Origin of the sequence: Brevibacterium ammoniilyticum (assembly GCF_038429965.1) — a bacterium.
Lineage (GTDB): Bacteria > Actinomycetota > Actinomycetes > Actinomycetales > Brevibacteriaceae > Brevibacterium > Brevibacterium ammoniilyticum.
The window spans coordinates 340,063-388,683 of sequence record NZ_BAABNP010000003.1; the positions used below are offsets into that span (position 1 = coordinate 340,063).

Here is a 48,621-nt window from a genome sequence, read left to right on the forward strand (position 1 = left end):
GCGCTTGGACGACAGCCGCAGCAGAGCGAAGACGACACCGACGACCAGAGCGAGCACCGAGGCGACCGCGGCGACCTTGAGGGTCGCGAGCATGCCCTCGAGGAGGACGAGCTGGATCTGGGTGAACGTGAACGGATACCACTTCTCGGGTTCGAGCTGACCCGCCTCGGCGAACTTCCAGATGATGAACGCGATGAGGCCGGCGAGGACGATCGTCGAGACGATCGAGAGGATGACGTTGTTGCGGCGGGCCTTGGGGCCGGGCGCGTCGAAGAGGACCTCTGTCGGTGCGCTCATCGCAGGATCACCAGCTTCCGCTCGAGGTAGTCGAAGATTCGTCCGAGGATGAGGGCGAGGACGAGGTACGCGCAGGCGGTGCCGAAGAGGATCGGAATGACGAGGTCGCCGCGCAGCTCGATCGCGTTGCGCATCGCGGAGATGAGTTCGCGGTTGTTGAACGCCGAGGCGATCGACGTGTTCTTGAGCATCGCGATGACGACGCTGCCCAGCGGCGGGATGACGGTGCGGAACGCCTGCGGAAGGATGACCTCGGTCAGCGTCTGGTTGAACGTCAGCCCGATCGCCCGGGCGGCCTCGGCCTGCCCGACGGGGACGGTCTGGATGCCGGCTTTGAGCGTCTCGGCGACGAAGCACGCGGTGTACGCGGTGAGCGCGAGCGTCGCGTAGGCGAAGGAGTTGAACGAACTCGAATCGCCGAAGCGGACGTCGAGGAAGGGCAGCCCGAACGCGCAGAAGAACATCACCAGGGTCAGCGGGGTGTTGCGGACGATGTTGATGTACGTCGAGGCGGCGATCCGCAGCACCGGGGTCGGTGAGACCCGCATCGCGGCGAGGATCGTGCCGAGCACGAGGGAGCCGACCAAGGCGACGGTGAAGAGCTTGACCGTGCCCCAGACGCCGGAGCCGAAGAGCTCGAGAAGCTGGATGAGATCCATCCCGGGTTCCTTAATCGATGCGAGGGCACCGCGTGGTGCCCTCGCATCGCATCAGTGTGCGGACTCAGTCAGTAACGGTCGACCTCGGGCATCTTCACGCCTTCGGACGAACCGAGGGTGTATTCGAAGCCCTTCTTCCAGTCGCCGTCCGACATGCTCTTCTCCACCGCATCGTTGACGGCGTTGCGCAGGGCGGTGTCGCCCTTGGGCAGGCCGATGCCGTACGGCTCCTCGGAGAACGGCTTGCCGACCACCTTGAGTTCGCCCTCGTTCTGCGCAGCGTAGCCGCGGAGGATCGCGTCATCGGTCGTCACCGCGTCGACGGCACCCGACTGGAGGTCGGTGACGCACTTCGAGTAGGTGTCGTAGGTGACGAGTTCGGCGTCCTTGTACTCGTCCTGGATGCGCTGGGCCGGGGTCGATCCGTCGACGGAGCAGACCTTCTTGCCCGCGAGGTCCTCGGGACCGGCGATGTCGGAGTCGGCCTTGACGAGCAGGTCCTGACCGGCGACGTAATACGGTCCGGCGAAGTCGACGACCTTCTTGCGCTCATCGTTGATCGTGTAAGTCGCGATGACCATGTCGACGGTGCCCTGCTGGAGGAAGGGCTCACGGTTGGCCGAGACGGTCTCGACGAAGTCGAGCTGGTCGGGGGTGAAGCCGAGCTGCCCGCCGACCATCTTCGCGATCTCGATGTCGAAGCCCTCGGGGACATCGGACCCGGCCTTGACATTGCCGAGACCCGGCTGATCGAACTTGACGCCGACCTTGAGCTTGCCGGCGTCCTTCGCCGCCTGCCACGTCTTCGAGTCCTTGACGTCGGCACTGTCGTTGACCGGGTACTCCGGGGCCGCCGCCTGGGACCCGCCGCCTTCGGCGGGAGCATCGGGGGTGCCGCCCTGGCCGCAGCCGGAGAGGGCGAGCAGCCCGACCGCGACGGCGGCGATTGAGACTCTGAGCTTCTTCATGGTTTCTCCTTGTGAGTGTCGTGCAGAACCAGGTGGTCGGATCAGTTGGTGAGGATCTTCGAGAGGAAGTCCTTGGCGCGGGAGCTCTGCGGGTTGGTGAAGAACTCGTCGGGATCGGCGACCTCGACGATCTCCCCGTCGGCCATGAAGACGACGCGGTTACCGGCCTTGCGGGCGAAGCCCATCTCGTGGGTGACGACGACCATCGTCATCCCCTCCTTCGCGAGTTCGACCATGACGTCGAGGACCTCGTTGATCATCTCCGGGTCGAGCGCCGAGGTGGGTTCGTCGAAGAGCATGACCTTCGGCTTCATCGCCAGGGCCCGGGCGATCGCGACACGCTGCTGCTGACCGCCGGAGAGCTGGGCGGGGTACTTGTCGGCCTGGTGGGCGACGCCGACGCGTTCGAGCAGAGCCATCGCCTGCTTGTCCGCGTCGGACTTCTTCAGCTTGCGCACCTTGATCGGTCCCAGCGTCACGTTCTCGAGGATCGTCTTGTGGGCGAAGAGGTTGAACGACTGGAAGACCATGCCGACGTCGGAGCGCAGCTGCGCGAGCGCGGCGCCTTCGGCCGGCAGCTCCTTGCCGTCGATCGTGATCGAGCCCGAGGTGATCGTCTCGAGCCGATTGATCGTCCGGCACAGCGTCGATTTGCCCGAACCGGAGGGACCGATGACGACGACGACCTCACCCTCGTGGATGTCGAGGTTGATGTGCTTCAGCGCATGGAAGTCGCCGTAGTGCTTCTCGACGTCCGTCATCGAGACCAACGGCTGTGATTCAGCTCTCATGTGCACCGATCTTAATGAATGACCAGCTCACATGAGAAACCCTGGGTGTTCACAGGAGAACTGAGATGAACTTGTGACCTAGCTCGCGCTGACGATCCGCTCGCCCTCCTCGCGGAGTTCGACCTTGCGGATCTTGCCGGAGACGGTCATCGGGAACGAGTCGCGGACCTCGACGTAGCGGGGGATCTTGAAGTGGGCGAGACGTCCCGCGGCGAACTCCTTCACCTCGGCGGCGGTGAGTGTGTCGAATCCGTCCTTGAGGATGACCCAGGCCATGAGCTCCTCACCGTACTTCTCGTCCGGGACGCCGATGACCTGGACGTCGCTGATCGCCGGATGCTGGTAGAGGAACTCCTCGATCTCACGCGGGTAGACGTTCTCCCCGCCGCGGATGACCATGTCCTTGATGCGACCGGAGATGTCGACGTAGCCGTCCTCGTCCATGATCGCCAGATCACCGGTGTGCATCCACCGGGCCGCATCGATCGCCTCGGCGGTCTTGTCCGGCTCCTCCCAGTACCCGAGCATGACGGAGTACCCCCGGGTGCACAGTTCGCCCTTCTGCCCCCGCGGCATGGTGAGCCCTGTGACAGGGTCGACGATCTTCACCTCGACGTGCGGCATGACCCGCCCCACGGTCTGGGTGCGGGCCTCGAGCGAGTCGTCGACACGGGTCATCGTCGACACCGGTGAGGTCTCGGTCATGCCGTAGCAGATGGCGACCTCGGACATGTTCATGTCGTCGATCACCCGGCGCATGACCTCGACCGGGCACGGGGATCCGGCCATGACCCCGGTGCGCAGGGTGGACAGGTCAAAGGCGGAGAAGTCCGGGAGCCCGAGTTCGGCGATGAACATCGTCGGCACGCCGTAGAGCGAGGTCGCCTGCTCCGCGGCCACGGCCTCGAGGCTCGCGGCCGGATCGAAGCCCGGCGAGGGCAGGATGACCGAGGCACCGTGGCTGAGCGCTGCGAGATTGCCGATGACCATGCCGAAGCAGTGGTAGTAGGGCACGGGCAGGACGACGGCGTCGGCGGGGCTGTAGCCGAGGAGTTCGCCGATGAAGAACCCGTTGTTGAGGATGTTGTGGTGGGAGAGCGTCACCCCTTTGGGGAAGCCGGTCGTCCCCGAGGTGTACTGGATGTTGATCGGTTCGTCCGCGGAGAGTTCGGCGGCGGCCTGCTCGAGGCGGACGGCGTACTTCGCTCCGTCGTCGTCGAGCAGCGCCCGGCCCTGGACGAGGAGGCCGGAGAAGGTTTCGCGCTCCCCCAGCGTGACGTCGCCGACGAGTGCCTCGGGCACCGTGTCGAGGAAGATGAGTTGGAGACCGGGCACCGCGGCGGCGACCTCCGTGGCCAGGGCGTGGAAGTCCGAGTGGGGTGGGGCGAGGATCTGGGAGATGAGCAGGGTCATACCGGACTGCTTGACGACATATTCGAGTTCGTGGGCGCGGTAGGCGGGGTTGACGTTGACGAGGATCGCGCCGATCTTCGCCGTCGCGTACTGGACGAGCGCCCATTCCCCGACGTTCTGGGCCCAGATGCCCACCCGGTCGCCTTTGCGCACGCCGCGGTCGAGGAGGGCAGCGGCCAGCGCATCGGTGTCGTCGTCGAACTCTCCGTACGTCCACCGCCGGTCCGAACCCCGGTCGACGAGCGCGATGTGCTCGCGGTGTTCGGCGGCGTTGCGGCGGATGTTCGCTGCGATCGTCTCCCCGCGCAGCGGTGCCTGCGAGGGTCCGGAGGAATAGGAGAGTTCGGCCACGTCGGTGTGCTCCTTCGCATCGGGGGCGATCAGCCCTGCTGTGATCTACTGCACAGTATGCCGTGGGCGTCCGTCTCGCAAAAGCTGCGGAGGAAATCCCCGGCCCCATCCGCCTCGGCGGACGGGATCTCCGCGACGGGCGCGGTGAGGACAGCAGATCCTGCGTCGATGAGGACGAGCGTGTCGGCCAGCGCGGTGACGTCCGCGGGGTCGTGCGTGATGAGGATCGCGCTGCGTTCGGCCAGCACCTCGGCGAGCACCCGGCGGGTGACGACCCTGACGTCGACGTCGAGGGCGGCGAGGGGTTCGTCGAGGAGGAGCAGCGTGGGGTCGACGACGAGCGCCCTGGCCAGGGCGATGCGCGCGGCCTGGCCTCCGGAGACGGCGTCGGGGCGACGGTTCGCGCACTCCCCCACGCCGAGGCGGTCGAGCATCGCCGCGGCCTGTGCGCGGGCGCTCTCGCGCCGGAGTCCGCGGGCGCGCAGACCGAAGGCGACGTTGTCGAGGACGCTGAGGTGAGGGAAGAGCAGGGGGTGCTGGCTGAGGTGGACGATGCCGCGGGCATGGACGGGCGGCCAGAGGCCGGCCGCGACGTCGAAGACGGTCCGATCCCCGATGCGCAGGGCTCCGGACTCGGCCGGCAGCGCCCCGGTGAGGATCTCGAACATGCTCGACTTCCCGGCGCCGTTGCGGCCGATGACCGCTGTCGTCGTGCCGACCGGGATATCGAGGTCGAGGGCGATGCCGCGTGCGGATTCGGTCGCCTGCAGGCTGATCGTGCCGGTGGCGTCGCGACTGATCGTGCCGCTGCTCGTACCCCTGCCGTGGACACGGTCGAGGGTGCGTGCGGACCCGAGACCGTCGGCAGCGTCTCCGGCGGCAGGGTCGACGGACTCGGCGGTGGCCTCAGCGCTGCCCCGAACTGCGCGCAGCCTCGGCGCATGGGGTGAGCGGTAGGCGAGGACGATGATGACGAGGGCGACGACGATGAGGAGGAGAGACAGCGCGATCGCCGACTGCGGGTCCGATTCGCGGACGAGGTAGATCTGCAGCGGCATCGTCCGGGTCACCCCGGACAGGGAGCCGGCGAAGGTCAGCGTCGCCCCGAACTCACCGAGGGAGCGGGCGAAGCAGAGCACGGTCCCGGTCATGATGCCGGGGATGAGCATGGGCACGGTGACGGTGAAGAACACTCTCGTCGGGGCGGCCCCGAGCTCGGCGGCCGCAAGCTCCCAGCGCTGTCCGCGGGCGGCGACCGCGGTCTCGACCGACATGACCATGAAGGGCAGGGAGACGAAGATCTGGGCGACGACGACGGCGGCGGTCGTGTACGCGAGCCCGAGCCCCGCCTCGGTGAGGAGGCGGCCGAGGTAGGCCGAGCGCCCCCACGTGTAGAGCAGGGCGAGACCGCTGACGACCGGGGGCAGGACGAGCGGCAGGAGGATGAGGGTGCGCATGAGGCGCTGACCGCGGAAGCGGGTGGTCGCGAGCAGGTATCCCAGCGGGAAGCCGATGATGAGGCTGATGAGCGCCGCGATCGTCGCGGTGAGCAGGGACAGTCCCATCGCCAGCAGGGATTCGGGGGCGGTGATGACCTCGCCGAGGCGGCCCGGATCGATCCGTAAGAGGATCCCGATGATGGGCACGAGGAGGAACGCGGCACCGAGCGCCGCAGGGATCCACAACCAGGCCGGAGCCCCGGTAGGGCGGCGCAGGGGTGCGGGCATCAGCGGGTCCGGGCAGCGGCGCAGGGATCCGCAGCGCAGGGCACGGCGGCGCAGAGGTCGGCAGAGATCATCCACCCATTATGACCCGCAGATGCGGAGTTGGATGACTCTTGCATCAGCATCTGAGATGTCGTGTGCTATCCCTCGTCGACGGTGTCGATCCACACCATCGTCGCTTTGACGCCCGCGGTCGCGAGGCTGCCGGGTTCGAGTTCGAGTTGCCGGCACGCCTCGGCGGACATGAGAGAGACGACGCGGAACGGTCCGCACTGGAGGCTGACCTGGGCCATGACGCCGTCGACGACGACCTCGGTGACGAGTCCGGTGAAGCGGTTGCGCGCGGAGCTGCGCACATGCGTGGGATCGTCGAGGGCGCCTGCGCTGTCCTGGGCGAGGGCCGCGAGTTCCGCTCCGTCGACGACGGAGCGGTTCGAGGCGTCCTTGCGCTGGGTGAGCCGGCCGTCGGCGATCCACCGGCGGATCGTGTCATCGCTGACGCCCAGGTACCGGGCGGCGTCGCTGATGCGCAGCTGCGTCATTCGAGCGCCCCCACCCATTCGTCGTCGCCGTCGGAGAAGTACTGGTGCTTCCAGATCGCGACCTTGTCCTTGACCTCGTCGACGAGTGCGGCACACGCGGCGAACGCCTCGCGCCGGTGTGCGGAGGCGACGACGGCGGCCAGGGCGACGTCGCCGATGCTCAGCTGCCCCACCCGGTGGACGACGGAGAGCCGCACTTCGGGGTGGGCGGCGGCGACGGCGGCGGCCACCTCGGCGATCTGGGACTCGGCGAGCGGATGGGACTCGTAGACGAGTCGTTCGACGCCCCGGCCGGAGTCGTGGTCGCGGATGATGCCGGAGAACGTCACTGCTGCCCCGTGCTCAGGGGCGACGACGGCGGGTTCGAGGTCGTCGGTGCTGATCGGGGTCTCGACGATGCCGGTGCGGATGACGCTCATGGCCTGCGGGTCCAATCACCGCTGCGGCCTCCGGACTTCGCGAGGACCTTGATGTCGCCGATGACGGCCTGGTTGTCGACGGCCTTGATCATGTCGAAGATCGTCAGCGCCGCTACGGTGGCCGCGGTGAGCGCCTCCATCTCGACCCCGGTCTTCGACACGGTCTTCACGGCCGCCTCGATCCGCACGGCGGCGTCCTCGAGGGCGAAGTCGACGTCGACGCCGGTCAGCGGCAGGGGGTGGCAGAGCGGGATGAGATCGCTCGTGCGTTTCGCGCCCATGACGGCGGCGATCCGCGCGACCGGCAGCGCGTCGCCCTTGGGCAGTCCCGCCTCGGCGATGAGGGCGATGACCTCGGGGCGCGTGGTTATGCGCGCGCTCGCCACGGCTCGTCGCTTCGTGACGTCCTTGTCGCCGACGTCGACCATGTGCGCGGCCCCGGACTCATCGATGTGCGTCAGTTGATTCTCCACGTCTTCAGCCTATCTCCCGCCCCGGGTCCGGGCCGATTCGAGTCGGCGGGGTCGCTGGGCTGGTCGGCGGGGTCGCCGGGCTGGTCGGTCGTGTCCGCGGCCGGGCCGGCCTGGCCGCTCGGCGGGATGAAGACGAGGTGGGTGCTCTCGGCATAGCTGTGGAGGAGGTGCGACCGGGACCCGCCGACGAGATCGATGCCGTTCTGCCCGATGCGGGCCCGTCGGACCTGGAGCTTGCCCGACGGCGGAGCCTCGTCGAGGTCGGTCGCGAGCCGGTGGTGGGCGGCGTCCCGGGCGTCGTCCTCGGGGTCGAGGCCGAGGAGGGCAGGACGGAGGAACATCTCGTAGCTGATGAGCGCGCTCACCGGATTGCCGGGCAGGGCAACCCAGGGCCGCCCGGCGAGGCGACCGCAGCCCTGCGGACCGCCCGGCTGCATCGCGATCGCCTCGAAGACCATGTCCGAATCCGGGTCCGCTGCGGCGGCGAGCTTGACGACCTCGCGGGCGCCTTTCGAGATGCCGCCGGTCGAGACGACGAGGTCGACGTCGATCGCCGCGACGGTCTCGAGGAGGATCCGCGGGTCGTCGGGCACGGTCAGGGTCGTCACCTCGGCACCGAGGCGCAGCAGCCCGGCCGTGAGCGTGACCCCGTTCGCGTCGTGGATGCCGGCGTCGGCCTGCGAGGCGACCTCGTCGCCAGTGGAGAGGACGAGGACGCGGGGCAGGGTGAGCACGGTCAGCGCGGTGACTCCGCAGGCGGCAGCCACGCCGAGGCGGGCGGGGGTGAGCATGACACCGGCCCGGAGCACAGTGGTTCCCGCACCGACGTCGCTGCCGCGGGGGCGGACATAGGCTCCGGGTGCGAGGTCGTCGACGGTGATCGTCACCGCCTCAGCGCCGAAGCGTGCGGGCGTCGTCGCTTCGATGGGGACGACGGTGTCGGTGCCTGCCGGCAGCGGGGCGCCGGTCATGATCTCGATAAGGGAACCGGTCGGCACCGGTGCCCCCTGCGCGCCGGCGGCGACCTGCCCGACGACCGGCAGCGGACCCACCGACCCGTCGGTGCGCCGGGCTGCGCGCACGGTGTCGTGAGCGACCGCGTAGCCGTCCATGCTCGAGTTGTCGAAGCCGGGAACGTCGACGGCGGTGACGACGTCGGCGGCCAGTCGCCGTTCGACGTCGAGGAGCTCGGAGAGCGGCGTCGACCTGGTCCCAAGCAGCGGAGAGATCGTCTCACTGACGCGACGACGATGCATGATGGCGCTGGTCATGGGACGATGATAGCGAAAGGGACCACAAGGAGGACGACGGAATGCGGAAGACCAGTCTGCCGACCCCGGTGCTGCGGACTCCGACGCTCGATCCGGGGACGGCCTTCACCGGGCACAGCGAGGATTCGCTGCTCGACACCTTCGGTCGCCGTGCTCGCGACCTGCGCATCTCGCTGACGGATTTCTGCAATCTCCGCTGCAGCTACTGCATGCCAGCCGAGGGCGTCGAGTTCATGCCCCGGGATGCCGCGATGAGCGCCGAGGAGATCGTCCGCTTCGCCCGCATCGGCGTCGAGCGCTTCGGCGTCGACCAGATCCGCTTCACCGGCGGCGAACCGCTCACCCGCCATGACATCACCGAAATCATCGCCGGGGTTGCGGCACTGCGCCCGCGCCCGAACATCGCCCTGACGACGAACGCGATCGGCCTCGACAACCGTGCCGCCAAGCTCGCGGCCGCCGGTCTCGACCGGATCAACGTCTCCCTCGACACGGTCAATCCCGACACCTTCGCCGAGATCACCCGGCGTCCCTTCCTGCAGCGTGTGCTCGCGGGCATCGAGGGGGCGAAGGCCGCGGGTCTCGACCCGGTGAAGATCAACGCCGTCCTTCTGCCCGGAGTCAACGACCAGCAGGCGCCCGACCTGCTGCAGTGGTGCCTGGACAACGACCTGTCCCTGCGCTTCATCGAACAGATGCCCCTCGACGCCGGCCACTCGTGGGACCGGGGGACGATGGTCACTGCCGCCGACGTCTTCGCCCTCCTCGAACCCCGGTTCGTCCTCACCCCCGATGAGGCTCCCCGTGGTGGTGCTCCGGCCGAGAAGTTCCGTGTCGCCTCCCGTGAGGACCCCGAGACGATCCTCGGCGACGTCGGCATCATCGCCTCGGTGACCCGCCCGTTCTGCGCCGACTGCACCCGCACCCGGCTCACCGCGGAGGGGCGGGTGCGCACGTGCCTGTTCTCCCGCACCGAGGTCGACCTGCTCGCCGCGATGCGGGCCGGGGCGAGTGACGAGGAGATCGCGAACCTGTGGAAGGGCGCGCACTGGGCGAAGCTCGCCGGCCATGGCATGGACTCGGCCGACTTCACCCAGCCGCAGCGCCCGATGAGCGCCATCGGAGGATGAGTACACCAGTGACCCCAGTGACCGTCCGCTTCTTCGCGGCTGCCCGCGAGGCCTTCGGAACCCGGCAGGCCACCGTTAAAGCGGCGAACCTCGACGACCTCATCGCCGTGCTCTCAACCGATGCCTCCGCCGAGGCGGTGACCGTGCTCTCCCGGTCGTCCTTCCTCGTCAACGCCGTTGCCCGCACCGACCGCGGCGAGGCCTTCGCTGAGGGTGACACCGTCGATGTGCTGCCGCCCTTCGCCGGGGGTTAGACCGCCCGGGAGAGGTATGCGAGGTAGCCGCCGGAGACGGAGACCGCCTCGATCCCCGCACTGCGCAGCGCCGTGACCGCGCGAGCCGAACGCACTCCTGACCGGCAGTAGAGCGCGACACGTCCCAGCACCGGTATGCCCGATGCGCCGTCGTCCCGGTCGGTGAGCCGTCCCGGGTCGCCGAGCAGCTCCTCCATGGGGATGTGAAGGGCACCGGCGACGACACCGGCGGCCACCTCGGCGTCCTCCCGGATGTCGACAAGAAGGTCACCGTCGTCGATATCGTCCCATGCGATGACGGGAACGGATGCGGCGACGGCTGCGGCAGGGTTCGTGGCACCCATCGTGGGGGTGATCGTGGCCGAGGCGTCTGCGGCCGGGGCGCCCTCCCGGTGGGCGACCAGACTCGTCACCGCGGCGCGCTTGGGGTCACGGCCCACGGGGATCGTCTCCCAGCTGCCGTCGAGGCTGCTGTGGATCGACACGGCGTTGAGCAGTGGGGTGCCGATGCCGGTGAGGACCTTGATCGTCTCCATCGCCATGGCCGAGCCGATGCTCCCGCACAGCGCACCGATGACCCCTGCCGTCGCGCAGTCGGGCACGGACCCGGGTTCGGGCACCACCGGGTAGAGGTCGCGCAGCGTCGCCCCGCGGCGGGCGTCGAAGACGGCGATCTGGCCGTCGAAGCCGAGGATCGTCCCCCACACGAGCGGGATGCCGAGGATCTCGCAGGCGTCGTTGGCGAGGTAGCGGGTTGCGAAGTTGTCGCTGCCGTCGACGACGATGTCGGCACCGGCCAGCAGCTCCTCGGCGTTGTCGGCGGTGAGGAGGACCGGGTGGGTGACGATCTCGATCGCGGAGTTGAGTCCGCGCAGCCTCTCGGCCGCCGAATCGACCTTCCGTGAACCGACTGCGTCCTCGGAGTGGATGAACTGGCGGTGGAGGTTGCTCAGTTCGACGACGTCGGGGTCGATGATGTCGAGACGTCCGACTCCGGCCGCGGCGAGGTACGTGAGCACGGGGGCGCCGAGTCCCCCGGCGCCGATGACGACGGCCCGGGAGGACAGCAGCCGATCCTGTGCGTCGGGGCCGAATCCGCGGAGGCGGATCTGGCGGGTGTAGCGGGAGACGTCCATGCCCATCAGTCTAGATCTCGCCGCTCAGGCGGGAATCTCGGGTCCGGTCGGGAGGATGTCGACGGTGTCTCCGTCGGCGATGACGACCGGTGCGCCCGGGACCCTGAGGATCGCATCGGCGGCGGCGAAGTCGCGCAGACGCGCACGGGCGGCGGGGACGACGCAGCCGTCGGCGGCGACCGTCACCGGCACGAGCGACATGCCGCGGCGGTGGCCTGCCAGTTCGGGTCCGGTGTAGACGGCGCGTTGCCAGCGCTCGCCCAGCGGAATGCCGGAGAGGAGGGAGCGGACGAAGAGATGGAAGGAGAGGTACGCACCCGAGGGTGTGCCGGGCAGGTGGAGCAGCGGGATGCCCGCACGCTGCCCGTACCCCTGCGGCCCGCCGGGACGCTGGTCGACGCGGAGGAACTGCGAGCTCTCCCCTTCGAGAGCGGCCCGCACGACCTCATAGGCACCGGCGCTGATTCCGCCGGTGGTGATGACGAGATCGACGTCCAGAACGATCCGGTCGAGGACGGTGAGGAACTCGGCGGGATCGTCACCGCTCGTCGCCGGCACGGCGATGTCGCCGTGGGCGGTGATCGCCGCAGCGAGCATGGGCAGGTTCGAGTTCGGGATCGTCGGCCCCGTGGCCCGTGGACCGCGAAGTTCGTCACCGGTGACGATGAGTCCGATCCTCGGCCGGCGCAGCACCTCGACATCGGTGATGCCGAACATCGCGAGCGTGCCCACGCCTGCGGCGTTGAGACGCTGTCCGCCGATCGCGACGACGTCGCCGAGCGCGGTGTCCTCCCCCACGTCCCTGATGTTCCAGCCCGAACGCAGTCCTTCAGGCAGTCCGGTGACGACGACGTCAACCGGGACGGCCCCCGTGCGAGAGGCATCGGTGAGTTCGACGGGGACGACCGCCTCGGCGGTGCCGGGGACCTGCGCTCCCGTCATCACCCGCACCGCACAGCCTGCGGGGATCTCGACGGGAGGATGACCCGCGGGGATGTCCCCGGCCACGAGCACCCGGTCCCCCGCCTGCGCTCGGTCGAGACCGATCGCATCGAAGGCATAGCCGTCCATCGCCGAGGTGGCGAACCCGGGGATCGGGGCATCGGCGGGAACGTCGCGGGCGAGGATGCGGCCGACCGCCTCGGCGAGGGGAACGGTCTCGACGCCCACGGGCAGGTCTCGGGCGATGAGCCGGGAGTAGTCCTCGGGTTCCACACACTTCCTTTCGTCTCCGTCGATCCTAATGGGCCGGGAGCCTGCGCCGCGGGGTGCCCGTGTCCTGAGTCGATCTGTCCTACAGTGGAGGACGTGGAGGCTGAGACCGAGGAGCAGAGGTGGAGCGTCGTCTCCTGGCCGGGTCTCTCCGCCGCCCTCATCGCCGTCTCCGCGGTGGTCCTCTTCGGGATCGGAACGGACCTGCCCGAGGTCAAGGCGTGGGGGTATGTGCCCATGCTCGCAGGCATCGGACTCGCATGGACGACGACGGTGCGCTTCGCCAGGGATCTCAGCGTCATCGCCGGGGCGCTCGCCCTCATCTCCGCGATCTCGGTGGAGGCCGACATCTCGTGGGGCAACATCCTGCGCATGGGGATCGTGCTCAGCACCGTCGTCATCGTCCCCTTCCTCATCACCCGGTACTGGTTCAAGGAGAAGACGATCGTCTATCCGCGCCGGTACGGGGTGCCGTGGACGAAGCTCGAGTGGGCGTGGCTGGTCTTCGTCATCGTCGTCGCCTGGGCGGTCCTCCCCCAGTACTTCATCCGCACCGGGGTCTACCTCAACTGGCCGGCGGTGACCCAGTGGCACGAGATCCTGCGGCTCTTCATCGGCGTCAACGCCGTCGGACTGTGGGACGAGCTGTTCTTCATCTGCACGGTCTTCGCGCTGCTGCGCCGCCACTTCGACTTCTGGACGGCGAACGTGCTCATGAGCATCATCTTCGTCTCGTTCCTCTGGGAGCTCGGCTACCGGTCGATCGGTCCGGTCCTGACGATCCCGTTCGCACTCGTCCAGGCGGTGATCTTCACCCGGACGAAATCCCTGCCCTACACCGTCACCGTCCATCTTCTCTTCGATGCGATCGTCTTCCTCACGATCGTCGCAGCCCACCACCCGGACGCGCTGCCGATCTTCCCCGGAGTGTGAGGGCTGCCCGGATTTCCCCGCGTGGGCCGTTGTGCGCCCACTTACAGGTGAAGATCCGGTTGTGAACACCCGGGAGGGTCCGCGCATTCGCCCCGAGGATTCCGCACACTCATCGCGCACCAGTCGACGGTACGCCACTCCGCAGCCGGCCCATCCGCGACAGACGGAAGCCGCCCTGCCCGGAGAACCGGGAGGGCGGCTTCACAGCGCTGTGCGCCGCGTTGCGGCACGGAGTCCGCGCCGCAACCGGAAGTATCAGCGCACTTCCGCATCAGCGCTCAGCGGATCAGCGCACGCCTTTGAGCATCTTGAGCATCGGCTTCGTCAGCGTCAGGGCCAGCAGGCCGAGGACGACCGAGGTGCCGCCGATCGACGTCCAGTACGGAGTCTGGTTCGCCGGGTCGAAGTAGCCGCCGAGCACACCCGAGAGCGCGGTGCCCACACCGGAGGCGAGGAAGAACACCGCGATCATCTGCGACTGGAACACCTTCGGGGCGACCTTCGTCGAGAACGACAGGCCCACCGGAGAGATGAGCAGCTCACCGAAGACGAAGACGGCGAGGATGAGGCAGACCCAGAGCAGCGGCGTCGAGTTCGCCGGAGCGGTCGCGTACGGCAGGAACATGAGGAAGCCGAGGCCGATGAAGATGAGGGCGAGCCCCGCCTTGACCGGCGTGGAGGGCTGCCTGTCTCCGAGCTTCATCCACAGAGTCGCGAACAGCGGCGCGAAGATGATGACGAAGGCCGCCGGAATGAGCTGGATCCAGTTGATCGGCATCTCCCAGCCGAAGATCGAGCGGTTGAGGTTCCCGTCGGAGTAGACGGTGAGCACACCGAAGATCTGCTGGTACATCGCCCAGAAGACGACGCTCGTGAGGAAGAACGGGATGAATGCCAGCACGCGGGAGCGCTCGGTGGAGTTCGTCTGCGGCGAGGTGCACATGACGATGAAGTAGCACGCTGCCGCTGCGGCGGAGATGCCGGCGATCCACCAGTCGAGGTTCTCCGGGTTGACGAGGCCGGTCATCCACAGCACGGTGGCGAGGACGACGACGGCGACGACCGCGACGATGAAGAGGTAGAGCTTCGACTTCGGCAGTGGGTTGACCGGCGTGCGTGCCTCGGCGGGAACGTTCTTACGCCCGGACGCGTAGATGATGAGTCCCAGCCCCATGCCGATGGCGGCGGCACCGAAACCGTAGTGGAAGCCGAGGTTCTGCTGGAGCAGACCGGTGATGAGTGGTCCGAGGAGCGCGCCGATGTTGACGCCCATGTAGAAGATCGTGAAGCCCGCGTCCCGGCGGGGATCCTTCTCCTCGTAGAGATCGCCGACGAGCGCGGAGGCGTTGGCCTTGAGGCCGCCCGAGCCGAGCGCGACGAGGATGAGGCCCACGGCGACACCGCCGAAGCCCGGGATGAGTGCCAGCGCGATGTGGCCGAGCATGATGATGATCGCCGAGTAGAAGAGGACCTTCTCCGCGCCGACGATCCGGTCGGCCACCCAGGCGCCGAGGATGGTGGCGAGGAAGACGGCGCCGCCGTAGGCGCCGACGATGCCGACCGCTGTGGCCTGAGGCAGGCCGAGTCCGCCGTCGGTGACCTGGAAGTACAGGTAGAGGGCGAGGATTCCGTTCATCCCGTAGTAGGAGAAGCGCTCCCACAGTTCGAGGCTGAAGAGCTGCATGAGCGGAAGCGGGTGTCCGAAGAACCGCGTGTCGCTCGAGACGGCCGAAGTCGTCTTGGTGCTAGAAGACATATCGTGCTTTCCGTTGTGTCGTGCCATCACGCGGATTGAGGCGTGATTCACTCTGAACAAGTCGTGATCCTACTCCCACGACATGGCTCAGAGCACACTTTCACCCGACTGGGACGACCCGTCCCACAACGCGGAATTCGGGTGTGAACCAGGTCTCTGATCAAGTGTGAACCACGTCTCGTTTCCGCCTCCGCAGGCGCACGATGAGGTTGAGCAGACCGGCGACGAGGACGACGAGGGCGGCAGCCACGGGCACGGCGATCGCGGTGGAGGTGCCGGCCTCCTCGGCGAGGAATCCGCCGAGCGCCGAGGCGAGCGACTGGCCGACGATGATCGCCGACCCCGCCATCGACATCACGGTCGCCGACCGACCGCGCTGACTGCGTTCGGCGGCGAGGCTGAAGAGGGTGACAAGCGTGGGGCCGATGGCCGTGCCCATGAGCAGGAGGCCGATGACGACGGCGGCCATGGAGTCGGAGAGCGCGAGGACGATCGTGCCGATGAGCAGCAGCGGGGCGAAGCTCAGCCACCGGGCCCACAGGGAGAAGCGCGGGGAGAAGAGCGCGACGGAGATCGCGAGGATCGCCGATCCGATGCCGAGGACACCATAGATGAGGCCGGCCTGCTCGGGATGGCCGAGGTCGTTCATCAGCGAGGTGAGCGAGGTCAGTGTCGACCCGAAGACGAGGCCGATGCCGAAGACGCCGGCGATGACGACGAAGATGCCGAACGTGAACAGCTCACGGACCGGACCTCTGGCAGCGGACTGGCCCGCCCCCTCGGCAGCGAGACGCCCGCTGGGGTGCAGCGCGAAGCCGGAGACGAAGATCAGCGTCATGACCACGGCGCCGATGATCGGGGCGACGGGGGACAGCCACGTCGCCAGCAGGCCGACGATGAAGGGGCCGAAGACGAAGACCACCTCGTCGGCGGCGGACTCGTAGGCCATGGTGCCGTTGAGGACCTTCGACTGCCTCGATCCGGGCAGGGCGCGGAGGATGATGTCGACGAGTCGGGAGCGCGACATCGGCGAGACCTGCGGGGCGGTCGCACCGATGGCGAACGAGGCGATGAGGACGACGGCGTCGGGCAGCGGGGAGAAGACGACCCAGGTGAGGAAGATCAGGGCCGCGCTGTTGAGGGTGCCGACGATGAGGAGGACCGGACGTTGGCCCCACCGGTCGGCGGCGGCACCGATGAAGGAGCCGAAGATCGCCGTGCCGAGTCCGACCATGGCCGAGTTGAGGCCGCCGAGGCTGAGCGACTCCCGACCGGCGACGACGAGGGTGAGGACGCCGACGACGACCATCGCATAGGGCAGCCGGGCGAGGAAGGCGATGGGAAAGTAGCTCAGGCCCACGGCCGCGAGGAGCGTCTGCTTCTCAACGGGCTCCTCGGCGGGCTGCGGATCGGCACCGCCGTGGAGGTCGGAGCTGCGCGGGACGGAGTCCTGGGGCTCGGTGTTCTGCGATTCCGTGTGCTGGGGTTCGTGCGGCATGGCGATCATCATTTCTGCCTCGCCCGTCGGCGAGGATCGGTGCCGCCGTGGTGGACTGCTGCACAGCACTCGGTAGATGCACTTCGACAAAGTGGACGTCTGCTCCCAGCCTACCCGGAGGCGGCATCCTGCGGGCCTTGATCTCGGTCACGATCGCCCCCGCGGACACCTGTTTCCCACGCCCGACTCAGAAAGGACGCAGATGGGTCTGGGAGGATACCAGCATGAGCTTCCTTCTCCGAGTCGGCATCAATGCGTTCGCGATCTGGGTTGCCGCATGGATCCTTCCCGGCGTCGCCATCGAAGGCAACAGCGTCGTCGCGGAGCAGACCGGACCGATTCCCGCGACGATCATCTCCTACCTCGTCATCGGCCTGATCTTCGGCCTCGCGAACGCCTTCATCAAGCCGATCCTCGCCTTCCTCTCCGCACCGATCACGTGCCTGACGCTGGGTCTGTTCTCCATCGTCATCAACGCCGCGATGCTCGCCCTGACCGCGTGGCTGAGCGGATTCACCCCGTTCGTGTTCACGATCGACTCGTTCTTCTTCCAGGCGATCTTCGCCGCCGTCATCGTCTCGATCGTCTCCGCCCTGCTCGGCTGGCTCGTCCCCGACCGCAGCTACGAGCGGGACTGACACGTCGCGACGACTCGCCGGAACCGGGGATGACCGGCCGTCTGCGAATGCCCTCTCAGGTTCTCTACAGCATGTAGACTGAGGGTCGATCGACCGTCACCCCCACCGCTCGGAGGAGAACATGTCCAACACTGTCGCGCAGAGAAGTCAGAGCAAGGCGAACTTCGCCGATGTCGTCGTCTTCATCATCGCCTTCGCGCTCTTCATCTTCTCCATCTATCTCTTCGGCGCGGCGTTCTCCACCCCCGAGGGCACGCAGTTCTGGGTCTTCTGGGCCGGCCTGCTCACCGCGACGTTCGCGTTCATCCTGCCGATGCTCTACCACTGGATTGTCGACCGCCGGTCCTGAACCGGCACTCGGTCCCACACCGGCACCCGGTGCTGGACCGACACTGACCAACGCGTCCTGACCGCGCCGTGGCCTGTCCGCGGCGCGGTCTGTCGCGTTCGGCGGAGAAGTCCTCGATCGCCGAGGCGGCCGCATCGGGCCGTTCGTAGTGGACCAGGTGCCCCACCCCGGAGAGTTCGACGAAACGGACGTCGGCCAGGCCTGCGACGACCGAGCGGGTGACCTCGATGGGAGCGATCGCATCCCGGTCACCGGCGATGACGAGCAGCGGCATCGTCAGGGAGTCGGCCACCTCGGTGACGGTGTGGGCGACGGAGACATCGAAGGCCTCCGCAAGGGAGCGCCGATCGCTGAACGTCGAGAAGTACTTGGCGTGCTGGTCGTGGATGTACCGACGCAGCCCGCGATCACGTGTCGTCGCCATGACCTCGCTCATCAGCCTGACGATGAGCGGATGGCCGAGCAGAGAACGACCGGCCCTCTCCGGCAGTCGCGCGCCGAGGGCGTAATAGACCCTCGTCAAACCGGTGAGGACTTTCGCTGAGTCTTCGAGGGCCGGCGAGGTGATCGGATTGATGAGCCCGAGTTCGGGCATCCCCGCCGGATCCCTCGCCGCGAGGTGGGACACGAGGATCGAGCCGAAGGAATGTCCGACGAGGATCGGGCGGGCACCCCAGATGCGGTCCACCTCGGCGATGAGGACCTCGAGATGATCGAGGTAGCCCTCGAGACTGAGACCACCGGCCAGCGGCGGGTTCTCCCCGAAGCCCGGCAGGTCGGGGACGAGAACCTCGCGGTCGCGCATCGAGTGGGCGATCCGGTCGAGTCCGTGGTGATCGCCGCGGAAACCGTGGATGAGGAGAACCGGCCGGCCCTCCCGTCGTCCGGGATGGACCCAGACGGGCGTGGGATGGCCGGCGACGTCGAGGTCGACCCGGCGGGCGGCCTCCACCCTCAGTTCTGCTCGGTCGACTCTGCCGCCGACACCTTGGCCGACTCCGTGGTCGGCTGGGTCGCACTGTTGTACGGGCGGCGCGGGATGACGACGACGGGAACCGGCAGGACGCGCAGCAGCCGGCGGGCTCGGGCGCCGATGAAGACGCGACCGTGGCCGAGGCGGCTCGAGCCGATGAAGGCGAGTTCGCCGGAGATCCATTCGACGTTTTCGGCCGCCTCTTCGATGTCGGCACCGGCCTCCGCAACGACGGTGGCGCGGCCGGAGGCGAAGAGGTCGGCGGCACGGTTGGCGAGCACGGCACCGCCGTACTGCTCGGCGAACTCGGTCACCTCGGCGACTTCGTCCTCGGCCATGCCGTCGTTCTCGATGAGGGCGACCAGCCGCAGATCGACGTCGAAGGCCGTGGCTGCTTCGATCGCGGAGCCGATGAGGGCGGCTGCACCGGGACGGGCGCCGAAGAGCGTGGTGATCCGGGAGACCGGACCGATGTCGGAGCGGCCCGCCGGAGCGAGGACGACCGGCACCTCGGAGGAGTGGAGCAGTGAGGTGGCGACGGTGCCGATCCGGAACTGGCGCATGAGCGTCGTGGCCCTGGCGCCGATGACGATGGCCACGGCGTCCTCGTCCGAGGAGACCTCCATGAGGCCCTTCGACTCGTTCGAAGCGGTGTGGATGACTCCGCGGGCGGAGATGTCGTCGGGAATGAGCGCCAGCGCCTCCTCGAGCCAGTCGTCGAGCTGCTGGGCGACGATGCCCGAGCCGTCCTTGGGGATCGATCCGGCCGCGTGGAACGTCGACGTCTCGGGCCGGATGATCGTGACGACGAGTTCGACCTCGACGGAGCGGGCGATGGAGATCGCGAGCGAGATGGCGTCCCGACCGCGGTCGGTGGCGATGTATCCGACGACCAGGCGCGGAACGGATGCAGCTGTCTCTGTCATGGACTTCTCCCGGATCGTAGCGACTTCACTTGCGATTCTACGTGGTCGCCCGTCGTCTGCGCCCGTGGCGGGGGTGGGACTGCCCACAGACCCGGACTCGGCCGTGTGCGTTGGTCGGAAATCGACGGTAGTCGGTCCTTGGGTGCCGGCTCCGCTCGGAGATCGGACGCCGGTGGTGGAACGCGTCAGTTCACAGGTCGGGGAATGAGCGGTGTGCACACTCGAAAAACCCGAACCCGAGAATAAAGTTCAGAAATTCTGAACGAAAGTCACATACTCGGCGCAGAGTGTGATAACTTCGTGAGTGCAATTACGGATTCGCACCCACACACAATTGCACAGTTCCCATATGAGCACTGACGCCGCTCATTGTCGATCCACGACCACGAAAGGAGTGCAGCCGAGATGAATTTCTTCGACATCGCTTTCACGGAGCGCTGCTCCGGCACCATCGCATTCGCTGCCTGCTCGGTCGGCGGACTGGGACTCGCAGGCTGACTTCAGCCGCCTGACGCGTCGTCTTCCGTCGGCACCCTGATCGCCGGCATCACCTCTGCATCACCCCACTCGTGCTTGTCGTTCCTCTGAGAATGCAGGCGAACCGGGTTGTCCTCTGCGACGACCGTCGAACTCCTGCGCAACTCTGAGGACCCTTGCCTCCTCCGCCATGGCTGACTTCGACAGTGCCAGCACAGTCGGCTCTGTCAGCAAGTCGGTTCCGTCGACGCTGTCAGTTCCGTCGTCGCCGCAGTCGACACTGCTGACTCAGACACAGGAGGCGACGGAGCGTGAACCGGGTGACGCAGCGGAAATCGGCTCAGCGAGCACATTCGTCACACTGCAATGCGCTGACGCATTCGCCGTTCGATGATTTCACTTCACTCTTCTTTGGGGATTTCCCCTGCCCGAAAACAATGAGGATTCAATCATGTCCACTACTTTTGCATTCACCTTTCCCAGACGTGTCGCGCTCTCCGCCGGTCTGCGTCTCGTCCGCTGGGCTCGCCGCCCTGAGTCGGCGTCGTCGGCTCAGGCTCGCACCGCGCTCAACCGTCGGGTCGCCGAGGTGAGCAGACTGGCTCGCCGGGAAGCGCTCGCCGATCACCGGCAGCACGACGTCGACCGCTTCCTGTCCCAGGTGCGGCCGATCCTGTGAGCGGATGCGGCGGAAGTCGTCGGCGGCGAGCCCCGGACTCACCGCCGACCGGCTCCCCGGGCTCGCCGCCGACCGCCTCCCCCACCACAGCACCCTCACCTGCGCCGCCGTCGACCACTGTGCCGAGCGTCACTCCGTGTGGATTTGGCGCGACGGGCTTGTCTGAGTAATATTGATCAGGCAAGCGGGGGTATGGCGCAGTTGGTAGCGCGTCTCCATGGCATGGAGAAGGTCAGGGGTTCGAATCCCCTTACCTCCACCATAAGAGGCTTACTGCAATCGGCGTCCTCGTAGATGCCGCCAGGCAGGTCAAGCCACAAGTTTTGCAGTTCGGCCAGGCCGCCCTTCGGGGCGGCTTTTGGCGTTTCTGGGCCGCTGTGGCGCACTGTCGCGGTCTGGATGGCACTGCGCGCCACCTCGGGCGTTGCGCCCGACGTGAGGGCCTCCCAGCCGCGTTCGGCGGCAAGCAGCTCCCGCAACGGCGAGCGGATGTCGTCCCCGACGACCTCGTCGTGGGCGACGTAGACGTGGGCGAAGATCGCCTGGTTGAGCTTGCGGCGGGTGGCTTCGCTGGCGTTGACGTACAGCTCGTAGGGGTTGTCGAGCAGGTCGAGGTGCGCGTCGAGGAAGGCTCGGCCGCTGGAGAGGTCGCCGTGCACCTGGCTGAGTTGCTCAGTGACGCGCTGTCGGTCTCGGGCGAGGTCGCGGAGGCGCTGGCGGATGCGGTCTTGCGGGAGCGCGCCGTCGGCGGCGAGGTCGAGGAGGTTGTCCTCCTTGACGGTGAGCTGCGCGAGTTGGTCTTCGAGGTTTTTGCGGAGCAGTTGCTGCGCGGCGGCCTGGTCGTTCAGGGCGGACGTGATGTGGCTTCGCACGGCGGTGACGAAGGCGGGACTGAGCCGGATGGTCTTGTAGTGCTCGGCGATGGCGTCTTCGACGCGGTCGATGCTGGAGTACGGGGCGTCGCAGACGTGGTCTTGCACCCCACGGCAGAAGAAGTAGCCGTAGTCGGCGTTGCCGTGTCGTCCGGTGGTGCGCATGAGGATCATGCGACGGTTGACGTGCTGCTCGAGGCGGCACTGCCCGCACCAGATCGTGCCCTTGAGGTAGTGGTCGTGACGCTTCCGGCGTTCGGCGGCGTAGCCGCGCTCGTCCATGAGCTCCTGTACCCGGTTGAACAGATCCTCGTCGATGAGCGCTTCGTGCCTGCCGGGGTAGCTCTCGCCCTTGTAGCGGACTTCGCCGAGGTAGTAGCGGTCGCGGAGCAGCTGCTGGATCTTCGAGTCCGAGATTGGCCCGGCGGGACGCCGCTGCGTGGGCCGGGTGCGCAGCCCCCGGTCGGTCAGTTCCTCTGCGATGTCAGCGAAGGTCTTGTCCCTGCTCGCGTACAGCTCGAACGCGAGTTTCACGAACGGCGCGCGTTCGGGGTCGATCTGGACGGTGTTGATCTTCCGCCCGTCGATGTTCTCGGTGACGTTGAGGTAGCCGATGGGCGCGCGTCCCAGCGTGCCGCCGTTCATAGCCTTGCTTTTCATCTTGTAGGCGATGTCGGCACCGTCTTCGCGGGAGCGGTACTCGTTGAAGGCGGCCAGGATGCCATGCATAAGCTGCCCGACCGGGGTGGCATCGATCTGCTCGGTCGCGGAGATCAGGGTGACTCCGCGTTTTTGCAGATCGGCCATGACGATCGCGTCGTCGGTGCGGTTACGGGCGAAACGGGAGAGCTTATAGACGATGACGTAGTCGACGTCCCGGTCGCGGCGGATGCGTTCGAGCATCTCCTGGAACGCAACGCGCTTGGTCATCTCCGTGGCTGACCGGCCCGGCTCGATGTACTCGTGCACGATCGTGAGGCCGAGCGCTTCGGCCTTGCGTTCACAGGAGGTGCGCTGGGCGGGGATGGAGATGCCCTCCGGGTCGTAGTCGGTGTTCACCTGCCCCTTACTGGAGACCCGCAGATAGATGACGGCTCGGCTACCTGGTGGCACATCGATTGTTCCGGTCGGCGCTGACGAGACGGCGCTGCTATTGGCGCGGGGTTCGTCGTCGGTCTCGACCGGGGCCAGCGCGGGTGGGAGCCCGTCGAAGGCGAACGGTGCGAGGTTGGTGTCAGGCAGGCTCATGGCTGCCCTCCTTCCGGTGAGAGCAGCTCCCTGCCGCGAGCAGCGTGTCGCGGATTGAGAGAGCGGTGATGTGGGAGCGGCGCCCCGAGATTGACCGGGCCGGGGCGCAGGCCCGAAGCATGATGTGCCATCGGTTGCGTTCTCCGTTTACGATCCCATTTTACCTCGCCTAACCGGGCTTTTTGCAGGTGTTGACTATTCCGCAACGCTTTCCGTCTGCCCGTGGAGAACACCGCCTGACCGTGATGCGGACGGCCGCGTCTATTTGGAGAACACATAGGCGCGCCCTTCGTGTTCGACCAGATCGAACCCGTCGGCGATCTGCTCACGGAGTGCGTCGTAGTCCGGGGTGACCTGTTCGATGATGAGCTGGCGTTCCTCGGCGTATTCGATGACGTCTCGTTCGCGCTCGTCGACCTCTGCCAGCTCGTGCAGTGCGTCCTCGACGGTGCTGTAGACGCCGATGTACTGCAGGTGGAAGTCCTCCATGATGTCCCCGCTCATCGCGTTCACGTCGGGCAGACCGAGGAAGACGCGCAGGGCAGTGTCGCGGTCGGCCGCGAGCTCGGTGAGCGTCTCGGACAGCTCCGCGATCTGTGCGCTGCCCGAAGTGCCGGGCACATGCACGGTGAAGTACCAGTCGCCCACCTCGACACCGGTGGGAACGAGGATGTTGGTGAGTCGTGGCGGATAGACCTCCTGGTAGGTGGCCGCGCGGGCTTCGGGGTGGTGCTGCCGGATCAGGTAGGTGCCGAGCCAGTCGATCAGTCCCCGCGTCGACGCGCTGACGCCTTCGGCGCTATGCAGCGCGAGGTACTCCTCGCGCAGGGACTCGTAGTCGCCTTCGCCGGTGCGCCCGAAGCCTGCCAGGGCGCTGTCGCGTCCCAGGCTCCGGCCGAGCACGTGGGCGATGCAGCGCGCGGTTCCCTGGTCGACATCTGCCCGTTTTTCGAGTGCGGTGCTGAGGCCGGCCGCGATCAGCTCGCCGTAGCGGCGCAGGGCGACCTCGAAGCGCCGCCAGTTCGGTGTTCCGTTCTCCGCTACAGGACGCAGTACATCTGCCTGATCGGGTGAACAAGAAAGTTGCTCAGGCTGACCGGGGGTCGGGGTGGGTCGTTCGTGCATCATGATCGCTCTCCACTGGTGAACAGCACGAAGCGTGCGAGGGCATCGACCCAGGCCTCCTCCTCGAACGGCACCTCGACCCGGTCGAGTTCGTCGAGGATCGCCTCGGCATCGAGGTCTCCGGTGACGGCGAAGCGTTCCAGCGCGGTGCCGGGGCCGTCGTGCAGCATGCCCGCGACCGTCCGGGCGAAGGCGACCTGAAGGACGTCCCGGTCGAGCGCAAGCATGGTTTGCACCGCGCGCTGCGCCTTCGCCGGTGACGCCGCAGCGCCGTGAGCGGTTGATGTTGTCGAAGATGATTTCGAAGTCACAATGAACCTCCTCTCTCGTTAGGTGATGTGTAGGGGGCGACCACGGCGAGCGACGGCTCGGCGGTTGTCGCGTGGAAGAGCCGGGCATCGAGCGCGCCGTCCTCTCGTATGGCGCGCTCGATCTTGTCGGCGCGCTGCTGGTCTGGCGTGACCCAGACGACCAGTGGGAACAGGCCGTCGTTCCTGGCCTGCTCGGTGCCGGACTGCCAGTACCGCTGGTACAGGCCGGACTTTCGCAGCACAGCTGGCAGGTGCTCGGTGTCGCGGTCTATCTCGACGAAGCTGTGCGTCTCGCTCTCGGCGTCGGCGGTCACGACGGCCAGATCCGGTTTGAGGGTGAGCGCGCCGCCATGACCTGACTGGAACGGTCGCCAGGATGTGGGCTCGGCTTGCAGGTCGAGGATCTCGAAGCGGTGCGCGCGAGCCTGCTCCGTGAGCGTTGCGGCGTATCGGGCGACGTCGAGGGTGTGGGCCAGGAATCCGGCTCCGGGGTCGACGTAGCGTCGCCTGCCGCTCTCGCCACGCCTGGCACGCAGGAGCCGTTCTCCGGCTGCCCCGAGCTGCCAGACGGTCTGGCCCGATCCGTGGCCTTTGCCGCCGATACGACGGCCGACGCGGGCGACGACGCTATGCTCCTCCAGGCGGTGTAGCACCCGGATCGTGAGCCGGGTGGCCGTCGCCTGGGAGGCGAATCCCGGCTGCCCATCCGACTGGACGACTGGGAACTCGAGCCGCTGGATGAGCCGGGTGTCGAGCAGCCGGTACTGCTCGAGGTCTTCGAGGATCCGCAGATCGCGGTCGGTGAGGTGCAGCAGCAGGTCGCCGACCTTGTAGGGCGTGCGCGGAGTCATGCCACACCTCCTGCCCGCTCCCACTGGCCAGCCAGAGTCTGACCGGTGTCGCCGCCCCACGCCCCGCTCGAATGAGCGGGAGTCCCATCCCAGTTCGGGCAGGAAGCGCCGAAACAGGGGCCGCCAGGGGGACGAGTCAGCAGCGTGAACGGAGCATCGAACGGATCACGGAATGGATCGCCGGCGACAGTACTCAAAGGCGCACACGTACATCCCACACGCATCGTTCGTCGCCTCGTCATGATCGCCTCCTTCGCTGGTGCGACCGCACCTCGGGAAGGTCGCCCGCACCCGGTGATGCGTCGCCCGCCGCAGATGTCGTCGGCTGTTCCGCAGGCTCGGCCGGCGCGCTGTCGCCAGCGAACTGCTCCCGGTAGGCGGCACGGATCTTCTCGGCGTGTCCGGAGTCCGATACGGGCGGTTCTGTCTTCGCGGAGAACCATCCGGCGGGTGCGCCGTCGGTGACGAGGTTGCAGTAGATGTGCCGGAGCGCGAGCGCCTGGAAGTCATCGGCCGCGAGCTTCGTCGTGGTCTTGGCGAGCGCCGTGCCGTCCTTGGGGCTCGCGGCGAACGCGATTTGGTTACGAGCATTCAGGTCGATCGCATCGGCAAGCTTCGGTGGGATCTGGCCGCGCCCCTGGAAGGCCAGGTGCCAGCCGACCCCGTAGGAGCGGCTCGTGGCGAGGGCGTCATCGATGCTGGTCGGTAGATGCAGGTATCGCTGCACCTCGTCGATGTAAACGAAGCCAGGGCGCTGCCTCGGGTCGTCCTCCTCGGCACGCTCCTGCGTGGCGATCCAGGCGGCCGCGGCCACCAGGCCGCCCAGCAGTTGTGATGCTCCAGGGCCGATGAGTGCATCGTTGAGCGGCACCAGGACGGCCTTCGGTTCCGGGTCGCGCCAGATGTCGCGGAGACGGAACTTCGGACTCGCCTGCCCAAGCACGGCGGCGACGTTCTTACGGAGCACGTACTTGCGCAGCTTGTTCATGGGTGCGGCCACGATGTTCGCCCGGTTCGCCGGGGACAGCTCATTGAAGGTCGCCCAGTAGCTCGCGAGCACCGGATCACCGGAGACCGCTCCGATGACGCCTCGCCGGTAGCCGTCGTCCGACAGCAGCGCTGGGAGATCCAGCAACGTGTGCGGCCTGCCCCGGCGGCGCCCGTTCGCTTCGAGCGACAGGAGTCCTGCGAGCAGGAGGTCTTCGGTTCTCGGCCCCCACCCTTCCGCGAAGATGTTCTTGAAGACCTCGAGAATGGCATCGACAGCAGGTCCCGGATCACGCGTCCCGATATCCAGCGGATTAAAGCCGACCGGGTTCGCTTCGGCGGCATCGATGACAACGATGCGCCCTGCCGCTTCCTGTGGTGCGCGCCGGACGATGGCGTCGACCAGTTGCCGCTTCGGCTCGATGAGCACCAGCGGACGCTTCGCCTGGATGTCCGACAGCGCGAGATGCGCGAAGACCTCGCTCTTGCCCGACCCCGTCCCGCCGGTAATGGCGGTGTGCAGCAGGCGCGCCTCCGGGGTCATGCCGACGTGTGTATTGACGCCGGGCGCGGTGCTCCGGGCGAACACTGACACCGTGCTGGTGATGCCACGAGGTGGCGGGATGAGTCTCGGATGCCGAGGTGGGAGGCCGGGAAGCTCCAGCTCGTCGACCGGCCAGCAGATGAGGCCCGTGAGCTGGGAGGCGGTCAGAGGCAGCGTGCTCCAGCCGAGGGTCGCCTGGTTCCATCGTGAGGGTGATTCATTCACCAGCGACAGGCGTGCGCCGGGCGCTTCGAGCTGTTCCAGCGCGGAGGCGAACTGGCCCCGGATCTGCTGGCGTCGTTCCGGGACGGCGGCGCTGACGCCGATGCGCACCGTGACGTCGATGCGTGCCTGCCCCGCATGATGGACAACACGCCGTCGGGTCTCGGTTGGTGCCGGAGAGCTGCCGCGTAGAAGCAGTTCCGGTACGGACGTGCTCGGGTCGAGGATTTTGCTCGGCACCGCCGCCGGTCTGCGGCCCCGGCCGAGTACCACCTGCACGGCCAAGGTCTCACCCTTCCGACGCCCGGCAAGCACGCTGTATATGCTGTGCAGCACGTCCTCTGCGGCGTCATCGCGCAGCGGCATCGCCCTCGGTGAGAGTTTCAGACGCGCCACCCGTTCTGGCGTGGCTGGTCGAGATGCACGGAGGGTTCGGCTGTCCGGCAGATGCGAACGCAGCAACGTGCGGACGGTCGGCTTCCCTGCTTCGGCACGACGCACCAGGTGGGTGATGCCCTCATCGGTCGCCCAGGTCTCGAAGACCAGTGGCCGCGGTGAGTCCGGCGTGCTGAGCCGGGCGAGGAACCGCAGCACCTGGGCGGAGGTCGCGTCCATGCCGGGCAGCAGCCTCGTGTAGTGGATCTGCTCACGCATCACGCACCTCCTCGGTGTTCGGCTCGTCCGGGGCACGACGGGCGCGCTGCTGGTCGTGCTCCTGGGCTGCCTCGGCCTCATGGCGCGCCCGCTCCAGACCTGCGGCGGTCAGGATGTGGGCGATCTGCTCGGGGCGCAGATCATGATTGAGCTCGCTGAAGACCCAGACCCTGCGATCAGGGCGTTTCCGATAGCGACGCTGAGATTTTCGACTCATACCGACACCTCCTTCCGGCGAGTAACCGGCTTCCGTTTGTTACGTGCAGTCGCGGAAGGAAATGCGGCGAGCCCTTGACATAGGGTGCGGATGATTACGAGGCATTGATTTTGATTTGTCAACCCTCGTTGTCCATTCCACAACGAGATGACAGGGGTGAACGTGCTCATGGTTCTCACCAGCGATCTCGCCAGCGGCGGTAGAACACCAGTCCGAGCCAGATAGCGAGCACAGCGATGCCGATCAGAAGCAGCCATCCCCAGATGGCGGCGAGGATGTCGATGGCCAGGTACAGGAGGATCACGCTGAGGAAGACCGCGAAGCAGAAGCTGAGGATGCGGCTGGCCATCGTGACCGGCTCCTTGTCGTCCTTGCCAGGGCGCTTGTCGGAGGAGAACATCACGCATCACCAGCCCCTTCCTCATCCGTGCGGTGCGCACGGAAGGTGGCGTCGCTCGGCACCGGGAAGCCGGGCAGCTTGAAGTCGCTGTCGATCTCGTTGCCCCACACGCTCCAGTCGGAACGCGAGTTCGGGCGACGCCGGGCAAACAGCTCGGCGTACGGACCGTCGAGGAGCCGCTCGATCAGAGGGATCATCTCGTCAGGCTTGCGACTGTGCTCGGTGCGCGGGAACAGCAGCGTGGAGCGCTGGCCCCGGAACTTGAACGGCGCCCTGCCGCGTACGCCGTGCAGCAGGGTCTCGTGGCTGGAGCGGAAGTAGCTGCCGAGACCCATGTAGTACTTGTCCCAGGCGGCGTGCGACTTATACGTGAAGCCCCAGCTGCGCAACACCTCGATGCCTTCCGGGAGTGCGGCGCTGGTGACCCACATCAGGAGGGTTGCGTTGTCGTCGCTCAGCTCCTGGATGAGTGGCCCCATGGCCTTGATCCGGTCGAGGGTCATCAGGTCGTAGTGCTGGATGGCGCCACGCTTCCCGGTCTGGGCGATGTCCCAGGGTGGGTCGGCGTACCAGACCTTTATCTTCTTGGTGGTGCCGAAGCGCGCCAGGCGAGATGCGTCGTCTGCAGCGTGCGGTTCGCCGCTCGTTTCCGCAGCGCGGCTCCCTGCTGGTTTCTTCTTCGTCGTGGACATGAGTGGACTCCTTTCTCCGCTCGAATTTGCTGAGGCGTTTCGGGCCTCACGAGCGGCGGACGGATGGTTATGGAGGGTCTGGGCGAAAGAGTCAATAGTCCGTTCGGGAACCTCCGCGTCGTGGCGGTTCCCGAACGGAACACCTGGCTCAGAGGTCACCGGCACGGCTCCGTTGCCCGGATATCGTTGTTGTGGAATTGGCAACGGCAGAGCCGAACGGAACACCGCGCCGAGGCGACGATGTGGACTGACGTGAGGTCAACTGCGCCGCCTGTGCCATTCGCTGGGAGGCGTCGTCACGCTCGGCGGCGAGCTGCTGGGCGATCGCGAGGATCGTGCGGCGCAATTGCTCGGACTTGGCGTCGAGTTCCATCTCGATGCGGGCGATGCGCCGCCGGTGACGGCGCTGCAGCCAGTCGGTGATCTCCTCGACGAGCATCTGGATCAACACGTAGAGGACGAATCCGCCTGTTGCCAGGCCGACGATGATGCAGCCGAGGCTGATGAGGTCCCAGACGGTGCCCATCAGAGCTTCGCGATCCGCTGACCGGCCGAGATGGCGTAGCTGGCGATCAGCTGCTCGTAGAACTGGCCACCCGCCGGGGCGACCTTCATGTGGGCCTCGGCCTGGGCGACCAGGGTCGCGGTGTTCATGAGCGCGGAGGCGGTCAGGAAGGCACGCGCCTGCTCGGCGGTGTTCTCGACCTCCGCCCTGGCCATAATCTGGTCGACCTCGTGGCGGGTCTGACGCGCCAGCGCGTTCTGCTGACGACGATCGCTCGCAGAGCCAGTCGATGCGCTGAACATGCCTCCGTTTGCCGAGGAGGCCGGGATGAGTGCGGACATGATGGGTTTCCTTTCGTTACCTGGTGAAGACGGAAGAAGTGGACGATGGCAGCGGCGGAGCAAAAGCCGCAGGGGCGATGTGCTCGTGAAAGCGATCCGGCCCGGCGAGCCCGATCCCGCTCGTACGGCCGAGATTCCCCTGGGCGAGTCGAGCAACCAGGTCGGCGAAGTCCGCCCGGCCACGCGGCGACAGACTGGGTGTTGAGATCACCGCCTGCTGGTCGGGGCGCCGTACGACGTGCAGCCCGAGACGGGTGGCGACACGAGCGAAACTCTCGGTGTGCCGCACCCTGCCCGGCCCGGTCGTACCCTCGAGGCCGCAGACGCGGGTGTAGGAATGGCCGATCTCGTGCGCCAGCGTCGAGAGGACTCCTCTCGCGTAGACAGTCGGGTCTGGATCCTGATCTGCGGCGTGGCGGACGGCGACGGTGAGCTTGTCGAACTGCTCGTTCCCTGTCTGCCAGGCCGGCGAGACGTAGCTGCCGAGCCAGCCGACGAGATGGTCACCATTGGCGCAGACCACGACGCGGCGTGCGAACGACTCAGCGATACCCGGCAGACGGTGCTCGACGCGGCGGGTCAGGTCGAGTGCGACTGAGCGCAGCAGCTGCGCGGCGATTACGGGATCGGCAAATGCGCCGAACCTCGACGGTGTCGAGCGACGGGTGCTTTGTGACACGATGTGCTCCTTCGGTCATGGCAGGACGGCAAACGGCAGCGACGAACACCGCTACCGACGAGACGGATCGGATCGAGTGAGCCGGAGCAGTTGAGGTCGCGTCCTTCGCGGTACCCTCGGGATTCCTGGCCCGGTGAGCCGATACCAAAATTGTGCCGAGCAGCATCCCCGCGTCGATACAAGGTTCCTGCTCACCTGGTGACATAAAATTGAGCAGGCGGGGCCGTCACTGGACGAGGCCCCGCTTGCTCGTATCTTGAGGAGGGATCGCGGTGGCCACGCCAGAAGCGCAGCTCGTGAGCCTGTGCACGGGCTACGGAGCCGTGCCCTCCCGCATCCCGACGATCGCTCCGTTCCTCCAGCACCTCCCCGCCACGCAGCACGCGCACGAATCCCTGTCCGCCAACGGCCCCATCGGATGGGAGCACGCGGCACGCGATCTGCTGATCTGCGTGACGAAGCCAGGCGGCGCAGCTGGGTTCAACGCACGCACGGCGCGGTTCGTGCGCGCCTGCCTGGCGCTCGACGGTTCAATGAGCTCATACGCGCAGCGCATGGACGACCTCGCTAACGACACCGAGTTCGACTACCCGACGTCGCGCAACACACAGACGAAGCTGCGTGCCCAAAAAATGGACGAGCTGGCGGCGAAGCTCCTTGAGCTGACGAAGTATCCGTGTAGCCCTTCCCGAGTTGAGGAGGCAATACGCACGTCTTTGGGGCTGATCGAGGTCGTGAAGGCCCAGATACTGGCTGACGCTGATGCTGACGAGTTAGCGCGGTACATCGCAGGGATAACACACGGTCTTGTAAACGCATCTGCATTCTTCGAACGCCACGACCCCGGCCTCAGCCCTGAGCGACGTCTGAACATCATCGTCACGGCGGTGGCTGCGCGCCCTTACCGTCAGTTGTATGACGAGCTGAAGCCGCGAAGCATCGATCTCCTCGTGCCGCCGGACGAGGTATGGAAGCTGTTCGAGGGCAGACCCTCGCTGTTCGACCCCGAATCGTCCGAGACCGAGCGCACGATGCAACTGGTCGAGCGCATCATCCTCGACACCGAGGAGCGAGATGGATGGGAGAGCACACTCCTGGTAACGGCTACCGCCGAGGAGGATGGTGGGCTCACTCAGCAGCAGGCACTCCGCCTCCGCGCCTATTTCGAGCGGCTCACCGATTAACTTCGAGAAATGAAAATAGCCCCTGGGGACGCCGGACGGCGTCCCCAGGGGCAGAGATGGAGTCGTTTGCGTGATCGTCACTTATCGGCGCGACGCTCCATAAGCTTCTCGATGATCAGCTCGTGATTTGCGGCGAGCGCTTCGATACACTGCCGGACTCTGGCACGGTCCCCGGTGAACGAAGGTGATCCTCCTTCCCGGATGCTATCGATAATGCTCTCGTCCGCCGGAATGCCCGACTTGACCTCGTGGGCAACTGCGTGGAATAGCGCAGTTACGAGTCGGAAGAACTCAAACAGCGCATTTTCGCGAAGCGCCTGTGCTGTTTCTGCATCGTGCTGCTCAACGAATTGCTCCCACTGCTGGTGGAACGCGGCCTGGGCGTCGCTCGCATACAGATCCTTGTGAGTGTTCGTCCACGCGAGCACGAGATCATCAATCTCATCTTGGTCAACCATTGCTGGCCTCCCTGCTTCGAGCGCAGTCCGTGCGCGAGCGGGGCCAACAGGTGTTGCTGACCGAACAAGAGCGACGGAAACGGTCGGGCTACTGGTCGGTGAGCACCACGGATGCGCGGGTCTAGTTATGACGCAAGCGGGCGGATATTGCAAGCATGAGCAGGATCTCAATCAGTGAGCTCGATGCTTCGGTTGCCGTAGTTTTCACAACGTCCCGAACGGACCATTGACTTAGCCGCCCTCTTCGTCATAATCAGTCCTCACCTCGTTCGTGCCCTGCGGCTTGAACGTGATCCGTCCAGGATCGCGGGCCGCTTGCACCAAGGAGGTCTCGCCATGAGCGAGGACACTGCCGCCGGAACTGGCGGCATCACGGAGAACGGGATGGGGCCACTCCGTCCCCTCTCCGTCCGTATGAGCGATGGAACCCGAGCGCAGCTCGAGATCCTCGCACAGCTCAACGACCGCTCTCTCACCGAAGAGACGCGGTACGCGCTGGAGCACTGGGTCGACAAGTCGAAGTCCGACCCCGCCGTGCTCAAGCGCGCCGAGCAGGTACGAGCCGACATCGAACGCGAGGCCGCCACCCGGCGCAGCGCGATCGAGGCCGTCCTTGGCGGAAGCGCCAAGGGCACGAAGCCAGCGGCTCGCTCCACCAAACAGGCGCCCTCGGGCACCTGAACACCTCGGCAGCCGTGCCCGGAGTCGAGAACGCGCACGTTCCCCTCCGGCACGGCTGCCCGTCACCACCATGCGCGTCCCTCGTTGCTGCTTTGCGGTTCTACGCGGTGAACCATCCAGGTTCGCCGGCCGCTCGCAGCAAGGAGATGAAGCAATGGCAAGAGGACTGTACGTCCCCGCATATGACGGGGAACCGCTAGAAATGCGCGACTTCGAGGGCGACGCGATCGGCACCGCCGTCGGTGGCCTGATGGAAGCGGTGGACATCCCGGCGCTCGGGATCACGGTCTACGTCAACGAGGAAGGGCTGCTGCGGCGGCTGCCCTTCAACTCGCGAGTGTCGTTCGCCTGGTGGTACTACGTGCCCGAAGCCAGACGCTCGATGCTCGTGGGTGACGCCGTCATCGTGGGCGAACCCGACATTGACGGTGCGGACACGGACATCCCGGAGTCGACGCTCGAGATGTTCATCAATCCCCGGCAGTGGGGCATCCTTATTGATCCCGGTGGCATGCCGGCCTCGGGCGTGATGCCTGACACGATGCTGAACCACGTCCTGTTGCCGCTCGTCGCAGGGCGACCGCAGAAGGTGGTGAGCACCGCGTGCTACGCCAGTTGCTTCGACGCGATGGCCTGGGCGCTGTCGCTGGGGGAGCGCTGGCCGGAGATGGACGACTTCGCCATCCTGCCCATGAGTCAGGTGCTCGAGCACTTCGGCGTCACGCCGAGCGAGTGAGCGCGCTGCCAACGCGAAAGGCGGCACCGATCCGATGGAGAGCTTGCGAGCTTTCTCGGGTTGGTGCCGCCTGTTTCACTTCTGGAACTTGCTCGCCCAGGAGCAGTAGTCGACGTCGTGCGACGGTCGCAGGAAGACGAGGTGCTCGTCGGTGCCCGGCACGGCGAAGATGGCGAACTTGTCGGCGTCGACGATTGGTTGGGCGCCACCTCCGCAGATCGCTGCAGTCTTCTCAGGGTAGTGCGCCTTCCAGTCAGTCGCGGTGTTTCCTCGAATGTCCGCAAGGACGCGCGAAGCCCAGGTCGCGCTGGAGCTCCAATACTTGCTGAGCGCCGGGTACTGCTCCCGCATCTTGCGAATTTGCCTCGGATCGGTCGTGGAGCCTTCGACATACACGAGTCCATGGATCTCGCTCAGCTCGAGCGCGCTGTGCACGGTTGCCATCTGGACCCCGCGATGTTCGTGCTGGGTCGCAACGAAGGCACCGTGCGTGAAGCTAAAGATGATCGTGACGAGGAGCGAGAGCCCGAGCATCATTGACAGCAACACGCCGACGACCTTCGTGCGCTTCACGAGCAAGAGCGGAGCCGCCAGCGCAACACCGATCAGGGCGAAGGCCGGCACGACGCGCGGCTTGATGATCGTGTCCGGCGTCAGGATCAACGGGCCGAGGAACACGAATGGGATCAGGAGCAGGGCCGCGGCTGCGATGAGGATCTGGATCGTGCGGGACTTGAGCTGACGGATGACCAGAACAGCGGCGACAAGTGCCACTGCGATCGTCGCGATGAGTACGGGGGTGATGAAGCCGCCTGCCAGATACTCGACCAGGAGGTCACGGAGACGTCCGAGGTTGCCGCGCACTGCTGAAAGCGACGCGCTCAGCTGCGTGTGGTTCGTAGCGGTCGGGATCAGCAGATGCACGATCAAGTAGCCGATGAGGCCCGCCGCGTACGCCCCAGTGACGCCGAGCGTGTCAAGGATTCCGTTGCGGATCTTCTTCTCGCGGAACACAGTCATCGCGAGCCAGACGAGCGCGAGGCCGAGCGTGACGGTCGGCATCGCCTGGTAAATGCCAAAGCTGACAAACAGCAAACCTGCGCTCAGCGCGATGCCCTTCCAGGTACATGAGAAGAACGTGAAGGCCGAGATGGCCAGTCCGTAGGCGATGAGCATGCCGAGGGCGTCGTAGCGGTAGCTGACGTTCTCGAGCAAGAACGGGTTCGCGATCAGCGGTGCCACGAACAGGAAGCTCTTGGCGGTGTAGTCGAGTCGTCGCTTCAGTAGCAGCCAGACGGCCGCCACCACGGCGACGATCCCGAGGATCTGGCCGAGTTGGCCAAAGTTCATGATCGGCGAGTTGAAGCCACTCAGGAACTGTGTGATCCACTCCGCGACAAACCGACCGTTCGTGGCAAACGAATGAGCATCGCCGAACATCACATTCCGTGCGGTGTCGTCGTTGTAATCGACATTCGCGCTAATGATCGGGAAGAAGAAAAGCGCGGCAAGGATAATGAGTGCCGTCAGGATGGTGCGTGGCTGACGTTTCTTATCGAGCCACTTGGTGAGTGTATTCAGTTTTGACTTCATGCGATGGGTCGTATTATCAGGTATTCCTCGAATTAATGCAATGGCGCGTAGGGTCTCTCGCTAGTGCTGTGTCATTACGCTCGCCTATGGATTCCTTCGACGAACTCCACGCCATCACCGAACCTCACTGCCTGGCGCATGTTCCCCACGCTCGCATCGCGGGTATCGTTGCGGCAGTCGACGATGTCATATTCCTTTGAATGCATAAGTGTGCGAAAATGGGGGCAGATCGCAGTGTCCCGGTCGAGCCGTCCGGCTCCCGCCTGCGGCAGCCCAACCCGCCCGAGGCGACGCGGCACGCTGGCGGTGTCGGAGGTCCCCGGTACCGTTGGACACGGAACTATGAGCACAACTTAAGACGCGCCCTCGGCGCGGAGGAGCATGACCCTGATGAAGCGCAGAGCGGCCGGATCGATCCGCTGCGACGGCCGCCTGGCCGCCGTAGCTTCCATGTGTCTGCCCTGCCCCACCGTGAGGGGCAGCCGATGACAGCTCCCCTCACCGACTACCAGTCGAAGTACTTCGCCCATGAGCTGCAGCGCAGCTACGCCAACGACCACGTCGGCAAGCTGGCGGGTCTGCTGTTCGACGCGCAGGTCGAGCCGAAGCCCCACCAGATCGATGCGGCGCTGTTCGCGTTGCAGACCCCGTTCCTGCCAGGCGTGATCCTGGCGGACGAGGTCGGCCTCGGCAAGACGATCGAGGCTGGCATCGTCATCTCGCAGTACTGGGCCGAGCGCAAGCGCCGCGTCCTGATCATCGCGCCCTCGAGCCTGCGTCAGCAGTGGAAGCAGGAGCTGTACGAGAAGTTCCTCATCCCCTCGACGATCCTCGACGCCAAGTCGAAGGACGCGCTGCTCGCGAAAACGGACACCCGCGCCGCTGAGGTGCTCATCTGCTCGTATGAGTTCGCCCTCCGCCACGAGACCTCACTACTGAAGTCGTGGGATCTGGTGGTGGCTGACGAGGCGCACCGTCTGCGCAGCTACTGGAACGGCAAGGCGAAGATGGCCGAGGCCGTCTCGCACGTCGCCCGGAGCGCGCACAAGACGGTGCTTCTTACCGCGACGCCGCTGCAGAACAAGCTCGAGGAGCTGTACGGCCTCGTCTCGATATTCGACCCTGACTACTTCTACTCGCTCGACGCATTCCGCGAGCGCTACATCAAGAGTCGTGACCTGACCGGCGACGACGACCTGGTCGAGCGTGTGGCGGCGATCTCTAAGCGCACGCTCCGCAAGGACGCGAACAAGTACATTCGGTTCACTAAGCGCATGCCGCTGACCGTCGAGTTCACACCATCGCCGGACGAGGTGCGCTTGTATGACCTCGTCAACGACTACCTGCAGCGCGACGAGTTGTTCGCGTTCGCAGGCTCGCAGCGCCATCTCTCTGCGCTCATCATCCGCAAACGCCTCGGATCATCGACGTACGCCGTTGCGAGCACGCTGGAGAACATCGCCAACCGCCTGGCGGACGAGGTGGCCGCCGGCAAACTCCGCGACAACCGTGGCGGGCTGTTCCTGGCCGACTTCGAGGCGGGTGACGAACTCGAAGAGGAAATCGTCGAGGAAGCCGAAGAGACGACGGATCAGACATCGAGCGCGCAACTCGACGCCGAGACTCTCAAGCGCATGCGCGCCGAGGTCGATGAACTCCGCGAGTATGCTGCACTGGCTCGCTCGATCGCCGTCAATCAGAAGGCGGTCAAGCTGCACGAGGCTCTCGACATGGGCTTCGAGCGTCTCCGCGAGCTCGGCGCCGCCGAGAAGGCAATCATCTTCACCGATTCGACCAAGACGCAGGAGTACATCGCCCGCACGCTTGCCGACGCCGGTCGCGGCGAAGGCGTCGTGCTGTTCAATGGCTCGAACACGTCGCCGGAGCAGACGGCGATCTACCAGGCGTGGCTGACGGCCAACAAGGACGGCGACCTGATCACGGGCATCCCGGCGGTCGATCGTCGAAAGGCGCTCGTGGACTACTTCCGCGAGCAAGGCACGATCATGATCGCGACCGAGGCAGCGGCGGAGGGCATCAACCTGCAGTTCTGCTCGATGCTCGTCAACTACGACCTGCCGTGGAACCCTCAACGCGTCGAGCAGCGCATCGGCCGCGTGCACCGCTTCGGCCAAAAGCACAACGTCGTCGTCGTGAACTTCAGCAACAAGGGCAACGTCGCCGAGCAGCGCATCCTGGAGCTGCTGACGAACAAGTTCCAACTGTTCTCGAGCGTGTTCGGCGCCTCCGACGAGGTGCTTGGCGCGGTGGAGGACGGCCTTGACTTCGAGAAGCGGATCAGCGACATCCTCACCCGCTGCAAGACGGCCGGCGAGATCGATGCGGCATTCAAACAGCTTGAGGATCAGTTCGCAGGCGAGATCTCGAAGGAGATGGCCAACGCCAAAGCCAAGGTCTTCGACCACCTTGATCCGCATGTGCAGGATCGGCTGAAGGCGTACGACGAGCAGTCGGGCGACGTTCTCAACAAGTTCGAGCGTCTCCTGCTTGCGATCACCCAGCACGAACTCCGCGATGTCGCGACGTTCGAGGGCGACGGACGCACGTTCGTGCTGAACCAGGCTCCTACCAAGGACGCACCGACGGGCCGCTACTTCTTCAAGTCGAAACCGCTCCCGAACGCCCACCAGTATCGCTACGCCAGTCCGCTCGCGCAGCACGTCGCAGACACCGCGAGGGCGCACGAGACGCCGCAGCGCGAACTGACCTTCTCGCTCGGCCAATCGAAGCGGGCCAGCAACGCTGTCAAGGCGCTCGAAGGCAAGAGCGGCGAGCTGACGGTCAACCTGCTGACCTTCACGATGCGAGCACGCGACGAGGACATCTCCGAGTCGTACATGCTCGCCGGTGGCATGACCGACGACGGCCAGTACCTGGACGAGGAATACGTCGCCGACATCCTCGACCTCGCCTGCCAAGGCGTGGGTGAACAACCCGTCGCGGTCGACGTCGCCAAGGTCGAGCCACAGCTCAAAGCGCGGCTCGGTGAGCTGGAGAAAGAAGTCCAGGGGCGCAACTCTCGCTACTACGACCAGCAGGAGGAACTGCTCTACCGCAACCAGCAGGACCGAAAGGCCGAGCACGAAGGCAAGATCCGCGAGTACCGCACCAAGGAAAAAGAAGCCCGCAAGGCGGCGAAGCAAGCGGACGACCCTATGGAGCAGCTCAAACTCAAGCGTGAGGCCCGCAAGTGGGAGCGCCGGGCGGACGAGGCCGACGACGACTTCCGTGATGCACGCCGCAAGCTGCAGGCAGAGATCGACGAGAAGCTCGACATGATCGAGCAATCCCTGCAAGGCACCCAGGACACCGAGCACCTGTTCGCGATCCGTTGGCGCATCGTCGCGTAACGGTCAGCGTTCACAAAAGACATCAAAATTGTTAAACTGAGGAAAGAGAAATACCCGATGAGCGAAGAAATCCAGGAAACACCATCCACTACCCCGAACTTCCAGACCGAACTGGCAGCGCAGCTTGCTGAGCTGATGCCTGAGGTCATTGCCGACGGCAAGGTGGACGTGGAGAAGCTCAAGGAGCTGCTGGACGGTGACGCGGCTGACGGTAGCGAGCGGTTCGGGCTGATCTGGCCGGACAAGAAGCGCGCCCTGCGAGCGGCACAGGTGCCGACGACAGCGACGCTGCGACCCGACTTCGAGAACTCGAAGGACTGGGACACCACCAAGAACGTATTCATCGAGGGCGACAACCTCGAGGTGCTCAAGAACCTGCAGAAGCACTACCACGCCAAGATCAAGATGATCTACATCGATCCGCCATACAACACTGGTGGAGACTTCGTCTACCCCGACAACTACAAGGAGGGCCTCGACACCTACCTTGAATGGACGCGCCAGGTCAATGACGAGGGGCAGAAGCTCTCGACAAATAGCGACACCCAGGGGCGGTACCACTCCAACTGGCTCAACATGATGTACCCGCGGCTGAAGCTGGCGCGCAACCTGCTCACCGAAGACGGTGTCATCTTCATCTCGATTGATGACAACGAGCAGCCGAACCTCAAGGCTATGTGTGACGAAGTGTTCGGCGCCTCCAACTTCATCGCACAAATCGTACGCAACACCAACAGCTCAAAGAACCAGAGCCTCTTTGTTTCCGTGAGCCACGAGTACTGTCTCGTCTACGCGCGCAACATCAACGTCCTCAACGAGAAGCACGCGACCAACAAATGGTCGGTACCGAAGAACAACGTCGAGGAGTACAAGCGGCGCGTTAAGAAGCTCCAGAAGATGGGGCTGTCGAACGACGAGATCACTCAGGAGCTCAAGCAGCTCACCAATTACCCGCGCTTCATCGATTTCACCAACTACTGGTACTTCGATAAGCGAGGTCTCTACCGAAAAGGAGATCTCGGCGGGGTAAAGAACGGCAACATGACGCCGCTGTACAATCCTGTTACCGAGAAGGAAGACCCTGTGCCGCCGGGAGGGTATCGGTTCAACGAGGAGAAGCTCGCTGATCTCGTCGCCGATGGGCGCGTGCACTTTCACACTGACGGGAGTCTGCCGACGATTAAGCGGTACCTCGACGAGAACGAAGGTCAGCGACCGAAGTCGATCATGTCGGACGACCAGCGTCCGGACTACGCGCTTCTGCAGTCGCTCGGAACTCCGTTCGACAATCCAAAGCAGATGGCGTTCATGAAGCGCATCATCTCGATCGTTGACCCCGATGCGACGGTGCTCGACTTCTTTGCAGGATCCGCAACGACGGCACACGCGGTCATGGAACTGAACGCTGAGGATGGTGGCACCCGTCGATTTATCCAAGTGCAACTTCCTGAGCCGACGCCTGAAGGTTCAGAGGCGCGTGCGTCCGGGTTTGCGACGATCTCCGAGATCTCTCGCGCTCGAATCGATCGTGCGGGTGACCGCATCACCGAGACAATGTCTGATGAGCTTGCGCTTCGGGAAGAACCACTCGACGTCGGTTTTCGCACGTACCATCTCGCTGACACAAACTTCTCGAAGTGGAAGGTCTCGAGCGACGTCGATCGCACCGAGCTCGAGCAGCACCTGTTCGACCTGCGCGAGTCGAGCAGCGCAGACGACGCTTCGGCAGACGATCTCCTCGCGGAGATCCTTCTCAAGCAGGGCTACTCGCTGACCGAGCAGATCGCGTCGGTCGAAGTGGCTGGCCTCGATCTGCGCTCGGTGGGCGATGGCGTCGTGCTCGCCTACCTGAACGAGCACGTCAAGCCGACACTCGAGCAGCTGCGCTCTGTCGTGAATGAAGACCCTGCCCGTCTGATCGTCCTTGAGGATGCCTTCCAGGGTGACGATCAGTTGAAGACCAACCTTGCCCAGCTCTGCAAGAGCAAGGGTATCGAGCTCTGGACGGCCTGATCATGGGAGACAACACAGCGAGTAGCGGATTCAAGTTCGACGCGAGTCAGCCCTACCAGCTCGACGCGGTCAACTCTGTCGTCGACCTGTTCGACGGACAGCCGAAGGATGCCGAGAAGCTGGAGACGACGCTGCGCGGCCAGGTAGCTGCTGTCAACTCAAGCGATAACACGACGCTCGACCTCGACCTCTCGCAGGAGGTCGGCGCCGTCGGTAACCGCCTAGTGCTCGACCGCGACACGGTGCTCGCGAACCTGCAGCGCGTACAGGACAAGAACGGCCTCGAGGTCGCCTCGAAGCTTTTCGATGATTCCGGCCTGGACTTCGATATCGAGATGGAGACGGGTACAGGTAAGACGTACGTGTACCTCCGCACCATCTTCGAGTTGGCCGCACAGTACAACTTCACGAAGTTCGTCATCCTGGTGCCGAGCGTGGCGATCCGTGAGGGTGTGAACACGAGCATCCGGCTGATGCGTTCGCACTTCGAAGAGCTGTATAAGAAGCGCGACATCACGTTCGATTCGTCGGTCTACAGCGGTAAAGCGGCGGATGAGGTACGCGCGTTCGCGACGTCGACCAACGTGCAGATCATGGTCATGACCATCGATTCGATCCGTGGCAACGCGAATACGCGCATCATTCATCAGGCCCGTAATCAGTTGGGCGGCCTGCGGCCGGTTGACTACCTGAAGGCGACGCATCCGGTCGTCATCATGGACGAGCCGCAGAATATGGAGTCCCTGCTCTCTCAGTCGGCCGTGAGCGAACTGGACCCCGTGTTTACGCTGCGCTATAGCGCGACGCACAAGAAGCTCCGGAACGTCGTCTACCGACTCGATCCGGTCGACGCACACGACCTCGGCCTGGTGAAGCAGATCGTGGTGGCGGACGTGCAGCAGCAAGGTGCGGACGCGACGCCGTACATCAAGCTGGTCGAGGTCAAGAACGACAAGGGCTGGGTCGCTCGGCTGGAGCTGTCATGCCGGAAGGCGGACGGTTCGCTCGAGCGGCGCGTGGTGAACGTCAAGCAGAACCAGGAGCTGTCCGATCCTCGCCTGACGAACAACGCGAACTACGACGGCTGGCGCGTCAACGAGATGAGCATCGAACCCGCGTACGTCGACCTGACACTGCATGGCTATCTGTACCAGGGCGAAAGCATCGGCGGATCCTCGGGCGCGATCTACAAGGAGATGATCCGCGAGACGATCAAGGAGCACCTGCGAAAGGAGTCGCAACTGCGCGCTAAGGGCATCAAGGTGCTCAGCCTGTTCTTCATCGACAAGGTGGAAAGCTTCCTCGGTGACGGCTCGAACAATCTCGATGCGAACGGTCAGTTCGTGCAGTGGTTCGACGAGCTGTTCCGTGAAGAGCGTGCCAAGTCTCCGCAGTGGCAGGAGCTGCTCCCGCAGGAGCCGGCCGAGCTGCGTCGCGGCTACTTCTCTGTCCTCAAAGGCAAGAAGGGCGCGGCGGACAAGTTCCAGGACACGTCCGGCACCACCAAGGCCGACGACGACGCGTACGAGCTGATCATGCAGCAGAAGGAACGCCTGCTCGACGAGAACGAGCCGACGCGGTTTGTGTTCAGCCACTCCGCCCTGCGCGAGGGCTGGGACAATCCGAATGTCTTCCAGATCTGCACCCTGCGCGAGATGGGTGCCGAGACAGAGCGACGCCAGACGCTCGGGCGTGGCCTGCGCCTTCCGGTCGCGAAGCGCGAGGGTGGCTACGAGCGTGTGGCCGACCGCGGCATCGCAACGTTGACGGTGGTCGCGAACGAGTCGTACAAGCAGTTCGCCGATGCGCTCCAGAAGGAATACAAGGACGCGGGCGTCGAGATCGGGCGTGTCCGCAAGGCGGAGTTCTCGAAGATCCCGCTGCAGAACCCGGACGGGTCGCTCACCGATGAGAACCTCGGCTACGAGGGATCCGTGTCGATCTGGGAGCACCTGCTCGCGCAGAAGTTCATCGACAAGGACGGCGTCGTGCAGTCGAAGTTTCAGCCGAACACGCTCGACTTCAGCCTCAACATGCCCGTCGACTTCGTGTGGGCCGAGCCGTTCGTCATCGAGCTGGTCGGCCGCGCGAACATCGGTAAGTACGTGAAGCCGAAGAGTGGGCGTCACTCGCGCAAGCTCAACAAGGAGCTGTTCGCGAACCCGGAGTTCGAGAAGTTCTGGGAGACGATCAGCCGTCGCACCACGTACCGCGTCGAGGTGGAGCGCGACAAGATCATCGAGAACTCGGTCAAGGCGATCAAGGAAGCACCGGACATCGACCCGCTGCGTATCCAGGTCACTCGCGCGGGCGTGAAGGTCCTCCGCGGTGGCGCGAAGGGTCAGGAACTCGGGTCACGTCAACAGGAACTCCGAGGCAGCTACGACCTGCCCGACATCATCGGAGAGCTGCAGGAGGCCACGTCCCTCACCCGCAAGACCATCGTCGACGTCCTCGTCGGCAGTGGCCGGCTGGGCGAGTTCATCGCGAACCCGAATAACTTCATCGCCATGGCCAAGCGCCTCATGCAGACCGAGCTCGCGAAGCTCGTCGTCGACGGTGTGCAGTACGAGAAGATCGCAGGCTCCGTGTACGAGCTGCGTGAGCTGCGCAAGGACGGCGAGGAGGAGAAGGAACGCTTCCTCGACCAGATGTACAAGCTCGAGAACGCGGACAAGTCGAACTTCGACTACGTCGTCTACGACTCCGACCCCGAGCGCCAGTTCGCGGAACTGCTCGACGGCCGCGAGGACATCAAGTTCTTCATGAAGCTGCCCGACAAGTTCAAGATCGACACCCCGGTCGGCCCGTACAACCCGGACTGGGCGATCGTGAAGCACGAGGACGGCGAAGAGCGGGTGTACATGATCCGAGAGACGAAGAGCACGGAGGACGAGATCAAGCGCCGCCCGACGGAGAACGCCAAGATCAAGTCCGCGAAGCAGCACTTCGAGGCAATTGGCGTGCCGGACTACGCGGTGTCGGTTCCGGGGAGTTGGAAGCTATGACCTCGGGAGACGCTACTCAGCCTTGGCTAATCAAGATCGTCTACTTCGACGAAGAGTCTGCTTCCGACCTGATGGATATCGCGGCGGGCGGACGAGAGACCTCCTCGAAGGAACTGACCAAGGAACGGGCGGCTGAGGTGGAGGCCGAAGCGCGTGCGAAGGCCGCCGCGAAGTTCAACTGGCTGCCCTTCTTCGGCGGATCAGCTGAGGCTAGCGCCGCAGCGAGCGCGTCGGCGGTCGGGCGCAACATCCTGAACAAAACGCTCTCGAATACCATCCTGACCGACTACCTCAGCAAGCTCGATGAGCTGAAGGGAATCGAGCGCCTCGACGGCCTGACGGTCACTGCTCGCAGCGACTCGGCAGCGTACATGAAGATGTACACACCGTACTTGGCAATGCTCAAGATCGACGAGCTACCCGTCAACCTTGCCGAACTCGATACTGCGCTGACGTCAGCGAAGGGCTACTACGAACTACTCGCGCAGAGCGTGGACGGAGCGAAGTGCATCCTGCGCTTCAACTTCGAGGCGTTCCGAAACAACTATGGTCTGGTCGATCTCGGCCGCATGCAACTTGTGTTTCACGGTATCCGCGTCGGTAGGGCCGCAGAGAACAGCCTGACGATGGAGGCCGAGATGGCTCCTGGCCGCGAGCCAATGCCGGTGACCGGACTAGACGTGCTCGACGGGGTCTCGCCGGAACCGAGCACGCTGCTCGACGTGTACGACATCATTCTTGCGGGAGTCGAGTATGGGGAGTGACACGACGGTCACCGTCTACTACGGCCCTCTTCCATGGTTCGAGAAGCAACTCGGCAAGGGCGCGCGTCAGTACCTGCTTGATGCTGTCAACGAGCGTGACGAAGCCAGGCGCCGCATCCGGCACACGGTCGACGGACAAGAGACCGCCGAGGAGGAACCAGCTGCCCCGAGGCCAGACCGTCTGATTGCGATGTCCAGCGACTACGCGAGTGTTCATGAGCACGCCATCACGAACTTCGCTGGCCTCGTGCGCGAGATCCGTCCGAAACAGCTGCTCCTGCACAATCCGCCCGAGGCCATCCACACGCAGCTTGACCGAGTGTTCAAGACGAAGGTTAAGTCCTTTTCGTATCCGGTTGTCACGCGCGATACTCTGATCAAGTTCCGCAAAGGCTTCGCAGATCATCTCGTTGGACAAAGAGCAGTCCGGGATCGGATGCTGGCTGCCCTCTACCCACTGACGACCGATCGGCGCAGCAAGCCCGTCGTCCTGATGTTCTATGGTCCATCCGGCGTCGGCAAGACGGAGACTGCCCAGTTAGTCAACGGGCTTCTCGGCGGCAAGCTACTGCGTAAGCAGTTCTCGATGTTCCATAGCGACAAGTTCGCGTCCTACGTCTTCGGCGGTACGCACGCCGAAAGCTCGTTCGCGCGGGATCTGCTTGACCGCTCGTCGGGCGTGATCTTGATCGACGAGTTCGATAAGGCCAACTCTGTCTTCCATAGCGCCTTCTACGAGGTCTTCGACGAAGGCGTCTTCGAGGACAAGAACTACCGAGTGCAACTCGGCCCTGCACTGATCATCTGCACTTCGAACTACGGCTCCGAAGACGAGATTCGCAAGGCACTGGGCGACGCCCTGTACTCGCGCTTCGACGCTTTGATCCCCTTCGCGCCTCTGTCATCCACTGAGATCAAACAGGTGATCGACCGACTGGTAGATAGTCACTTTGGAGCCCTCTCGGCGAATGAGCAAGCGGCGCTCAACAGCGACGAGATCAAGTCCCTGCTCCACGCTCGGGCCAGCGGCACGGGAAACGTCCGCAAGCTCGGAAAGCTGGTGGATGAAGTGATCTCGCTCTTACTCGTGCGTGAGGTACTCAGGGACGCTCCTCGGGAGAGTGACGAAATCGGTACGAAGGATTTGGCATGAGTGATGATCTGACCATCAGGTCGGAAGAAGCAGTGGAGCCGGAGACAACGGAGTTCCTCGACCCCCGAGCGCGACTCGTGGACTGGGCGAACGCGAACGACGAGTGGTCGCGTCTACTGGTCTCTGAAGTCATCACAACCGGCCGTCCGGTCAGCGCTTCCACCATTGACAAGGCGTATCAACTCTTCCGCCAGGAGAAAGCCCTCGACAAGCGCGAGCTGCCCGCTGTAGAGAAGATTGACATCGTCGCTAGACAGGATGAATCGGCGCCACCGCTGACCTTGACGCGCCTGTCGGAAGTACATGGTGTCAACGCCCTCGTCTCTGGAGCGGAGATCGAACCGCACGAGGGACTCACGATCCTCTACGGTGAGAACGGAACCGGCAAGACTGGCTACTCCCGCATATTCAAGGCGCTGGCGAACAGCCGCACGGCGGACCTCATCCTCGGGAACATCGAGGCAGAAGCGTCCGAAGATCAGACCGCCAAATTGGACTTCAAGCTCGGCGATGACCCGCAAGTACTGACGTGGGCGGGAGACCGCGGTGTATCGCCTTTCACGCGGATGTCGATCTTCGACAGCCCAGCAGTCACTACTCATGTTGATGATGATCTTGACTACGTTTACACACCAGCATCGCTGGCGCTTTTCAACCATGTAACGGCGGCAATCCAGGCGGTCGCGGCGCAGATCGATTTCTCCGTTGGTGCGCTCGACACCGGCAGTTCCAGCCTCCTCGCTCGGTTCCAACGCGGCTCAACGATCTACCCGCTGATCGAGACCCTTGGCGCCTCCACTGACCTCGCGGATCTCAAAGCGAAGGCGATCACCGACGATGACGTCGACGCGAAGCTCGACGGCCTCGCGCAAGCAGTCGGCGCATTGCGCGCGAACACTATCGGCACGCAGATCACCGCACTCAAGGCCGAACAGCGCGTCCTATCCCAGGCGGCCGCTGCCGCCGAGGTGCTCGTCAATTTCGACGCAACTGCCTACAACAAGGCCCTCGCCAGACGAGCCCAACTCAGGTCGGACTACGACACGTTCCGGTCTGAACTCTTCGCGGCCGCTGATCTCCCCGCCGAGCCTGATGACACCTGGAGCCGCTTCATCGAGTCTGGCGAGACATATCGGCAACACCTTGTCGAACTTGAAGCTCACGACTCGGACCGTTGCCTCTACTGTCGCCAGCCGCTTCTCGATCCTGCTCGCGATCTGCTTTCGAGGTACTCCTCCTATCTCGAAGACAAGATCTCAGCCGACCTACGATCTACCGAGGCCGTTCTGGCGGAGCTGAAGCGCCAGGCTACCGCAGTGCAGAGCAACGAAATCGTTGCATTCCTAAACGAGAACAGGGACAACGATGATCAGCCGTCCTACTTCGCTTGGGTGGAAACGATTGAAGGAGCGCGCAGCGCCCTTGCTACAGCGGCGGTCTCGGCAGTGCCCGCCAGCCTCACCCTTTCGGAGTTGTTGAGCAAGCCTAAGACCGACGTCGACGGGGCGGTGCTGACTGTTGGCTCTAGCCTTGCGACCCTGGAGGAGCAACAGCAAAACCGGACGCAAGCGCTCGCAGACAAGCAAGCCGAGTACCTCGAGTACAAGGACGCCGTTGAACTCGGCAAGTCGTGGACTCTGATCGAAACGCAGGTCAAGAACGCGAAGGAAGCCGATCGGCTGAAGACTCTGAAGCGACCGTTGCCACAACTCGGCAGGGCGGTCACAGCGCTTGCCAAGACCGCCAGTGACCAGCTGATCAACCAGAGCTTCGATGCGCTCTTCCTCGAGGAGTGCGACGCATTGCGCGCGCCTGTCCTGAAGCTTCAGTTTGTCGGGCGCGAGGGGAAGGCACAGCGCCGTAAGGTCATGAGCGGTCGGCACAAGCCATCAAAGGTGCTCTCCGAAGGAGAGCAGAAGGTGCTGGCGCTTGCAGACTTCTTGGCTGAGGCGCGGCTGGCCGGCATCACAGCACCGGTGATCTTTGACGACCCCGTTTCGAGTCTTGATCACCGTCGAATCAACGAGGTCGCGCAACGTATCGCGCAGCTCGCCGATGATAATCAGGTCATCGTTTTCACGCACGACATCATGTTTGCCACCACGCTCCTCGGCCTGTTCGAGAAGTCGAAGCGGTGTGCATATTTTCAGATCACCGACGAGGACGGTAAGGGCAAGGTCACACGAGCGACTGGCCCGCGCTGGGACACTCTCAATGGGATCAAAGGAAAGATCAACGGCACGATCCAGGCGGCGCAACAGCAAGAGGGCGAGGCGCGCGACGCGCTAGTTCGCGTTGGCTATGGCTGGCTTCGCTCCTGGTGCGAGGTCTTCACTGAGACCGAACTGCTCCAAGGAGTAACGCAGCGGTATCAGCCGAACGTCGGTATGACGCGACTGCCGAACATCAACACGACAAAGCTGGGAGAAATAATCCCGAAGGTCACCAGCGTATTCGAGGAAGCCTGCCGGTACATCGACGCGCACTCGCAGCCGCTTGTGAGCCTCGGGGTGAGCCCTACCCTTGCCGGGTTGAAGCAGCATTGGACTGAACTTCAGGAACTCAAGAAGACCAACGATGGAAAGTAGAGTCGGGCTACCCGGTCTCCCGGCCAGCGTTACCCCCGATAAGCCTGGTCGAGGTGGTGACGGCTCGTTTGTCTGTTTCGAGCCGCGCATAGGTTGACACCGCGTCGGCGCCGTTATTGCGCGCGCCCATGCGAATCGCGTGTCGCGACGCCTCTGCGCAGAAGTACCGCACGGATCGTGGTGGCGTTGAAGCCGAGCCGGGTGCCGATGCTGGCGAGCGAGAGTCCCTCCTCGTAGAGGCGAGCGGCGGTGTCGACTTGGCTCGGGTTCATGCTGTGCGGCCGCTTCGCCGTGCCAGTCCGCTCGAGCACCTGACTGACCGTAACACGGTGGATGCCGTGCGCCGCAGCGATCCCCTTCATGCTCTGCCCCGCCTGATACGCCGCGACGACGGCCTGTTCGGTCTCCGCAGGTAGCTGCTTGCCTGTCCGTGCGGAACGTGGAGGTCGAGGGGTGCGGCGTTGCGGGGCTACGTGGGGTGTGACACTTCTCGTAGACAGTCGTTACCAGGAAGGCACGACAGGGAATCATGTCTACGAATCGCAGGACGTTCAC

44 protein-coding genes, 1 tRNA gene and 1 pseudogene (1 of these 46 only partly in view) are annotated in these 48,621 nt (G+C 65.0%); 16 read left to right on the forward strand and 30 right to left on the reverse strand.

All coding sequences use genetic code 11. The features are described 5' to 3' along the window. The 10 genes from AAHA49_RS05445 to AAHA49_RS05490 form a co-directional block, all read right to left on the reverse strand. Positions 1 to 297 carry the start of an amino acid ABC transporter permease gene (locus AAHA49_RS05445; protein WP_342037498.1) on the reverse strand. It extends 546 nt beyond the left edge of the window, so 297 of the gene's 843 nt are visible here — the first part of the coding sequence; its start codon is at positions 295 to 297; the stop codon falls past the left edge of the window. Next, on the reverse strand, positions 294 to 956 hold the full coding sequence (locus tag AAHA49_RS05450; protein WP_342037499.1) for an amino acid ABC transporter permease: 663 nt from the start codon (positions 954 to 956) through the stop codon (positions 294 to 296). Before AAHA49_RS05450 ends, AAHA49_RS05445 begins: the two co-directional genes overlap by 4 nt. Positions 957 to 1,024: 68 nt before the next feature. Next, positions 1,025 to 1,924, reverse strand: coding sequence for a transporter substrate-binding domain-containing protein (locus AAHA49_RS05455; RefSeq protein WP_339391750.1), 900 nt, complete (start codon positions 1,922 to 1,924; stop codon positions 1,025 to 1,027). A gap of 41 nt (positions 1,925 to 1,965) precedes the next feature. Beyond that, positions 1,966 to 2,694 carry an amino acid ABC transporter ATP-binding protein gene (locus AAHA49_RS05460; protein WP_339391978.1) on the reverse strand — a complete coding sequence of 243 codons (729 nt, stop codon included), beginning with the start codon at positions 2,692 to 2,694 and terminating at the stop codon, positions 1,966 to 1,968. Between the two features lie 99 nt (positions 2,695 to 2,793). Then, on the reverse strand, positions 2,794 to 4,479 hold the full coding sequence (locus tag AAHA49_RS05465) for an AMP-binding protein (RefSeq protein WP_342037500.1): 1,686 nt from the start codon (positions 4,477 to 4,479) through the stop codon (positions 2,794 to 2,796). 29 nt (positions 4,480 to 4,508) lie between these two features. Next, the gene (locus AAHA49_RS05470; RefSeq protein ID WP_342037501.1) at positions 4,509 to 6,206 is read right to left on the reverse strand and encodes an ABC transporter permease; all 1,698 of its coding nucleotides are present in this window, start codon (positions 6,204 to 6,206) and stop codon (positions 4,509 to 4,511) included. A 137-nt stretch (positions 6,207 to 6,343) separates the two neighbouring features. Further along, positions 6,344 to 6,745 carry a TOBE domain-containing protein gene (locus AAHA49_RS05475; protein WP_339391753.1) on the reverse strand — a complete coding sequence of 134 codons (402 nt, stop codon included), beginning with the start codon at positions 6,743 to 6,745 and terminating at the stop codon, positions 6,344 to 6,346. Beyond that, complete coding sequence (locus AAHA49_RS05480; RefSeq protein ID WP_342037502.1) at positions 6,742 to 7,164, reverse strand: molybdenum cofactor biosynthesis protein MoaE; 423 nt, start codon at positions 7,162 to 7,164, stop codon at positions 6,742 to 6,744. The genes AAHA49_RS05475 and AAHA49_RS05480 overlap by 4 nt, the downstream gene beginning before the upstream one ends. Continuing rightward, positions 7,161 to 7,592 (reverse strand): cyclic pyranopterin monophosphate synthase MoaC, encoded by a 432-nt coding sequence (gene moaC / locus AAHA49_RS05485; RefSeq protein ID WP_342037540.1) that lies wholly within the window; start codon positions 7,590 to 7,592, stop codon positions 7,161 to 7,163. The genes AAHA49_RS05480 and moaC overlap by 4 nt, the downstream gene beginning before the upstream one ends. A gap of 29 nt (positions 7,593 to 7,621) precedes the next feature. Continuing rightward, on the reverse strand, positions 7,622 to 8,908 hold the full coding sequence (locus tag AAHA49_RS05490) for a molybdopterin molybdotransferase MoeA (RefSeq protein ID WP_342037503.1): 1,287 nt from the start codon (positions 8,906 to 8,908) through the stop codon (positions 7,622 to 7,624). Positions 8,909 to 8,949: 41 nt separating this feature from the next. On the opposite strand from AAHA49_RS05490, the gene moaA reads away from it, so the two are divergent. Further along, positions 8,950 to 10,038 carry a GTP 3',8-cyclase MoaA gene (gene moaA / locus AAHA49_RS05495; RefSeq protein ID WP_342037504.1) on the forward strand — a complete coding sequence of 363 codons (1,089 nt, stop codon included), beginning with the start codon at positions 8,950 to 8,952 and terminating at the stop codon, positions 10,036 to 10,038. Between the two features lie 8 nt (positions 10,039 to 10,046). After that, positions 10,047 to 10,292 carry a MoaD/ThiS family protein gene (locus AAHA49_RS05500; RefSeq protein WP_342037505.1) on the forward strand — a complete coding sequence of 82 codons (246 nt, stop codon included), beginning with the start codon at positions 10,047 to 10,049 and terminating at the stop codon, positions 10,290 to 10,292. Here the strand turns inward: AAHA49_RS05500 and AAHA49_RS05505 are convergent. Further along, positions 10,289 to 11,428 (reverse strand): ThiF family adenylyltransferase, encoded by a 1,140-nt coding sequence (locus AAHA49_RS05505; RefSeq protein ID WP_342037506.1) that lies wholly within the window; start codon positions 11,426 to 11,428, stop codon positions 10,289 to 10,291. The two genes, AAHA49_RS05500 and AAHA49_RS05505, sit on opposite strands and share 4 nt — an antisense overlap. A gap of 24 nt (positions 11,429 to 11,452) precedes the next feature. Next, entirely contained in the window at positions 11,453 to 12,643 is a 1,191-nt protein-coding gene (locus AAHA49_RS05510) for a molybdopterin molybdotransferase MoeA (RefSeq protein ID WP_342037507.1), read from the reverse strand. 93 nt (positions 12,644 to 12,736) lie between these two features. Between AAHA49_RS05510 and AAHA49_RS05515 the strand changes: the two genes are divergently transcribed. Beyond that, on the forward strand, positions 12,737 to 13,573 hold the full coding sequence (locus tag AAHA49_RS05515) for a CPBP family glutamic-type intramembrane protease (RefSeq protein ID WP_342037508.1): 837 nt from the start codon (positions 12,737 to 12,739) through the stop codon (positions 13,571 to 13,573). A 286-nt stretch (positions 13,574 to 13,859) separates the two neighbouring features. On the opposite strand, the gene AAHA49_RS05520 is transcribed toward AAHA49_RS05515, so the two are convergent. Further along, complete coding sequence (locus AAHA49_RS05520) at positions 13,860 to 15,329, reverse strand: peptide MFS transporter (protein ID WP_342037509.1); 1,470 nt, start codon at positions 15,327 to 15,329, stop codon at positions 13,860 to 13,862. A gap of 160 nt (positions 15,330 to 15,489) precedes the next feature. Further along, the gene (locus AAHA49_RS05525) at positions 15,490 to 16,827 is read right to left on the reverse strand and encodes an MFS transporter (protein ID WP_339391763.1); all 1,338 of its coding nucleotides are present in this window, start codon (positions 16,825 to 16,827) and stop codon (positions 15,490 to 15,492) included. Positions 16,828 to 17,051: 224 nt separating this feature from the next. Between AAHA49_RS05525 and AAHA49_RS05530 the strand changes: the two genes are divergently transcribed. Continuing rightward, a complete protein-coding gene (locus tag AAHA49_RS05530) occupies positions 17,052 to 17,465 on the forward strand; it encodes a phage holin family protein (protein ID WP_339391765.1) in 414 nt (137 codons plus the stop codon). A 121-nt stretch (positions 17,466 to 17,586) separates the two neighbouring features. Beyond that, complete coding sequence (locus AAHA49_RS05535; RefSeq protein ID WP_339391766.1) at positions 17,587 to 17,814, forward strand: hypothetical protein; 228 nt, start codon at positions 17,587 to 17,589, stop codon at positions 17,812 to 17,814. Here AAHA49_RS05535 and AAHA49_RS05540 read toward each other — a convergent pair. After that, positions 17,768 to 18,766: an alpha/beta fold hydrolase gene (locus AAHA49_RS05540; protein WP_342037510.1), complete on the reverse strand. Its 999-nt coding sequence runs from the start codon at positions 18,764 to 18,766 to the stop codon at positions 17,768 to 17,770. The two genes, AAHA49_RS05535 and AAHA49_RS05540, sit on opposite strands and share 47 nt — an antisense overlap. Before the next feature lie 2 nt (positions 18,767 to 18,768). Further along, positions 18,769 to 19,713 carry a universal stress protein gene (locus AAHA49_RS05545; protein WP_342037511.1) on the reverse strand — a complete coding sequence of 315 codons (945 nt, stop codon included), beginning with the start codon at positions 19,711 to 19,713 and terminating at the stop codon, positions 18,769 to 18,771. A 928-nt stretch (positions 19,714 to 20,641) separates the two neighbouring features. Here AAHA49_RS05545 and AAHA49_RS05550 point away from each other — a divergent pair. Together AAHA49_RS05550 and AAHA49_RS05555 are read left to right on the forward strand one after the other, a co-directional pair. After that, positions 20,642 to 20,869 (forward strand): hypothetical protein, encoded by a 228-nt coding sequence (locus AAHA49_RS05550; RefSeq protein WP_342037512.1) that lies wholly within the window; start codon positions 20,642 to 20,644, stop codon positions 20,867 to 20,869. 186 nt (positions 20,870 to 21,055) lie between these two features. Further along, positions 21,056 to 21,131 (forward strand) — tRNA-Ala (locus AAHA49_RS05555). A 940-nt stretch (positions 21,132 to 22,071) separates the two neighbouring features. Here AAHA49_RS05555 and AAHA49_RS17840 read toward each other — a convergent pair. The 11 genes and pseudogenes from AAHA49_RS17840 to AAHA49_RS05610 form a co-directional block, all read right to left on the reverse strand. Further along, positions 22,072 to 22,989: pseudogene (locus tag AAHA49_RS17840) on the reverse strand (recombinase family protein); the annotation flags it as partial. A gap of 261 nt (positions 22,990 to 23,250) precedes the next feature. Continuing rightward, entirely contained in the window at positions 23,251 to 24,117 is an 867-nt protein-coding gene (locus AAHA49_RS05565) for a hypothetical protein (RefSeq protein ID WP_342037514.1), read from the reverse strand. After that, entirely contained in the window at positions 24,114 to 24,341 is a 228-nt protein-coding gene (locus AAHA49_RS05570) for a hypothetical protein (RefSeq protein ID WP_342037515.1), read from the reverse strand. Before AAHA49_RS05570 ends, AAHA49_RS05565 begins: the two co-directional genes overlap by 4 nt. Before the next feature lie 80 nt (positions 24,342 to 24,421). Continuing rightward, positions 24,422 to 25,276 (reverse strand): replication-relaxation family protein, encoded by an 855-nt coding sequence (locus AAHA49_RS05575; protein WP_342037516.1) that lies wholly within the window; start codon positions 25,274 to 25,276, stop codon positions 24,422 to 24,424. A 238-nt stretch (positions 25,277 to 25,514) separates the two neighbouring features. Further along, positions 25,515 to 27,683, reverse strand: coding sequence for a type IV secretory system conjugative DNA transfer family protein (locus AAHA49_RS05580; protein WP_342037517.1), 2,169 nt, complete (start codon positions 27,681 to 27,683; stop codon positions 25,515 to 25,517). Further along, a complete protein-coding gene (locus tag AAHA49_RS05585) occupies positions 27,676 to 27,900 on the reverse strand; it encodes a hypothetical protein (protein WP_342037518.1) in 225 nt (74 codons plus the stop codon). The genes AAHA49_RS05580 and AAHA49_RS05585 overlap by 8 nt, the downstream gene beginning before the upstream one ends. Positions 27,901 to 28,075: 175 nt before the next feature. Continuing rightward, positions 28,076 to 28,300, reverse strand: coding sequence for a hypothetical protein (locus AAHA49_RS05590; RefSeq protein WP_342037519.1), 225 nt, complete (start codon positions 28,298 to 28,300; stop codon positions 28,076 to 28,078). Continuing rightward, the gene (locus AAHA49_RS05595; protein ID WP_342037520.1) at positions 28,300 to 28,992 is read right to left on the reverse strand and encodes an MT-A70 family methyltransferase; all 693 of its coding nucleotides are present in this window, start codon (positions 28,990 to 28,992) and stop codon (positions 28,300 to 28,302) included. The genes AAHA49_RS05590 and AAHA49_RS05595 overlap by 1 nt, the downstream gene beginning before the upstream one ends. A 148-nt stretch (positions 28,993 to 29,140) precedes the next feature. Then, a complete protein-coding gene (locus AAHA49_RS05600) occupies positions 29,141 to 29,518 on the reverse strand; it encodes a hypothetical protein (RefSeq protein WP_342037521.1) in 378 nt (125 codons plus the stop codon). Beyond that, positions 29,518 to 29,838: a hypothetical protein gene (locus AAHA49_RS05605; RefSeq protein ID WP_342037522.1), complete on the reverse strand. Its 321-nt coding sequence runs from the start codon at positions 29,836 to 29,838 to the stop codon at positions 29,518 to 29,520. Before AAHA49_RS05605 ends, AAHA49_RS05600 begins: the two co-directional genes overlap by 1 nt. Positions 29,839 to 29,854: 16 nt before the next feature. Next, a complete protein-coding gene (locus AAHA49_RS05610; RefSeq protein WP_342037523.1) occupies positions 29,855 to 30,517 on the reverse strand; it encodes a hypothetical protein in 663 nt (220 codons plus the stop codon). A gap of 272 nt (positions 30,518 to 30,789) precedes the next feature. Between AAHA49_RS05610 and AAHA49_RS05615 the strand changes: the two genes are divergently transcribed. Then, the gene (locus AAHA49_RS05615; RefSeq protein WP_342037524.1) at positions 30,790 to 31,701 is read left to right on the forward strand and encodes a hypothetical protein; all 912 of its coding nucleotides are present in this window, start codon (positions 30,790 to 30,792) and stop codon (positions 31,699 to 31,701) included. Positions 31,702 to 31,778: 77 nt separating this feature from the next. Here the strand turns inward: AAHA49_RS05615 and AAHA49_RS05620 are convergent, their stop codons facing one another. Then, a complete protein-coding gene (locus AAHA49_RS05620) occupies positions 31,779 to 32,159 on the reverse strand; it encodes a hypothetical protein (protein WP_342037525.1) in 381 nt (126 codons plus the stop codon). 336 nt (positions 32,160 to 32,495) lie between these two features. Between AAHA49_RS05620 and AAHA49_RS05625 the strand changes: the two genes are divergently transcribed. After that, positions 32,496 to 32,840: a hypothetical protein gene (locus tag AAHA49_RS05625; protein WP_342037526.1), complete on the forward strand. Its 345-nt coding sequence runs from the start codon at positions 32,496 to 32,498 to the stop codon at positions 32,838 to 32,840. A 154-nt stretch (positions 32,841 to 32,994) separates the two neighbouring features. Then, positions 32,995 to 33,576: a DUF3846 domain-containing protein gene (locus tag AAHA49_RS05630; RefSeq protein WP_425286500.1), complete on the forward strand. Its 582-nt coding sequence runs from the start codon at positions 32,995 to 32,997 to the stop codon at positions 33,574 to 33,576. Positions 33,577 to 33,651: 75 nt separating this feature from the next. Here the strand turns inward: AAHA49_RS05630 and AAHA49_RS05635 are convergent, their stop codons facing one another. Beyond that, positions 33,652 to 35,169, reverse strand: a complete 1,518-nt coding sequence (locus tag AAHA49_RS05635; protein ID WP_342037528.1) for a glucosyltransferase domain-containing protein — start codon at positions 35,167 to 35,169, stop codon at positions 33,652 to 33,654. A gap of 485 nt (positions 35,170 to 35,654) precedes the next feature. On the opposite strand from AAHA49_RS05635, the gene AAHA49_RS05640 reads away from it, so the two are divergent. Genes AAHA49_RS05640 through AAHA49_RS05665 form a run of 6 tightly spaced genes read left to right on the forward strand, consistent with a single transcriptional unit; the run spans position 35,655 to position 48,066 of the window. Next, a complete protein-coding gene (locus AAHA49_RS05640) occupies positions 35,655 to 38,540 on the forward strand; it encodes an SNF2-related protein (protein WP_342037529.1) in 2,886 nt (961 codons plus the stop codon). A 57-nt stretch (positions 38,541 to 38,597) separates the two neighbouring features. Then, positions 38,598 to 40,553 (forward strand): site-specific DNA-methyltransferase, encoded by a 1,956-nt coding sequence (locus AAHA49_RS05645; protein WP_342037530.1) that lies wholly within the window; start codon positions 38,598 to 38,600, stop codon positions 40,551 to 40,553. Between the two features lie 2 nt (positions 40,554 to 40,555). Continuing rightward, positions 40,556 to 43,561 carry a restriction endonuclease gene (locus tag AAHA49_RS05650; RefSeq protein ID WP_342037531.1) on the forward strand — a complete coding sequence of 1,002 codons (3,006 nt, stop codon included), beginning with the start codon at positions 40,556 to 40,558 and terminating at the stop codon, positions 43,559 to 43,561. Further along, positions 43,558 to 44,325, forward strand: a complete 768-nt coding sequence (locus AAHA49_RS05655) for a DUF6414 family protein (protein WP_342037532.1) — start codon at positions 43,558 to 43,560, stop codon at positions 44,323 to 44,325. The genes AAHA49_RS05650 and AAHA49_RS05655 overlap by 4 nt, the downstream gene beginning before the upstream one ends. Then, positions 44,315 to 45,478 carry an AAA family ATPase gene (locus tag AAHA49_RS05660; protein WP_342037533.1) on the forward strand — a complete coding sequence of 388 codons (1,164 nt, stop codon included), beginning with the start codon at positions 44,315 to 44,317 and terminating at the stop codon, positions 45,476 to 45,478. The genes AAHA49_RS05655 and AAHA49_RS05660 overlap by 11 nt, the downstream gene beginning before the upstream one ends. Then, positions 45,475 to 48,066 carry an AAA family ATPase gene (locus AAHA49_RS05665; protein WP_342037534.1) on the forward strand — a complete coding sequence of 864 codons (2,592 nt, stop codon included), beginning with the start codon at positions 45,475 to 45,477 and terminating at the stop codon, positions 48,064 to 48,066. Before AAHA49_RS05660 ends, AAHA49_RS05665 begins: the two co-directional genes overlap by 4 nt. A 113-nt stretch (positions 48,067 to 48,179) precedes the next feature. Here the strand turns inward: AAHA49_RS05665 and AAHA49_RS05670 are convergent, their stop codons facing one another. Beyond that, positions 48,180 to 48,428: a helix-turn-helix domain-containing protein gene (locus AAHA49_RS05670; RefSeq protein ID WP_342037535.1), complete on the reverse strand. Its 249-nt coding sequence runs from the start codon at positions 48,426 to 48,428 to the stop codon at positions 48,180 to 48,182. Positions 48,429 to 48,621 lie beyond the last annotated feature (193 nt).

What these genes read in the sequence shown, in the direction of transcription:
- AAHA49_RS05670 (WP_342037535.1), bottom strand. Translation starts at nt 48,428, where the DNA reads ATGAAGGGGATCGCTGCGGCGCACGGCATCCACCGTGTTACGGTCAGT.
- moaA (WP_342037504.1), top strand. Translation starts at nt 8,950, where the DNA reads ATGCGGAAGACCAGTCTGCCGACCCCGGTGCTGCGGACTCCGACGCTC.
- AAHA49_RS05480 (WP_342037502.1), bottom strand. Translation starts at nt 7,164, where the DNA reads ATGAGCGTCATCCGCACCGGCATCGTCGAGACCCCGATCAGCACCGAC.
- AAHA49_RS05535 (WP_339391766.1), top strand. Translation starts at nt 17,587, where the DNA reads ATGTCCAACACTGTCGCGCAGAGAAGTCAGAGCAAGGCGAACTTCGCC.
- AAHA49_RS05450 (WP_342037499.1), bottom strand. Translation starts at nt 956, where the DNA reads ATGGATCTCATCCAGCTTCTCGAGCTCTTCGGCTCCGGCGTCTGGGGC.
- AAHA49_RS05620 (WP_342037525.1), bottom strand. Translation starts at nt 32,159, where the DNA reads ATGGTTGACCAAGATGAGATTGATGATCTCGTGCTCGCGTGGACGAAC.
- AAHA49_RS05600 (WP_342037521.1), bottom strand. Translation starts at nt 29,518, where the DNA reads ATGGGCACCGTCTGGGACCTCATCAGCCTCGGCTGCATCATCGTCGGC.
- AAHA49_RS05575 (WP_342037516.1), bottom strand. Translation starts at nt 25,276, where the DNA reads ATGACTCCGCGCACGCCCTACAAGGTCGGCGACCTGCTGCTGCACCTC.
- AAHA49_RS05660 (WP_342037533.1), top strand. Translation starts at nt 44,315, where the DNA reads ATGGGGAGTGACACGACGGTCACCGTCTACTACGGCCCTCTTCCATGG.
- AAHA49_RS05545 (WP_342037511.1), bottom strand. Translation starts at nt 19,713, where the DNA reads ATGACAGAGACAGCTGCATCCGTTCCGCGCCTGGTCGTCGGATACATC.
- AAHA49_RS05490 (WP_342037503.1), bottom strand. Translation starts at nt 8,908, where the DNA reads ATGACCAGCGCCATCATGCATCGTCGTCGCGTCAGTGAGACGATCTCT.
- AAHA49_RS05630 (WP_425286500.1), top strand. Translation starts at nt 32,995, where the DNA reads ATGGCAAGAGGACTGTACGTCCCCGCATATGACGGGGAACCGCTAGAA.
- AAHA49_RS05595 (WP_342037520.1), bottom strand. Translation starts at nt 28,992, where the DNA reads ATGTCCACGACGAAGAAGAAACCAGCAGGGAGCCGCGCTGCGGAAACG.
- AAHA49_RS05590 (WP_342037519.1), bottom strand. Translation starts at nt 28,300, where the DNA reads ATGTTCTCCTCCGACAAGCGCCCTGGCAAGGACGACAAGGAGCCGGTC.
- AAHA49_RS05470 (WP_342037501.1), bottom strand. Translation starts at nt 6,206, where the DNA reads ATGCCCGCACCCCTGCGCCGCCCTACCGGGGCTCCGGCCTGGTTGTGG.
- moaC (WP_342037540.1), bottom strand. Translation starts at nt 7,592, where the DNA reads ATGGTCGACGTCGGCGACAAGGACGTCACGAAGCGACGAGCCGTGGCG.
- AAHA49_RS05650 (WP_342037531.1), top strand. Translation starts at nt 40,556, where the DNA reads ATGGGAGACAACACAGCGAGTAGCGGATTCAAGTTCGACGCGAGTCAG.
- AAHA49_RS05665 (WP_342037534.1), top strand. Translation starts at nt 45,475, where the DNA reads ATGAGTGATGATCTGACCATCAGGTCGGAAGAAGCAGTGGAGCCGGAG.
- AAHA49_RS05520 (WP_342037509.1), bottom strand. Translation starts at nt 15,329, where the DNA reads ATGTCTTCTAGCACCAAGACGACTTCGGCCGTCTCGAGCGACACGCGG.
- AAHA49_RS05625 (WP_342037526.1), top strand. Translation starts at nt 32,496, where the DNA reads ATGAGCGAGGACACTGCCGCCGGAACTGGCGGCATCACGGAGAACGGG.
- AAHA49_RS05475 (WP_339391753.1), bottom strand. Translation starts at nt 6,745, where the DNA reads ATGACGCAGCTGCGCATCAGCGACGCCGCCCGGTACCTGGGCGTCAGC.
- AAHA49_RS05550 (WP_342037512.1), top strand. Translation starts at nt 20,642, where the DNA reads ATGTCCACTACTTTTGCATTCACCTTTCCCAGACGTGTCGCGCTCTCC.
- AAHA49_RS05580 (WP_342037517.1), bottom strand. Translation starts at nt 27,683, where the DNA reads ATGCGTGAGCAGATCCACTACACGAGGCTGCTGCCCGGCATGGACGCG.
- AAHA49_RS05525 (WP_339391763.1), bottom strand. Translation starts at nt 16,827, where the DNA reads ATGCCGCACGAACCCCAGCACACGGAATCGCAGAACACCGAGCCCCAG.
- AAHA49_RS05605 (WP_342037522.1), bottom strand. Translation starts at nt 29,838, where the DNA reads ATGTCCGCACTCATCCCGGCCTCCTCGGCAAACGGAGGCATGTTCAGC.
- AAHA49_RS05655 (WP_342037532.1), top strand. Translation starts at nt 43,558, where the DNA reads ATGACCTCGGGAGACGCTACTCAGCCTTGGCTAATCAAGATCGTCTAC.
- AAHA49_RS05505 (WP_342037506.1), bottom strand. Translation starts at nt 11,428, where the DNA reads ATGGACGTCTCCCGCTACACCCGCCAGATCCGCCTCCGCGGATTCGGC.
- AAHA49_RS05645 (WP_342037530.1), top strand. Translation starts at nt 38,598, where the DNA reads ATGAGCGAAGAAATCCAGGAAACACCATCCACTACCCCGAACTTCCAG.
- AAHA49_RS05635 (WP_342037528.1), bottom strand. Translation starts at nt 35,169, where the DNA reads ATGAAGTCAAAACTGAATACACTCACCAAGTGGCTCGATAAGAAACGT.
- AAHA49_RS05570 (WP_342037515.1), bottom strand. Translation starts at nt 24,341, where the DNA reads ATGCTTGCGCTCGACCGGGACGTCCTTCAGGTCGCCTTCGCCCGGACG.
- AAHA49_RS05530 (WP_339391765.1), top strand. Translation starts at nt 17,052, where the DNA reads ATGAGCTTCCTTCTCCGAGTCGGCATCAATGCGTTCGCGATCTGGGTT.
- AAHA49_RS05565 (WP_342037514.1), bottom strand. Translation starts at nt 24,117, where the DNA reads ATGATGCACGAACGACCCACCCCGACCCCCGGTCAGCCTGAGCAACTT.
- AAHA49_RS05585 (WP_342037518.1), bottom strand. Translation starts at nt 27,900, where the DNA reads ATGAGTCGAAAATCTCAGCGTCGCTATCGGAAACGCCCTGATCGCAGG.
- AAHA49_RS05640 (WP_342037529.1), top strand. Translation starts at nt 35,655, where the DNA reads ATGACAGCTCCCCTCACCGACTACCAGTCGAAGTACTTCGCCCATGAG.
- AAHA49_RS05455 (WP_339391750.1), bottom strand. Translation starts at nt 1,924, where the DNA reads ATGAAGAAGCTCAGAGTCTCAATCGCCGCCGTCGCGGTCGGGCTGCTC.